66 protein-coding genes and 1 tRNA gene (2 of these 67 only partly in view) are annotated in these 52901 nt (G+C 70.8%); 13 read left to right on the top strand and 54 right to left on the bottom strand.

The features are described from left to right. The 26 genes from ABZ883_RS26410 to ABZ883_RS26285 all read right to left on the bottom strand — a co-directional run. Positions 1–128: the 5' end (the start) of a terminase gene (locus ABZ883_RS26410; protein WP_360910197.1), read on the bottom strand. 1348 nt of this gene lie to the left of the window's left edge; only the first 128 of its 1476 coding nucleotides appear in the window; it begins with the start codon at positions 126–128; its stop codon lies beyond the left edge, outside the window. Next, a complete protein-coding gene (locus tag ABZ883_RS26405; protein ID WP_360910195.1) occupies positions 121–402 on the bottom strand; it encodes a hypothetical protein in 282 nt (93 codons plus the stop codon). The genes ABZ883_RS26410 and ABZ883_RS26405 overlap by 8 nt, the downstream gene beginning before the upstream one ends. A gap of 212 nt (positions 403–614) precedes the next feature. Continuing rightward, positions 615–1052: an AAA family ATPase gene (locus tag ABZ883_RS26400; RefSeq protein ID WP_360910193.1), complete on the bottom strand. Its 438-nt coding sequence runs from the start codon at positions 1050–1052 to the stop codon at positions 615–617. A gap of 7 nt (positions 1053–1059) precedes the next feature. Then, positions 1060–1284, bottom strand: coding sequence for a hypothetical protein (locus ABZ883_RS26395; protein ID WP_360910191.1), 225 nt, complete (start codon positions 1282–1284; stop codon positions 1060–1062). Next, positions 1278–1553 (bottom strand): HNH endonuclease, encoded by a 276-nt coding sequence (locus tag ABZ883_RS26390; RefSeq protein ID WP_360910189.1) that lies wholly within the window; start codon positions 1551–1553, stop codon positions 1278–1280. The genes ABZ883_RS26395 and ABZ883_RS26390 overlap by 7 nt, the downstream gene beginning before the upstream one ends. 17 nt (positions 1554–1570) lie before the next feature. Beyond that, positions 1571–2032, bottom strand: coding sequence for a hypothetical protein (locus tag ABZ883_RS26385; RefSeq protein ID WP_360910187.1), 462 nt, complete (start codon positions 2030–2032; stop codon positions 1571–1573). A 187-nt stretch (positions 2033–2219) separates the two neighbouring features. Beyond that, positions 2220–2396, bottom strand: a complete 177-nt coding sequence (locus tag ABZ883_RS26380; protein WP_360910185.1) for a hypothetical protein — start codon at positions 2394–2396, stop codon at positions 2220–2222. Positions 2397–2548: 152 nt separating this feature from the next. Continuing rightward, positions 2549–4618, bottom strand: a complete 2070-nt coding sequence (locus ABZ883_RS26375; RefSeq protein WP_360910183.1) for an FtsK/SpoIIIE domain-containing protein — start codon at positions 4616–4618, stop codon at positions 2549–2551. A 16-nt stretch (positions 4619–4634) separates the two neighbouring features. Continuing rightward, positions 4635–4949, bottom strand: coding sequence for a DUF6251 family protein (locus ABZ883_RS26370; protein WP_360910371.1), 315 nt, complete (start codon positions 4947–4949; stop codon positions 4635–4637). Between the two features lie 71 nt (positions 4950–5020). Beyond that, complete coding sequence (locus ABZ883_RS26365) at positions 5021–6175, bottom strand: hypothetical protein (protein WP_360910181.1); 1155 nt, start codon at positions 6173–6175, stop codon at positions 5021–5023. Continuing rightward, complete coding sequence (locus ABZ883_RS26360; protein ID WP_360910179.1) at positions 6172–6363, bottom strand: hypothetical protein; 192 nt, start codon at positions 6361–6363, stop codon at positions 6172–6174. The genes ABZ883_RS26365 and ABZ883_RS26360 overlap by 4 nt, the downstream gene beginning before the upstream one ends. Beyond that, the gene (locus ABZ883_RS26355) at positions 6360–6734 is read right to left on the bottom strand and encodes a hypothetical protein (protein WP_360910177.1); all 375 of its coding nucleotides are present in this window, start codon (positions 6732–6734) and stop codon (positions 6360–6362) included. The genes ABZ883_RS26360 and ABZ883_RS26355 overlap by 4 nt, the downstream gene beginning before the upstream one ends. Next, complete coding sequence (locus tag ABZ883_RS26350) at positions 6731–6994, bottom strand: hypothetical protein (protein ID WP_360910175.1); 264 nt, start codon at positions 6992–6994, stop codon at positions 6731–6733. Before ABZ883_RS26350 ends, ABZ883_RS26355 begins: the two co-directional genes overlap by 4 nt. Next, positions 6991–7173 (bottom strand): hypothetical protein, encoded by a 183-nt coding sequence (locus tag ABZ883_RS26345; protein ID WP_360910173.1) that lies wholly within the window; start codon positions 7171–7173, stop codon positions 6991–6993. Before ABZ883_RS26345 ends, ABZ883_RS26350 begins: the two co-directional genes overlap by 4 nt. Continuing rightward, entirely contained in the window at positions 7170–7328 is a 159-nt protein-coding gene (locus ABZ883_RS26340; RefSeq protein ID WP_360910171.1) for a hypothetical protein, read from the bottom strand. The genes ABZ883_RS26345 and ABZ883_RS26340 overlap by 4 nt, the downstream gene beginning before the upstream one ends. Positions 7329–7429: 101 nt before the next feature. Further along, the gene (locus ABZ883_RS26335) at positions 7430–7645 is read right to left on the bottom strand and encodes a winged helix-turn-helix domain-containing protein (protein ID WP_360910168.1); all 216 of its coding nucleotides are present in this window, start codon (positions 7643–7645) and stop codon (positions 7430–7432) included. 95 nt (positions 7646–7740) lie between these two features. Next, on the bottom strand, positions 7741–8388 hold the full coding sequence (locus ABZ883_RS26330) for a hypothetical protein (protein ID WP_360910166.1): 648 nt from the start codon (positions 8386–8388) through the stop codon (positions 7741–7743). Beyond that, on the bottom strand, positions 8385–8561 hold the full coding sequence (locus ABZ883_RS26325; protein ID WP_360910164.1) for a hypothetical protein: 177 nt from the start codon (positions 8559–8561) through the stop codon (positions 8385–8387). The genes ABZ883_RS26330 and ABZ883_RS26325 overlap by 4 nt, the downstream gene beginning before the upstream one ends. A 62-nt stretch (positions 8562–8623) precedes the next feature. Then, the gene (locus ABZ883_RS26320; protein ID WP_360910162.1) at positions 8624–9067 is read right to left on the bottom strand and encodes a hypothetical protein; all 444 of its coding nucleotides are present in this window, start codon (positions 9065–9067) and stop codon (positions 8624–8626) included. A 112-nt stretch (positions 9068–9179) separates the two neighbouring features. Then, positions 9180–11963 carry a helix-turn-helix domain-containing protein gene (locus tag ABZ883_RS26315; RefSeq protein ID WP_360910160.1) on the bottom strand — a complete coding sequence of 928 codons (2784 nt, stop codon included), beginning with the start codon at positions 11961–11963 and terminating at the stop codon, positions 9180–9182. A gap of 84 nt (positions 11964–12047) precedes the next feature. Further along, positions 12048–12473 carry a hypothetical protein gene (locus tag ABZ883_RS26310; RefSeq protein ID WP_360910158.1) on the bottom strand — a complete coding sequence of 142 codons (426 nt, stop codon included), beginning with the start codon at positions 12471–12473 and terminating at the stop codon, positions 12048–12050. Next, positions 12470–12670, bottom strand: coding sequence for a hypothetical protein (locus ABZ883_RS26305; RefSeq protein ID WP_360910156.1), 201 nt, complete (start codon positions 12668–12670; stop codon positions 12470–12472). Before ABZ883_RS26305 ends, ABZ883_RS26310 begins: the two co-directional genes overlap by 4 nt. Further along, a complete protein-coding gene (locus ABZ883_RS26300) occupies positions 12663–13070 on the bottom strand; it encodes a hypothetical protein (protein ID WP_360910154.1) in 408 nt (135 codons plus the stop codon). Before ABZ883_RS26300 ends, ABZ883_RS26305 begins: the two co-directional genes overlap by 8 nt. Continuing rightward, entirely contained in the window at positions 13067–13678 is a 612-nt protein-coding gene (locus ABZ883_RS26295) for a hypothetical protein (protein ID WP_360910152.1), read from the bottom strand. The genes ABZ883_RS26300 and ABZ883_RS26295 overlap by 4 nt, the downstream gene beginning before the upstream one ends. Positions 13679–13690: 12 nt before the next feature. Beyond that, positions 13691–14017 carry a DNA-binding protein gene (locus ABZ883_RS26290; protein WP_360910150.1) on the bottom strand — a complete coding sequence of 109 codons (327 nt, stop codon included), beginning with the start codon at positions 14015–14017 and terminating at the stop codon, positions 13691–13693. Then, positions 14014–14241, bottom strand: a complete 228-nt coding sequence (locus tag ABZ883_RS26285) for a helix-turn-helix domain-containing protein (protein ID WP_360910148.1) — start codon at positions 14239–14241, stop codon at positions 14014–14016. The genes ABZ883_RS26290 and ABZ883_RS26285 overlap by 4 nt, the downstream gene beginning before the upstream one ends. A gap of 151 nt (positions 14242–14392) precedes the next feature. On the opposite strand from ABZ883_RS26285, the gene ABZ883_RS26280 reads away from it, so the two are divergent. Next, a complete protein-coding gene (locus ABZ883_RS26280) occupies positions 14393–15658 on the top strand; it encodes a hypothetical protein (RefSeq protein WP_360910146.1) in 1266 nt (421 codons plus the stop codon). A 33-nt stretch (positions 15659–15691) separates the two neighbouring features. Next, positions 15692–17263 (top strand): tyrosine-type recombinase/integrase, encoded by a 1572-nt coding sequence (locus ABZ883_RS26275; protein ID WP_360910144.1) that lies wholly within the window; start codon positions 15692–15694, stop codon positions 17261–17263. 43 nt (positions 17264–17306) lie between these two features. Here ABZ883_RS26275 and ABZ883_RS26270 read toward each other — a convergent pair. After that, positions 17307–17379: transfer RNA gene (locus ABZ883_RS26270), tRNA-Thr, on the bottom strand. 221 nt (positions 17380–17600) lie between these two features. Between ABZ883_RS26270 and ugpC the strand changes: the two genes are divergently transcribed. The 3 genes from ugpC (at position 17601) to ABZ883_RS26255 (ending at position 20185) form a co-directional block, all read left to right on the top strand. Beyond that, on the top strand, positions 17601–18719 hold the full coding sequence (ugpC, locus tag ABZ883_RS26265; protein WP_360910142.1) for a sn-glycerol-3-phosphate ABC transporter ATP-binding protein UgpC: 1119 nt from the start codon (positions 17601–17603) through the stop codon (positions 18717–18719). 281 nt (positions 18720–19000) lie between these two features. After that, positions 19001–19417 (top strand): hypothetical protein, encoded by a 417-nt coding sequence (locus tag ABZ883_RS26260; protein WP_360910140.1) that lies wholly within the window; start codon positions 19001–19003, stop codon positions 19415–19417. 30 nt (positions 19418–19447) lie between these two features. Then, positions 19448–20185, top strand: a complete 738-nt coding sequence (locus ABZ883_RS26255) for a nucleotidyltransferase family protein (RefSeq protein ID WP_360910138.1) — start codon at positions 19448–19450, stop codon at positions 20183–20185. Positions 20186–20269: 84 nt separating this feature from the next. On the opposite strand, the gene ABZ883_RS26250 is transcribed toward ABZ883_RS26255, so the two are convergent. The 6 genes from ABZ883_RS26250 to ABZ883_RS26225 all read right to left on the bottom strand — a co-directional run bounded on the left by ABZ883_RS26250 (position 20270) and on the right by ABZ883_RS26225 (position 26617). Continuing rightward, positions 20270–21883: a DoxX family protein gene (locus ABZ883_RS26250; RefSeq protein ID WP_360910136.1), complete on the bottom strand. Its 1614-nt coding sequence runs from the start codon at positions 21881–21883 to the stop codon at positions 20270–20272. 166 nt (positions 21884–22049) lie between these two features. Then, positions 22050–23006: a 23S rRNA (guanosine(2251)-2'-O)-methyltransferase RlmB gene (gene rlmB, locus ABZ883_RS26245; RefSeq protein ID WP_360910134.1), complete on the bottom strand. Its 957-nt coding sequence runs from the start codon at positions 23004–23006 to the stop codon at positions 22050–22052. 89 nt (positions 23007–23095) lie between these two features. After that, complete coding sequence (cysS, locus tag ABZ883_RS26240) at positions 23096–24490, bottom strand: cysteine--tRNA ligase (RefSeq protein WP_360910132.1); 1395 nt, start codon at positions 24488–24490, stop codon at positions 23096–23098. Between the two features lie 100 nt (positions 24491–24590). Next, positions 24591–25088 carry a 2-C-methyl-D-erythritol 2,4-cyclodiphosphate synthase gene (ispF, locus tag ABZ883_RS26235; RefSeq protein WP_360910130.1) on the bottom strand — a complete coding sequence of 166 codons (498 nt, stop codon included), beginning with the start codon at positions 25086–25088 and terminating at the stop codon, positions 24591–24593. Beyond that, positions 25078–25809, bottom strand: coding sequence for a 2-C-methyl-D-erythritol 4-phosphate cytidylyltransferase (gene ispD / locus ABZ883_RS26230; protein WP_360910369.1), 732 nt, complete (start codon positions 25807–25809; stop codon positions 25078–25080). Before ispD ends, ispF begins: the two co-directional genes overlap by 11 nt. A gap of 325 nt (positions 25810–26134) precedes the next feature. After that, complete coding sequence (locus ABZ883_RS26225; RefSeq protein ID WP_018559600.1) at positions 26135–26617, bottom strand: CarD family transcriptional regulator; 483 nt, start codon at positions 26615–26617, stop codon at positions 26135–26137. A gap of 590 nt (positions 26618–27207) precedes the next feature. Between ABZ883_RS26225 and ABZ883_RS26220 the strand changes: the two genes are divergently transcribed. Continuing rightward, positions 27208–27822, top strand: a complete 615-nt coding sequence (locus ABZ883_RS26220) for a DUF461 domain-containing protein (RefSeq protein WP_360910128.1) — start codon at positions 27208–27210, stop codon at positions 27820–27822. 95 nt (positions 27823–27917) lie between these two features. Here the strand turns inward: ABZ883_RS26220 and ABZ883_RS26215 are convergent, their stop codons facing one another. Next, entirely contained in the window at positions 27918–28598 is a 681-nt protein-coding gene (locus tag ABZ883_RS26215; RefSeq protein ID WP_319663536.1) for a response regulator transcription factor, read from the bottom strand. Continuing rightward, positions 28595–29866 (bottom strand): ATP-binding protein, encoded by a 1272-nt coding sequence (locus tag ABZ883_RS26210; RefSeq protein ID WP_360910126.1) that lies wholly within the window; start codon positions 29864–29866, stop codon positions 28595–28597. The genes ABZ883_RS26215 and ABZ883_RS26210 overlap by 4 nt, the downstream gene beginning before the upstream one ends. Positions 29867–30064: 198 nt before the next feature. Here ABZ883_RS26210 and phoU point away from each other — a divergent pair, with 198 nt between their 5' ends. Then, positions 30065–30745, top strand: a complete 681-nt coding sequence (gene phoU / locus ABZ883_RS26205) for a phosphate signaling complex protein PhoU (RefSeq protein WP_360910124.1) — start codon at positions 30065–30067, stop codon at positions 30743–30745. Positions 30746–31127: 382 nt separating this feature from the next. Here phoU and ABZ883_RS26200 read toward each other — a convergent pair whose 3' ends face one another. The 7 genes from ABZ883_RS26200 to ABZ883_RS26170 form a co-directional block, all read right to left on the bottom strand. Then, positions 31128–31607 carry a VOC family protein gene (locus tag ABZ883_RS26200; RefSeq protein WP_360910122.1) on the bottom strand — a complete coding sequence of 160 codons (480 nt, stop codon included), beginning with the start codon at positions 31605–31607 and terminating at the stop codon, positions 31128–31130. Between the two features lie 97 nt (positions 31608–31704). Next, on the bottom strand, positions 31705–32145 hold the full coding sequence (locus tag ABZ883_RS26195; RefSeq protein ID WP_360910120.1) for a GNAT family N-acetyltransferase: 441 nt from the start codon (positions 32143–32145) through the stop codon (positions 31705–31707). Between the two features lie 32 nt (positions 32146–32177). Then, positions 32178–32537, bottom strand: coding sequence for a VOC family protein (locus ABZ883_RS26190; protein ID WP_360910118.1), 360 nt, complete (start codon positions 32535–32537; stop codon positions 32178–32180). A gap of 72 nt (positions 32538–32609) precedes the next feature. Continuing rightward, a complete protein-coding gene (locus tag ABZ883_RS26185; protein ID WP_360910116.1) occupies positions 32610–33023 on the bottom strand; it encodes an Imm10 family immunity protein in 414 nt (137 codons plus the stop codon). A 142-nt stretch (positions 33024–33165) separates the two neighbouring features. Then, on the bottom strand, positions 33166–33549 hold the full coding sequence (locus tag ABZ883_RS26180) for a hypothetical protein (RefSeq protein WP_360910114.1): 384 nt from the start codon (positions 33547–33549) through the stop codon (positions 33166–33168). Beyond that, positions 33546–35030: a hypothetical protein gene (locus tag ABZ883_RS26175; RefSeq protein WP_360910112.1), complete on the bottom strand. Its 1485-nt coding sequence runs from the start codon at positions 35028–35030 to the stop codon at positions 33546–33548. The genes ABZ883_RS26180 and ABZ883_RS26175 overlap by 4 nt, the downstream gene beginning before the upstream one ends. A 590-nt stretch (positions 35031–35620) precedes the next feature. Further along, positions 35621–36382: a phosphoglyceromutase gene (locus tag ABZ883_RS26170; RefSeq protein ID WP_360910108.1), complete on the bottom strand. Its 762-nt coding sequence runs from the start codon at positions 36380–36382 to the stop codon at positions 35621–35623. A 104-nt stretch (positions 36383–36486) separates the two neighbouring features. Here ABZ883_RS26170 and ABZ883_RS26165 point away from each other — a divergent pair, with 104 nt between their 5' ends. Further along, positions 36487–37761: an MFS transporter gene (locus ABZ883_RS26165; RefSeq protein WP_360910106.1), complete on the top strand. Its 1275-nt coding sequence runs from the start codon at positions 36487–36489 to the stop codon at positions 37759–37761. A gap of 28 nt (positions 37762–37789) precedes the next feature. Here ABZ883_RS26165 and ABZ883_RS26160 read toward each other — a convergent pair whose 3' ends face one another. From ABZ883_RS26160 to mshA, 3 genes are all read right to left on the bottom strand, one after another. Further along, positions 37790–38452, bottom strand: a complete 663-nt coding sequence (locus ABZ883_RS26160; RefSeq protein ID WP_360910104.1) for a hypothetical protein — start codon at positions 38450–38452, stop codon at positions 37790–37792. Between the two features lie 84 nt (positions 38453–38536). Next, on the bottom strand, positions 38537–39043 hold the full coding sequence (locus ABZ883_RS26155) for a YbjN domain-containing protein (RefSeq protein WP_360910102.1): 507 nt from the start codon (positions 39041–39043) through the stop codon (positions 38537–38539). Continuing rightward, entirely contained in the window at positions 39036–40397 is a 1362-nt protein-coding gene (gene mshA, locus ABZ883_RS26150; RefSeq protein WP_360910100.1) for a D-inositol-3-phosphate glycosyltransferase, read from the bottom strand. Before mshA ends, ABZ883_RS26155 begins: the two co-directional genes overlap by 8 nt. A 247-nt stretch (positions 40398–40644) precedes the next feature. Between mshA and ABZ883_RS26145 the strand changes: the two genes are divergently transcribed. Then, on the top strand, positions 40645–41445 hold the full coding sequence (locus tag ABZ883_RS26145; protein WP_360910098.1) for a class I SAM-dependent methyltransferase: 801 nt from the start codon (positions 40645–40647) through the stop codon (positions 41443–41445). Positions 41446–41743: 298 nt separating this feature from the next. Further along, a complete protein-coding gene (locus ABZ883_RS26140) occupies positions 41744–43000 on the top strand; it encodes a fused response regulator/phosphatase (protein ID WP_360910096.1) in 1257 nt (418 codons plus the stop codon). A gap of 67 nt (positions 43001–43067) precedes the next feature. Here ABZ883_RS26140 and ABZ883_RS26135 read toward each other — a convergent pair whose 3' ends face one another. The 3 genes from ABZ883_RS26135 to ABZ883_RS26125 form a co-directional block, all read right to left on the bottom strand. Further along, entirely contained in the window at positions 43068–43406 is a 339-nt protein-coding gene (locus tag ABZ883_RS26135) for a DUF2516 family protein (RefSeq protein ID WP_360910094.1), read from the bottom strand. A 153-nt stretch (positions 43407–43559) separates the two neighbouring features. Beyond that, a complete protein-coding gene (locus tag ABZ883_RS26130) occupies positions 43560–44198 on the bottom strand; it encodes a hypothetical protein (RefSeq protein WP_360910092.1) in 639 nt (212 codons plus the stop codon). Positions 44199–44263: 65 nt separating this feature from the next. Further along, the gene (locus ABZ883_RS26125; protein ID WP_360910090.1) at positions 44264–44761 is read right to left on the bottom strand and encodes a helix-turn-helix transcriptional regulator; all 498 of its coding nucleotides are present in this window, start codon (positions 44759–44761) and stop codon (positions 44264–44266) included. Between the two features lie 190 nt (positions 44762–44951). Between ABZ883_RS26125 and ABZ883_RS26120 the strand changes: the two genes are divergently transcribed. The 3 genes from ABZ883_RS26120 (at position 44952) to ABZ883_RS26110 (ending at position 46793) form a co-directional block, all read left to right on the top strand. After that, positions 44952–45401, top strand: coding sequence for a nuclear transport factor 2 family protein (locus ABZ883_RS26120; RefSeq protein WP_360910088.1), 450 nt, complete (start codon positions 44952–44954; stop codon positions 45399–45401). Next, entirely contained in the window at positions 45398–46171 is a 774-nt protein-coding gene (locus ABZ883_RS26115; RefSeq protein WP_360910086.1) for a 2-phosphosulfolactate phosphatase, read from the top strand. Before ABZ883_RS26120 ends, ABZ883_RS26115 begins: the two co-directional genes overlap by 4 nt. Positions 46172–46244: 73 nt before the next feature. Next, positions 46245–46793 carry a DinB family protein gene (locus tag ABZ883_RS26110; protein ID WP_360910084.1) on the top strand — a complete coding sequence of 183 codons (549 nt, stop codon included), beginning with the start codon at positions 46245–46247 and terminating at the stop codon, positions 46791–46793. A 12-nt stretch (positions 46794–46805) separates the two neighbouring features. Here ABZ883_RS26110 and ABZ883_RS26105 read toward each other — a convergent pair whose 3' ends face one another. From ABZ883_RS26105 to ABZ883_RS26080, 6 genes are all read right to left on the bottom strand, one after another. Then, on the bottom strand, positions 46806–47633 hold the full coding sequence (locus ABZ883_RS26105) for a MerR family transcriptional regulator (RefSeq protein ID WP_360910081.1): 828 nt from the start codon (positions 47631–47633) through the stop codon (positions 46806–46808). A gap of 112 nt (positions 47634–47745) precedes the next feature. Next, a complete protein-coding gene (locus tag ABZ883_RS26100) occupies positions 47746–48774 on the bottom strand; it encodes an aspartate-semialdehyde dehydrogenase (protein WP_360910079.1) in 1029 nt (342 codons plus the stop codon). Continuing rightward, positions 48771–49643, bottom strand: coding sequence for a dihydrodipicolinate synthase family protein (locus ABZ883_RS26095; RefSeq protein WP_360910077.1), 873 nt, complete (start codon positions 49641–49643; stop codon positions 48771–48773). The genes ABZ883_RS26100 and ABZ883_RS26095 overlap by 4 nt, the downstream gene beginning before the upstream one ends. Before the next feature lie 667 nt (positions 49644–50310). Beyond that, positions 50311–51288 (bottom strand): aminoglycoside phosphotransferase family protein, encoded by a 978-nt coding sequence (locus tag ABZ883_RS26090; protein ID WP_360910075.1) that lies wholly within the window; start codon positions 51286–51288, stop codon positions 50311–50313. A 477-nt stretch (positions 51289–51765) separates the two neighbouring features. Further along, entirely contained in the window at positions 51766–52512 is a 747-nt protein-coding gene (locus tag ABZ883_RS26085; protein ID WP_360910073.1) for an HAD-IA family hydrolase, read from the bottom strand. Between the two features lie 10 nt (positions 52513–52522). Further along, a protein-coding gene (locus ABZ883_RS26080; RefSeq protein ID WP_360910071.1) for a GntR family transcriptional regulator crosses the window boundary here: on the bottom strand, positions 52523–52901 show its final stretch. 434 nt of this gene lie beyond the right edge of the window; the window shows 379 of its 813 coding nt (coding positions 435–813); the start codon falls outside the window, past its right edge; its stop codon occupies positions 52523–52525.

Here is a 52901-nt window from a genome sequence, read left to right as displayed (position 1 = left end):
CAGGGATCCAGGCGCAGCCCGGCCACGGCCGCCAGGTCGATCGCCTCCTGCCCGGCGGTGGACACGGCCGCGGGCACGGTCTCAATCGGCGGCGCCTGCCAGCCGTACACCCGGCCGCCGTCACTCACCGGAGGCCTTGACCGCGCGGAGCTTGGCGCGGCGCTCGGTGCCAGCACTGACGATGCCATCGACTGCATCCCCCTCCGCCTTGACCGGGGCGTGCTTCCGCACGTTCTCCGTCAGGGCACGCAACGCGGTCGCTGCGTTCGCCCCGCCAGTTGGGGCGTCGCTCCTGTCCATCAACTGGGCAAGCTTGATCGCCGCGGCACACAGACCCGGCGCGGTCTCCTCGCCGCCAAGCTGGTCGATCTCGTCCCGGATCCCCTGTTCGACGTCGCCCACGACCCACCCCCGGCTCGCTATTCGAGTAACCGTCGACAGATCAGAATTAGCGGGACCAAGATCGCCAAGCCGTCACGCAGAGTGACACCACTAAAAGTGCATCCGTCGATGGATGGGTCAAGATCGCGACGAAAAATGGCCGCGCAAAAAATCGGGCGAGAAGGGCGTTTGGGTCGCCCGCCCCTCCGTCTAAAGAATGGCCGGGTCCTTGATCACCAGGCGCGCGAGGGCTGGGACACGGCGCCGGCTGAGCGGGCCGGCCGGGACCGGTACCAGCGGGCGGCGACCCTCTGCATCCCCGGGTCGCGCATGGCTTCGATCCGCTGCATGACGATGTCCCGGCCCGGGTCGACGACGACGATGCGGGCGCCGAGCCGCTTGTAGCGGGCCATGGCCTTGGCCTGCGGCATGGTGTGGATCAAGTACACGTCGAGCTGTTCGCGTAGCTCGAACGCCTCGTACATGGCCGCGTACCGGGCCTTATGTGCGACGCGGAGCTGCAGCGGGTTCTGGTTCCAGCCGGGTGCGCCGGGCCCGGAGATCGCGGCGGTGATCCGGTCGAGGTCGATGACCACGTCGGTCGGCTTGGCGTGCGCCTCGATCCACGTGGACTTCCCGCCGGCCGGGGGCCCTGTGATGACGTACAGCACAGTCGGGTCAGCTGCGGAACGGCAGGGTGCGGAGGTCCGGCTCCGTCATGTGCGTGTAGATGTCGTCTCGGATCTCGGCGGGGTCGGTCCAGCCGGACGCGTAGCCGCAGTTGCAGACGAGGATGACCTGTCCCGTCCAGCGCTTGCCGGCGCCGGTGACGAAGCCACCGGCCGGGGTGGACTCGGTCTGTCGCATGAGCTTGGCGTTGTGGTCCAGTGCCATGGTCACCATCTCCGTGAGGCTTGTTGGGGGCGTTGTGGGCTCGTGCGGTTGCCTCGGGCGCTGTTGCAGCGGCGGTGTGCCGGGCGGGCGTTGCTCCGGTCGAGGAGGTCGCCACCGCGGGACAGCGGCACCTCGTGGTCGAGGGTGAAGCTGAGCGGGTGCCGGGCGTCGAGGTCGTAGCCGATGTTGTGGCCGCAGAGCCAGCAGGGCAGGCGTTGGGAGCGGAGCCAGTCGACGAGGCGGCGGTAGGGGCGCCCGTTGCGGGGGTTGCCGGCCACGGGCGCCCTCCTGTCGGTCAGCCCTTGCCCATGAGGTCGTTGGTGACCTGGTCGATGGCCTTGTCCATCTCGTCCGTGGTCAGGTAGCCGCAGGCGTCCTGACCGGCCGTGGCGTCGAGGGTGCTGGAGTTGTCCTGCAGCTCGCTCTCGATCCAGGTGCGGCAGTCGGGGGTGATGTCCAGGGCGTCGGCGGGCGCGCTCGGGAACGCGCTGTTGAACTTGTCCTCGACTGCCTTGGAGGCTTCGGGGCTCTTGACCCAGATCTCCATGGCCTCGCCTGCGAGGCGTTCGAGGGTCTTGCCGTCGACGCCGGCGCACGCAGCCGGGCGGCCGCCTGCCGGTTGGGCGCCGGCGGCGTCCTTGAGTTGCTGGACCATGGCGGTCTTGCAGGCGGCCACGTCGGGCTCGGAGCTGCTGCAGGCCGCGGTGAGCGGTGCGAGCAGCAGGGTGGCCGCGGCGGTGGCGGTACGGATGCGCATGGGGTCCCCCGGGTGTGTGGCTGAGGGGGCATCATGTGCGGTCGCTACGGGCCGTGTCTGCCGTGTCGCTGAGCTGTGACATGCCGAGGGCCCCGGCTCGGGTGAGTCGGGGCCCTGTAAGCGGCCTGATCACCTGCTTTTGGGCATGGTGATCTCCCGCGAGTGTTACACCCGTGAAGGATGGGCGTCAAGCGCTCCTGAGCTGCTGGAGTTCGTCGAGGTCGATGAGGTCGCGGCCGGCGTGGTCTTGGCCGTGTTTCTGGAGCTTGCCGCGGTGGATCCAGACGCGGATGGTGCCGGGCTTGACGTCGGCGGCGAGGGCTGCGGCTTGGGTGTCGGCGAGGCGGCGGCGCGGGGTGCTCATGCCTCCCATAGTGCCGCCTGGGGCCGGTTTCCGGGGCGTTGCGGCAGGGACCGAAACCCGAAACTGTGCAGGTGGGGCCCGACATCGGGGGCGAAACCGGTTTCGGGCCGGGGTGAAACCACGGGCCCTTCCCGAAACCGGCTCGCGGGGTCCTACTCGCCGTCCTCGGCAGCCGGGAGATCCGCGTACCGCAGGCCCTTCGCGCCGCCGCAGCACTCCCGGATCGTGAGCTGCCGGGTGGAGACCTTGAAGGGCTTCAGCGCGACGCTGAGCGCGGTCGAGGCCTCGCCGACGGGCAGCTCGGTCCACGGGCGGTACAGGTCGGCCCGGTACGCGGCCAGGGCTTCCACCAGGCGGTGGGAGTGCACCGCCTCGATGCCGTCGGGCCAGACCGCGCGGACGTGGTCGACGACGGTCTCGACGTCCTGCTCCTCGACCTGGGCACCGACGGACTGCCCGGACAGGGTGCCGGCCGCCGTGCGCAGCGCCAGGGCGCGCTTGGCGATGTCCTCGGCCTCGGTCTGCTTGATGAACGCGGCCCGCACGGTGATGCCGTCGCGGCCGCGGGCGAGGATGCCGGTGCCCTGCTCGTCGATGCTGATGTCGGTGGCGCGGAGGCCGCGCTCGTAGGCGCTGGTGCCGAGCACGTTGTTGTTGGCGCGCCAGTCCATGACGGCGAGGCACAGGCGGGTGCCGACGCTGCTGGACACGGAGGTCGGCAGTGACGGGGCGTCGGGGTTCTGGGTGAGCAGGATGAGGATGATGCCGTAGGCGCGGCCCTTCTTGATCAGGCGGGTGGCCAGGGCCGCGGCCTCGTCCTTGTACTCGGGGTGGGTGAACAGCTCCTGGACCTCGTCGATGACGATGACGCGCGGGCCGAGGTGCTGGTCGGGGTAGCGCTCCTGCAGCTGGCGGGTGACGCGGCGCCCGTCGGGGACCTCGGCCGCGGGCAGGGCCTTGATGAACTTCGCCCGGCGCTGGTACTCGGCGATGCCGGAGCGCATGCCGGCGAGCGCGGCCTCCAGGTCCTCGTCGTCGTCGCCGGAGACGTAGCGGTGGCAGATGGGCTTGACCGCGTCGAGGTCGCCGGAGCCCTTGAGTTCGTAGATCCACAGTTCGGCCGTCGGGTCGAGGGCGACGCCGAGCACGATCGCGAGGGCGCACGAGGTCTTCCCGGAGCCGGGAATGCCTCCGACCAGCAGGTTGGAGTACATGAGGGTGATGTCGATCAGGTTGCCGCGGGGGTCGAAGCCGTAGGGCAGGGGCTGGTAGACGTCGGCCTGGCCGTCCTTCATTAGCGGCCACAGCTTGCGGCCGGCCTTGGCGGGGTCCTGTTGGGCGACCCACAGGACGAGGCGGCCGGGGTGGGCGCTGCGGTCGCCTTCGGGCCACACGGTGGAGATGGGGCGGCGCATCGCGGCCGCGAGAGCAGCGCGCTTCTCGAGCACGGCTGTGGCCTCGACGCCTGCGGGCAGGTCGACTTCGGCGCGCCAGCCCGGGCCGTCGCGCATGACCTCGGCGGCGAACTCGACGCCGCGGCGGCCCTTCTTGCCCTCGATGCCGATCGCGGCCAGGGCCTCGAACACCTCGGTGGAGTCCAGCGGGCGCATGTGGCGGACGGACACGTACCGGGTGATCAGGGGCCTGTCGGTGCTGCGCCCGGCGAGGCCGAGGGCGGCCAGGGCGGTGACGCCGGCCATGGCGGTGTAGCCGGGCACGATGAACGCCGAGACGGTGGTGGCGATGGTGGTCGCGCTGGCGATGCAGAGGGACAGGATGCGGCGCGGCCGGATGCGCCGGGACCGCTCCTTGGACAGGGCGAGCCAGGCCTCGATGTCGGCGGTGGTGGCGGCCTTGGCCTCGACGGGGCGGGCTTCGGCGTCGACGACCCACCGGAACCAGCGCACCGCGAGGCGCCAGGCGCCGACCGGGGACCGGCCGATGAGGCGCACGAGGTACACGGGTACGCGGACGGTGTGGAAGGCGGATACGTGGGCGACGTACCCGGCGGTGTACTTGGTGGCGGTGACGAACTCGGTGGGGACGCGGAGCCAGGACGGGAGTACGGGCGGGGCGTCCTTCAGGTACGCGCGGCGCTCGGCGATCCACGAGCCCGGCTCGGCGGCGGTCTCGGGCAGGTCGACGGGGCGGGGCACTTCGACGGCCTCGGCGTACTCGGGTACGTCGCCGTCCTTGACGAGCTTGAGCATGGTCTCGGTCATGGGGTGTGGCTCCCGATCAGGTACGGCGGCGGAGGAGGCCGCGGCGGCGGGCGGCGCGGGCGGTGCGGTTGCTGCCGACGGCGCCCACGACGCTGACGATGGCCCAGGCGCAGACGGCGACCATCACGGCGAGGACGGCGAGGCTGGCCGCGATAGACGCCATGGCGGCGACCAGCAGCGGACCGAAGTAGACCGCCGCGGCGACGGCACCCGCGCCCATGCCGGCCCCAAGGGCGACACGCTGCAGCGTCCTGTCCGGCGGCGCCTCGTGGATGTGAACCACCTGCGGAACCGTTGCCGTCTGAGCAACGGTTGCCTGCTGCTCGGGCAGCGGCGTCGGCTGGTAGACGGGCGCGGGCGCGGTGGGCGCGTGGTTGGAGAACTGGTAGCGGCGGGGCGTGGTCACGGCTGACCACCTCCGCCGACGATCTCGGTGCGCAGCGCAGCCGCGTCGCGGCGGGACAGGCCGAGTTCCGTCTGCAGAGTCTGGATGGTGACGCGGCGCCGGGTCGACCTGACCGCCTCACGGTCGAGCTTGCGGGCCTCGCGCCGCAGGTCGGCGGGGGTGAGGGTGATGGTCTCGGTGACCACCTGGCGGGGGGTCTCGGCGGGCAGGGCGGTGGTCACCTTGACGTCAACCAGTCGGCCAAGCACCTCGTCCCACTCGTACAGCGACGGGGGCAGTTCGGTGACCGGCGGGATGACCACCGGTGGCGGAGCGGCCGGGGGAAGCTCGGGGAGCGGCTCGGGCCGGGCGACGATCGGCAGCGGGCGGGCTCCGGCCGGGACGACCGGCGGCGGTGGCGGCACGGGCGTGGCCCGCTCGATGGTCACCTCGGCGACGACGCCGGCGGCGTCGGCGAAGTGCTCGGCCAGCGTGGTCACCTCGGGCTCCGGCTCGGCGGCCGGGAGCTCCGGGAGCGTGCCGCCGTACATGCCGGCCAGCGCTGCGTCCGCTCCATCGCGGAGCCGGTCACGCTGCACCTCGACCAGGCGCGCGCCCAACTCGGTGTCGCCTACGCCAACCCGCTTGGCCAAGCGCCAGGCCGCGCGCTCCGACAGCTTCCGCGCCCACTCGCTGGGGTGGTTCGCGGCGCGGGCCTGGTGGTAGGCGAGGCGCTGCACCGTGGCGGCGTTCCGGCGTTGCGCCTCCGCGTCGACCCCCGTGCGGTGCACGACGATCCGCCGGGCCAGGAAGCTGATGCCCTCGGCGGCCGCGGTCATCGCCAGCGGCGTCATGCCGTAGACGACGGCCTCGCGCACGGTCGGTGCGATCGTGATGCCCATGACCGCGGCCGCGGACGGCAGCAGCCACAGGGCGGCGCGGACGACGGTGGGCGAGGCCTGGCCGAGCATGGTCACGCCGATCATCACGAGCGCGGCCACGAGGGTGGCGCCCTCGCCGGCCGCGACGACGCCGAGCGCGGTCTGCGAACGGTGCAGCACCGAGGTCGCGTTGGCGTAGGTGCCGATCGCGCCGGCCACGCCTACGCCGATCATCGGCAGAGCGGCGAGGACGAGGACGGCGATCTGCCCCTTGGTCAGGGTCCGGGTCATCGGGTCCACCTCCGGGTGGCGCGTGCGAGGCGGGGGTACGCGGCGAGGCCGGCGAGGAACGCCCAGACCGCGGGCTGTGCGGCGGCCGCGACGAGGACCGCGGCGACCAGGCCGAGGGCGGCGGCGAGCACTCCGGGGGCGAGCAGCCAGAGCAGGCCGAGCAGGGCGCCGAGCAGGATGGGCTTCATCGCTGGTCCTCCCCGAGCTGGATGGCCAGGCGGCCGGCCATGTACCGGACCCGGCTCGCGTGGAGCATCAGCGTCTCGGCGAGGCGGTGCAGGTCCGCGACGGTGTGCGGGTAGAAGTCGTCGCTGATGCCGACGTTGACGAACACGCTGGTGCCCGGGGGCAGCTCGGTGAAGGGGCGCGACTCCAGCGCGAGGGACAGCAGCCGGGGGCGGCCGCGGGAGGTGAGGACGTCGAGGACCATCTCGGGGCCGCGGTGGGTGATGTCGACGCGGTAGCCGCCGGCGGGGTGGTCGCCGGCGCACCACATCGGCTCGTCGATGGTGACGTCGCCGTGGTCGCAGGTCGGGATGGTGACCGTGATGGGCTTCATGCCGTCGCCCCGTCCTGCCGCGGCGTGTAGGTGACGGGGTTCTGGGTGGTCCACTCGCGGAGGCGTTCGGCGCGCTCGGTGAGGGTGAACAGGTCCGGGGCCCTCAGCAGGCTGGAGAGCTGGATCCGTACGTCGGACGCGCGGCTCCGGACGAGGTCGGCGAACGTGTCGAGGTCTTCTGTCTCGGCCGGCCTGGGGACGGTGAGGGCTTCGACGGTGGCCTCGATGAGGGCGCGGACGTCGGGGGCGAGGTCGCTCATGACGCCACCGCCTTCGTACCTTGCGCGACCTCGTCGGCCAGGCGCTCCAGCTCTTGGGCCTGCTGCTCGCAGCCTGCGGCGCGGTACTCGCGCACCTTCTGCTCGATCCACGCGGCGACGTCGGCGCGGATCTCGGCCTCGCGCTCCGGCGACAGGGGCTCGGGGGCGGTCTCGCTCATCGCTGCACCGCCGGGGTGATGCGGCCGGTGATGCCGGCGGGGGTGGCGGTGATCGTGGTGGTGCGGCCGTCGCGACGGCGGATAATCCCGGCCGCGACGAGGCGGCGGGGCGGGCGCTCGCAATCTTCTACTGCGGCCGCAATAGACTTCAGCACAGCTGAGTCCCTCCTGGTCAGATCAGGAAGTGGATGAGGTCAGGCCCTGGGCTCGGTGTTGGTAGCACCGGCCTGGGGCCGTTCAGTTGTGAGGTGCAGCCCTATGGCTGCGGCTGGTTCTTCTCCAGCGCCTTGATGACGCGGTTCACGGTGGCCCGGCTGACGCCGAGCTCGCGCGCTACGGCCGCCTGGCTACCGAGGACTTCAGCGCCGTCGAGGAGGGCGTGGGCCCGGTCGGCGGTCGCTTCGAGGTATGCCTGCCAGGCTGCGGCCTGCTGTCGGACGGCTTCGTCATGGCGCTCTTTCCACGTGGTCACGTCCCTCCCTCTACCGGAAGCGGTGACTGCCCCACAAATGTAACGGGGGGACGTGACGTCCGTCAAGGGGGGTAGTGACGCACGTGTTGCGGCGATCATGAAGCCCCCTCGAACTGCCCCTGGGCCGCCTTCAGTTCCAGCCACCGCTCCGGCCGCCAGTCCGTCCCGCACCACGAGCACCGAGCCACGGTCTCCTTCGGCATCAGCCGGACCACGGCCCCGCAGGCACCCTCGTCCACCGCCGCCAGGCAGAAGCCCAACCGGCGCGGACGCTCCGCCGGATCCAATGGGGACACCACCGACAGCGCCGCGCCCCGCAGCACCCGCACATCCTCGGCGAGGCCGTCGATGTCCGGGTACTTCTCGCACGCCCACCACAGGTGACTGCCCAAGAACTCCACCGTGGCGGTCAGCGCCTGCTCCGCCGTGCCGCGGAACCGGGCCATGGCCCCGAGGCCCAGAACGCGCCGCCACTCCTCCTCACGGGCCTCCAGGGCCGTCACCATGCCGCCCCAGGCACGGAGGGACAGCGCGTCCTCGTTCACGGGCAGGTGCCGATCCCGGCTGCCCGACACGAACTCGCCAGCCGGCGCGGTCCCGGGGACCATGGCGGCGCCGAGCTGGCGGTAGAGGTCGGGCAGCTCGCGCAGGTGCGCAGAGAGCCGGGCCTGGCAGTCGCGGCACGCGAAGCGCGCCGTCTCGTCCGGGCCCAGCTCCTCGCAGCACAGGCCGCAGCTGATCACGAGTCCGCCTCGGCGTCCTTGGCGAGCAGCTGCCGCGCGCGCTCGATGGCCTTGCGGTCACGCCGGTTATCCACAGCCCGGTGCACAAGCACGGCGGCCATGTGGATAAGCAGCATGTATGCAACGCCGGCGCCGAAGCCCCAGAGCAGGATGCTGATCTCGTGCTCGGACATGTGGTCCTCCTTGTGGTGTCCTGGGTGGGAGGCCGGGCCTGATACGGACAGGCCCGGCCGGTTCACGCGGTGGCGGGCGCCGCGGCGCCGTCGCTGCCATGACGCTCTTCGGCCGGCAGGAACACGCGGACGAAGTTCGCGCCGTCGCACGGGTCGCAGGCGTAGCCAGTGGCGTCAACGGTGAGCGGCACGCAGTCGCCGTCCGCGCGGATCTGCCAGGCCAGCACGGGCTCAGAGAACGTCCGGCCCTCGTCCTCGTCGTCGCGGTACTCGACGCGCCACCCGCCTCCGGGGATGGCGGCGACCACAGGCGCGAGCGCGACCGGGACGAGGTCGGCGAAGTTGGTGTAGCTGTTGGCGTCGCGCAGGTGACCGGTCTTCTCGTCGACGACCTGGGCGGTGCCGTTGTCGTCCCAGGCGACGACGGGCTTGGTGGTGAAGTGCTTGCGTCCGTTGTTCTCCTGGCTGTAGCGGGCTTCGTAGGGGACGTGCTGTGCGGGGATCATCTGTGCTCCTTCAGGTGGATGCTGACGAGGTAGTTATGGGTACGGGAGGCCCGGATGTTTCACCGCGGCCTCGAAGTCCTCGAGCGTGTCGAAGGCCTGGCAGACCCGAACCTCATCCGGCCTCGGCGTAGTAGTCGTCGGGCTCGTCGAGTGGTGCACCCCAGAGGTCGTCGTCGGGTGCGGCACGCGGCCGCGGCGGCTCAGGCGGAGGCGCAGGGGATGCGGCAGGCTCTCCTTGGCACGAAGTGTGTGCGGCACCCCTGTGGTGGGCCTCTGACGTGCCCTTCTCTTGATCCAAGTCCTCTCTTTTTTGGGGGGTTGGGGTTTCAGAACCAACATTTCGTGCCAAGGGCGGCTCATCGCCTTCGCTCGCACGTTCGGATGTGCGCTGCGCGCGCAGGACGCTCACCACGAGCTCGGCCTCCTCGCCCAGCGCCCAGGGGTTCGACGCGGGGAAGCCGGTGTCCTCGGACTCCTCCTCCTTCTCGTCGCGCTGGCACCTGGTGAGCTCGACGACCTCCATGTCCTCCAGCGCCCGGCGCGCCACGTGGCGGTGCAGGCCAGTGAGCCGGCGGATCTCGGAGACGGTCAGTGCCTCGCCGTTCGCGAGCTGCTGGAGGCAGGCCAGGCGCGCCTGCGGCACCGTGTCCAGCGCGCACTGCCCGGCGATGGCGAGTACCTCGTCCCTGGGAACGCCGAGGGCGAGCAGGGACTTGGCCAGGGCGACAATCTGCCCGGTGACGCGTGCGGGCTCCTCGATGACGGGGATGCCGTCGATCTCGCGCCGGCCGTAGGCGTGCCTGGGCACGGCGGCCCGGCCGAGGCAGGTGAGCATGGCCGCATCTTCGAGCTGGTCGTACATGTCGTCGTCAAGCTCGATGTCCCGGACGCGGTCCCGCGCGGCGCGAACGAGCAAGGCGGCCCGGCGCCGGGCTTCGGCCTGCAGCTGCTCGATGCCGTTGACGGTGCGGCGCTTCCTGACGGTGGCCTTCTTGTGTCGGTTGTCGGTGTCGGGGAGGCGGCAGTACAGCCAGCGGGGCCCGAGGGCGTCGGTGTGGGACGAGAAGTTGTCGATGGCCGGGGTGACCGCGGCGAGCAGGGTGAGGCGGCCGGTCCAGGTAAGCGGCTGGGGAGAGTTGCCGACCTCGCGCACGACGTGCCCGTCGTAGGCGCGCCGCAGGAGGGCGAAGAGAGTGTCGCGGCCGCCGCGGTCGGAGGTGGCGAGGACGGTGGAGAAGTCGCTGATGGAGACGAACGCGCGGGATGGGATGCGGGTGAGGATGCCGGTGGGCCGCGGGTTCTTGCCGGGCATCCAGGAGAGCAGGGCGGGGCCGGTGATGTCGTCGACGTACTCGTCGGCGATGCCGTCGAGGCACTTGATCGCCTCGGTCTTCCCGCCGGACGGCGGGCCGACAAGCATCCCCCACAGCGGGTCGCCGTCGAGCTCGGAGGATACGGAGACGGCGAGGGAGAACTTGATGTGCCGGTCGCTGGTGAGGTGGACGTAGGTCTTGAGCTGGTCGAGGAAGTCCTCGCGGAGCTGGTCGATGTGGCTGTCCGAGGTGGCGGCCGGCTCCTCGGGCGTCGGCTCCCGATCCTTGTCCCCGGTCTGCTCCTCGGTCTCCTCCTCGACGGGCTCCTCGTCCGGGTGCTGGCGCGGCGCATCGGTGCGGTCCTGGCGCGGGACGCCGAACTGATAGCGGGCCTCCCCCGCCTGGCGGATCTCCGCGAGGACCGGAGCCGGGAGCGCGTTGGCCGCGGGGCTCGCCTCTGGGTTGCCGTGGGCAGCGCGCAGGATGTCCTTCGCGGCCGCGGACTCGTCACCGCGGTGGTGCAGCGCGGCGAAGAGCTGGCCTGATGAAAGGACCCGTCCGACGAACTCGTCTGGGAATCCCGGGAAGTTGTCGGTGCGGATGGTGACGGCGGCGCCGCCTTTGTGGACGGCGATGCCGTCGATGGAGTTGCCGGTGCCCCATCCTGGGCGAAGCCAGCGCTGGCAGTCGGGACCGCAGTAGCTGCAGGTGCCTGGGTACTGCTCGTGGTACGTGGCGCCCGCGAAGGTCAGGATGTCGCCGGCGCACGCGTGGTCGCCGAGGATCTGCAGCGGGCCGGGCCCGGCGTACAGCGGGGTCTCGCCGGAGGACCTGCTGCTGCCCGCCTTCGGCGCGGGCTTGGGCGGCGGGGTGCGCTTCTTCGGCTTGGGCTTGAGCTGGGTGGCGAGCTGCAGCATGTCGTCGAGGGCGTACCGGGGGCCGTCCTGTTCGACGATGCGGCACATGGCCGGGGTCCGGCCGGGCTTGCGGTTGACGGAGCCGGGCAGTCGGAGCACGCGCGCCAGGTCCTTCACGCCCGTGCCGTACTCCAGGCCCATCTGTGTGGCGCCCAGCTTGAGGATGTTCTGCCAGTCCGCGGCCAGCTGCACGGCGGTGTCGAACTCGATGTCCTCGCCGACGACGAGCGGCCGGTTGAACTTCCACCAGGCGTACAGGCCACCGCCGGAGTTGTGGACCTCGGTCGGCTCGGGCAGCTTGGCGAAGCGCGGGATGTCGCGGGCCTCGTCCGCGGTCTCGGGGAGCCCGGTGGTCTTGTGGCCGGCGTTGCCGTAGTCGATGTCGGACCACATGCCGATGAGGGCGCGGGAGTCGCGCGCGGTCCCTCGGCTGCCCGGGGGCAGGCGGCTGCCGATGGTGGTGACGCGGGCGTAGATGCCCTCGGCCCCCGCCCGGTCCTCGGCCAGGGCCCACTGTGCGGCCCGGTCGAGGTCAGCGGTCTGGATGCCGGTCCAGTCACGCGTGGAGGACACGGCGACGAGGCCGGCGTCCCCGGCAAAGTGCGTGGCGAGAAAGCCCCGGACGATCTCGGGGTCTGCTGCCAGCGGCTCAGAGGTGGTGTTCACGAACGCTGCTCTCGATTCCCGTGGTGCCGGTGGTGTTCGTGAGTGCGGGGCACGCCGCCTTCCCGACGGCGTGCCCCGCATCGGCTACCCGGTGGGCCGCAGTCGCCGGAACTGGTCGCGGGCGGCATTGAGCTGCTGCATGGCGACGGTGTCGCCGCCCCCGTCGGGATGGAGGACGGGAACGAGCGCCTTGTACGCCTTGGCCGCGAGGTCCTGACCGAGGGCCGTGTACATGGCGTCGGCCCAGGTGCTGGCGGTCCGTGAAGTACGGGGTGGCGGTGTCTGCTTCTCCTGCCGGGCGCCCGCGCCGTGGGTGGTGCGCACGGTGAAGCCTTCGGCTTGGAGCTGCTGTCGCAGCGTGTCGACCGCGTGGAGCTGGACGATCCAGCACTTGGCGTCGCTGTCCCAACGCCGCCATGTGCGGGGCAGGTCCTTGATGACGTCCTTCGCCTCGAAGGGGCTGTGCACCTTGGCGTCGAAGGGGCCGACTTCGATGTGCACGCTGCTCATCGGGCGCCTCCCGTGGCTGCGGCCGCCGCGGCGCAGCGGGCCCGGTGGTCGGTACGGACGCCCGCGGTGAAGGCGGCGACGTCTGCGGCTCCGAAGACGGGGCCTTCCTTGGCGCGGCAGAGCAGGCATTCGTAGCGGGCGCGGACGCCGTCGAGGTCGACGAAGAGGGCGCCGGTCACGGAGCGCCAGTCAACCATCGCTGCCCTCCTTCGTGGCCATAGCCAGGCGGTGCCGGAGCAGGTCGAGTTCGTCGAGGACGTTGGCGAGCGCGGACGCGCACACCCCGTCGACGGTGGTGTCCTCGCCGATCGGCCGGACTCCGTTGAGCGCGTCCTGCAGGATGTGCTCGTCGTCGCCTTCGAGGTACGTCTTCACCTCGGCCGCGGCCTGGTCCAGCCGCGCGGCCCGCTCCTCGTCGTGGAGGCGGACGGCGTACGCGGTGAACAGGGCGTCGAGGGCTTTCGCCTGCTCGATGGGGTGGAGGGCGCGCCAGGCGCGGTGTCCGATCTCGACGACGTCGACGCCGCCGGGCTGTTCGCGGTGCATCGCGGCTTGGGCCTCGCGGAACGCGGCGAGAAGGAGTGCGTTGTCGTTCACGGCCGGGCTCCGGCGGTGCCTGCGAGGACGGCGAGGACCTGCTCAAGAACGACGTCCGGGTCGTTGCTCGCGATCACGAGGTCGATCCACTGGTCGACGAACGCGACCGGCGCCGGCCGGTCGGCGTACTCGTTCCGCAGGTCGAGCAGCAGGGCGACCTGCTCGCGGGACCGGGCGTTCAGCTTGAGCGCGGCGCGGATCTTCTTCGCCTGCTCGGGCATGCCCTGGGCGTCGGCGCCGATGGCGACCACGCGTGCGGCGTCGGTCAGGATCGCGTCGTTTTTCTGGCCGGCGAGCCTGCGGGCGAAGATGTCGAGCGCCTCGGTCTTCGAGATTCCGCCCTCGGGGCGGGCCTTGGGGGTGACGATCTCGACGTCGTTGATGTCGCGGGCGGCGAGTTCCTGGCGCAGCATCTGGTGGGCCAGGAACTCGGTGACCTGGGCCGGGTCGAATGCGGCGCGGGTGCGGCCCTTGAAGATGCGGAAGACGACCTTGCGGCCCGGGTCGAGCGGGGCCTGCTCCAGTTCGACGCGGTGCGGGGTGGTGCTGCTCTGGTCCTGCGTGGGCTGCGTCCCGGCAGCCTGGGGGCTTACGATGCTGTTGCGCACGTTCTCGGTCCCTTACTTAGCGGTCTGGGTGTGGATGTGCTCGACAGGAGGCGCCGGCTCGTACCCGGCGCCTTCGTCGTTTCCGGCGCGCGATCCCGCCTCGTACGCGGGACCGGCGCCGGCCTCCTTGGGCTCAAGGCCCAAGAGCTTCCAGATCTCGACGGTGCGGAAGTAGCGCTTACGCCCGAGCTTGATCAGCTCCAGAGGAAGGCGGCCTTCTGCGGCGAGCTGGTAGATCGTGGATTCGGCCTGCCCGGTCATGCGGGCGAAGGTCGGGATGTCGGTGAGGGCTGACTGGTGGGCGAGGATCTCGCCGATCGGCATCGCCGGGGCGCTCATGCCGACGCCTCGACCAGGCTGTCCAGCCACTCGTCAACGGCGCTGCGCCGGGCACGAAGGTGCTTCCCCACGCGAACCCACGCCGGCCCGAGGCCTCGCGACTTCCACCCGTAGATCGTGGACTTGGGGATCTGAAGCTCATCGGCGAGATCGTCGACGGACACCCAGCTGTGAGTGCAGGACCCCGTACGCACCGCGCCGCGGACCTGCTCTTTCGTTGGCATCGTTTGCCGTCCTCAAGAGTTTGGTTCCTGTCGCTGCACAGCTCAGCACGGACGTCCCATCAGTGTCAAGCGTTTCATCCTGGACGCTGCATCTCGGACGATCTGGCTGCCGCGTCTGGCGTTGAACGCTGCACACCCCTACCGTGTGTGCATGGGCAACAACGGCAAGCCAAGGCCACTAGTGGCAATCATCGGGGAACGCATGAAGCAATTCCGCGAAGATCGAGGACTACGGCAATCGGACATTGCCGCAGCTGCTGCAGAGTGCGGCCTCTCTTGGGGGAGGTCGAGCGTTGCCGCGTTGGAGGCCGGGACCAGGAACCTCAGTATCGGCGAGCTGTTCATGCTCCCCTGGGTGGTCTTCACTGCCGGCGGCTGGGATAAGCCCATCCTGCCTCCCGAAGAGCACGTCACCCTCTCAGGCTCAATCACCTCGACCCCAAGCGGTATGGCTACATCGCTGGCGATGCTATTGGAGCCGATCGGGGGCAAGGGTTCTACTGCACCACTTCGCGTACAGAGAATGCTAGGCGAGCAATATTCTCATGCCGAAAGCGCACCCATCCAACCACCAGCCGTCGACGATGGACTTTCTTCCGCTCGGCTTGCCGCCGAAGATGCGGCCTGGAGGCACATCTGCGCGCTGACATACCCGTTCATCGACTACGACGAGGCAGGCCGACAAACGGCAGTCGAGATGGAATTGACCACGAAAATTGCCGCCAGGCTGGAACTGCCGGACGGGCAGGTAGCTACATGGCACCACGTAATGGTCTTCTCGTGGGGACTTTGGGGGCGCTCAGCTGGGGCGGAACGGGACGCGAGGGCTGAGCTTGGGAAGCATTCAACCGCGAGGTCCCTCCAGAGCGCGCGGGGTCACGTCACGCGCGACTTGATCGCCGAACTGGCGGCCGAGGCTGCCGCCAAGTGGCCCGTCGTCCAATCGGTGCTCGATCAGATGGCACCCTACTGGGGCGATGTTGAGGAGTTGTACAACTGGTACCAACGCCAGTATCGAATCGCCCGAGACACCCAGGCGGCGGCTCGAAACCTCGCAGCAGGGTCGGAGTTCCAAAAGGATCTGCGAGCCGTATCCCTTCTTCGACAGATCGGCGTCGAACTTAAAGACGCCCGATTGGGCAACAGTCTCTCTATTCAGGATGTCGTGGAAATCTCCGGACTCAAGGAATGGCAAATCGTCAGCCTCGAAGAGTCCGAGTATGTTGCCACGGCAAACTTCGCAAATACGCGCAGGCCCTTGAGGGTCTATTCGCTCTCTGTTGGACTCGATCCGCGGGATATTCTGAAACGATATGATGCGGCAACGAGTGATTTTCTGGCTAAATCAAGGGGAATCGAAGCTTCTTCGGGTCAGGGCCTGTCTGCAGGAACTGCCTCAGGTGGCGACGAAGTATAAAGGTGCGATATCTCACCGAAGGAGGCATGGACCGTGAAGGGTTCGACGTACCGCCGGTGCTACTGCCGCGACGAGGACGGCAAGCCGTTCGGCAAGGGCTGCCCGAAGCTGACCAGCAAGAGGCACGGCACTTGGGCGGTACGCCAGGAGCTGCCCCCGCGCGAGGACGGCACTCGCCGCTCCTTCTCCCGCGCCGGCTACACCGCGGCGAAGGACGCGCAGGACGTCCTCGACAAGGTCCGTGCCCTCCTCGACATCCCGGACAGCGACGACGCCGAGACCCAGGTCCGCATCGGCGACCTGCTCGAGACGGTCTCGAAGGACAAGAACGCGCCCCTGCCCGACCTCGCCGAGACCCGGCGCCGCCTGGTCCACGGGCAGAAGCTGACGTCGACCATGACGGTCGGCGACCTGCTCGACGAGTGGCTGGAGGCCAAGCGGAAGTCCCGCGCGGTGACCACCGTCAACAACTACGCCTCGCGGGTGGAGTACCACCTGCGCCCCGCGCTCGGGCACCACCGCCTGGACCGCCTGAACGTCGGCCACTGCCAGACCTACTTCGACGGCATCGACGACGCCAACGAGGTCATCGCCGCGGAGAACACCGCCCGCCGCGAGCAGGAGGCCCGGGCCACGTGGGGCAAGCGCTCCCGCCCGCCGGCCGCCGAGCGCGAGCGCCTGGCCGCAGAGCGGGCCAAGCTCGACGCGATGCCCCCGCATCGGAAGCTCACCGGCCCGGCAACGAAGCTGGAGATCCGCAACACGCTGCGCTCCGCCCTGAACTTCGCGATCCGCCGGCAGTACATCACCTTCAACCCGGCCGCGTTCGTCGAGGTTGGCACCGTGCGCCGCGCGAAGGGCGTGCTGTGGACCGAGGAGCGGGTGGCCCATTGGATGGAGACGGGCGAGAAGCCGAGCCCGGTCATGGTCTGGTCGCCCGTCCTGCTCGGCCAGTTCCTCGACGCGGCCGAGTCGCACCGCTTGTACTGCCTGTTCCACGTCATCGCTCACCACGGCCTGCGCCGCGGCGAGGCGGTCGGCCTGGACTGGGTGAACATCAACTTCAAGGCGCGGACGATCGGCGTGGCGCGGGAGATCGTCGTCGACGGCTGGAAGCCCGTGGAGACGGCCCCGAAGACCGAGGGCTCAGCGGCGGACGTGAAGGTCGACCGTGCCACCGTGGAGGCGCTGCGGGCGCACCAGGAGCGGCAGGCCGCGGAGCGTGCCGGGCGGCTTGCGGACGGGCTGCCGTGGACGGACACGGGCAAGGTCTTCGTCCAGGAGGACGGCACCTGGCTGCACCCGGACTCGGTATCGGACGCGTTCCGGGAGATCGTCGAGGAGGCCGACCTGCCGCCCATCAACCTGCGTGACCTTCGTCACGGGGCGGCCGCTCTGGTGAAGGCCGGCGGCGGCGATCTGCACGACGCGAAGAAGAAGCTCCGGCACTCCACGATCGTGCTCACGTCCAACACGTACATGGAGCTTTTCGAGGAGTACGAGGACGAGTTGACGGAGAAGGCGGCCGCGGCCGTACCGAGGGCCCGGAAGCCCGCCGTTGACACCGGCGCTCACGCATCGCTCACGCAGAAGCCCGGCGAGTAGATCACTCACCGGGCTTCATAGACCCTGAGCTGGGCCTTAGTTGAGCCGCCTGTCGGGTTCGAACCGACGACCTTCGCTTTACAAGAGCGGTGCTCTACCAGCTGAGCTAAGGCGGCACGGCGCCCCCGCGCCCGCCGTGGTGACCGGTGGGTGGGGTCAGGGAGAAGTGTACCCAGGCGGCGAGGGGGGAGGGTCGGGGAATTGGGAGGCGGGAGGGTGCTGACAAAGCCGGGCGCGGGGGGTAGCGTCACGGAAAGTCCACAGTACGTGGACTAGACCTCATCTCCTTTACTCGGATCGTCCGGCACGTTCCTGCCGGTGAAGGGACCAGTGCACCATGGCCACTGTCACTTTTGACAAGGCGACCCGGATCTACCCCGGGTCCGAGCGCCCCGCTGTCGACGCGCTGCAGATCGACATCGCAGACGGCGAATTCCTCGTCCTCGTCGGCCCCTCGGGCTGCGGCAAGTCGACCTCGCTGCGCATGCTGGCCGGCCTGGAGGACGTCAACGACGGCGCCATCCGGATCGGCGACCGGGACGTCACCCACCTGCCGCCCAAGGACCGGGACATCGCCATGGTGTTCCAGAACTACGCGCTGTACCCGCACATGACCGTCGCGGACAACATGGGCTTCGCCCTGAAGATCGCCGGCGTCAACAAGGCGGACATCCGCAAGCGGGTCGAAGAGGCCGCCAAGATCCTGGACCTCACCGAGTACCTGGGCCGCAAGCCCAAGGCGCTCTCGGGCGGTCAGCGCCAGCGTGTGGCGATGGGCCGCGCGATCGTGCGTGAGCCGCAGGTCTTCCTCATGGACGAGCCGCTGTCCAACCTGGACGCCAAGCTGCGTGTCCAGACCCGTACGCAGATCGCCTCGCTGCAGCGCCGCCTGGGCACCACCACGGTCTACGTCACCCACGACCAGACCGAGGCCATGACCATGGGCGACCGCGTCGCGGTCCTCAAGGACGGTCTGCTCCAGCAGGTCGACACCCCGCGTCACATGTACGACCGGCCGGCCAACCTCTTCGTCGCGGGCTTCATCGGCTCCCCGGCGATGAACCTGGTCGAGGTGCCGATCCACGACGGCGGCGTGAAGTTCGGCAACTCCGTGGTGCCGGTCGAGCGCGACGCGCTGCAGGCCGCCGCCGACAAGGGCGACCGCACGGTCACCGTCGGCGTCCGCCCGGAGCACTTCGACATCGTCGACGGCGACAGCTCGGCACTCTCGAAGGACGAGCCGGCCGGTCTGGCCGTCACGGTGAACGTCGTCGAGGAGCTGGGCGCGGACGGTTTCGTCTACGGCTCGGCCCAGGTCGGCGACGAGCACAAGGACGTGGTCATCCGCGTCGGCGGTCGCAGCGTGCCCGAGAAGGGCTCCGTTCTCCGCGTCGTGCCGCGCGCCGGCGAGACGCACGTCTTCTCCACCTCCACCGGTGAGCGCCTCAGCGACTGAGGCGACGCGCACGTCCGGCGCACCTGACGCGCCTGACGCGCGAGCGGTACGCACCGTGGCCCGGCCCCCGCGCAAGGGGGGCCGGGCCACGGCCGTTTCCCGCTCGCTCCGGCCCCCGTTCCCACCCGTCGCAGGTGCCCCGGAAGAGCACACCATTTGCGGGCACACACCCGCGTTTCGAGCATGTTCGTCAATGCCTCCGTAGTCGATCAAGAGGCATTCATCACTCGTCAGAGTGGCTAAATGTCGCCAAATCATTACTCCTCGCTACCATCACTGCCGTGAACCAGGTAGCCCGCCGTATCGGCAAGTCACTCGCCCTCGTCCTCCCGGTCGTCCTCGTACTGTCCGGCACCCTCGCGGTCACCCGTGTCCCGTGGGCCACTTCGGCCTCCGAGGCGCAGATCCTCACCGCCTCGCACGACAAGGAGGCCGTCTCGGCCGGCCGGTCGGCCCCGCAGGAGGTGCTGCGCCGCAAGCTCCTGTCGGAGCTCCAGGCGAAGAACCCGGGTGTCGCCCTCACCTCGCTGCAGCGCGAGATGGCGGCCCGCCCGTCGCTGGCCCAGTACTGCGGCTCGCTCGCCAAGTCGCTGGGACGTGCCGCGGTGGCCAAGTACGGCTCCGTGCAGCGCGCGCAGTCCTGGTCGCGGCCGGTCTGCGACACCGCCTTCGCCACGGGCGTCGCCTCCGTCGGATGACCCGACGCCCCGGTCCCGTAGGGTGCGTGCATGACCGGCGCGCCCACGACCTCCCAGGTGGTGACCCAGGCCGTCCTCCTCGCCGGAGGACAGGGCTCCCGCCTGCGCCCGTACACCGACACCCGTCCGAAGCCGATGATCGAGATCCCGGGGACCGGGACACCGATCATCGGCCATCAACTCGCCTGGCTGGCCGCCGAGGGCGTCACCGACGCCGTGATCTCGTGCGGCCACCTCGCTGAGGTCCTCCAGGACTGGCTCGCCGGCGCGGCGGCCGATCTGCCGCTGCGCATCACGACCGTGGTCGAGCGCGAGCCCCTCGGGCGCGGTGGCGCCCTGAAGTTCGCCGCCGCCTCCCTCCCGCGCCCCGACGAGGCCTGGTACGCCACGAACGGCGACATCTGGACCCGGTTCTCGCTGCGCGAGATGGCCGACTTCCACGTCGAGCGCGCCGCGGCCGCCACCCTCGCCCTCGCCCGCCCCCGCATTCCGTGGGGCGCCGTGGAGACCGACGAGTTCGGCCACGTCCTGGACTTCGTCGAGTCGCCGCCCTCGCCCTTCCTCATCAACGCGGGCGTGTACGTCTTCTCCCCCGGCTTCACGGCGCTGCTGCCGGACCGCGGGGACCACGAGCGCACGACCTTCCCCCAACTCGCCCGGGAACGGCGGCTGGCGGGCTTCTCGCTGCCCCAGGGCGCCTACTGGCGGGCCATCGACACCGAGAAGGACCTCACCGAGGCCGCCAAGGAGCTCGCCTCCCGGCCCTGAGAGCGCCCCGCACAACGACGAGGCGGCCGGAGGAGCAGCGTTGCTCCTGCGGCCGCCTCGTGGGCGTTCAGGCCGTTGTGCGGCCTATGCCACCTTTCCTGCCCCCGCGGGGTGCGCCGGGGCGCCGAGCAGCCAGCCGGAGGTCTCCCCGCTGCCGAGCAGGCCGCCCAGGGCGCCGCCGCTGTCGGAGGAACCGCCGCCGCTGCCACCGCCGCTGCTCGAACCTCCGCCGGTGGAGGTCGGCGGGTTGCTGGGCTGGGTCGGCCGCGGCTGGGTCGACGGGGTGGAGTGCGTCGGGCTGCTGCCGCTGCCGCCGCCCGCCGAGCCCGTGCCGGTCGACCCGGAGGTGGTGCGGCTGACTGTCGGCGCCGACGAAGGAGCGCTCGGCGTGGAGGGCGAACTCGACGGCGAGGGCGAGGCCTTGCCGGGCCGCGAGGCCGAGGGGGCCGCGGACGGCTTGGCCGAGCCCTCACCGGGCACCTCGGGCAGCGGGGAGCCGTTGAGGTTGTTGGTCGGCACGTCGGTCGGGCCGGGCAGCCGGGACTGCGGCGACGCCGACCGTACGGCGGTGCCCAGCGTGGCACCGACCACCAGCGCGACGCCGACCAGCACCGTGGCGAGCATCGCGCCGCGCCGCAGCACGCGGCGCCGCAGCTCCCACAGCGGGGCCCGCGGGCCGAGCCGGCGCCAGGCCTCGGAGGCCAGCCGCCCGTCGGCCGAGTAGACCGGCGCGCCCGCGATGACCAGCGGGCTCCAGGCGGCGAGGTAGACGATGTCGGGCGCGTCGTACGCCGGGACGGTCCGCCAGCTCACCGTGACCAGCAGCGCGGCCGACAGCAGGGCGCCGATCGACGCCGCGAACCGCTGCCAGAGCCCGAAGACCGTCAGCACACCCGCGATGACCTGGAGGAAGGCCACCGTCAGCCCGGCCCCGATGGGGTGTGCGAGCGCGAGGTCGCGCAGCGGTTCCGCGGCCGCCCACGGGTGCAGCGAGTCGAGCCAGGTGACCATCGAGCCGCGCTTGCCGCCGTCGAAGTAGACGGGGTCGCAGAGCTTGCCCATGCCGGCGTAGATGGAGATGAAGCCCAGGAAGATCCGGAGCGGCAGCAGCACGATGCCGAGGTTCATCCGGCGGCCGGGGTAGTAGGCGTGCCGGATCGGCTCGCCCCGGTCGGCGCGGTGCGTGCGGCCGGGGCCCTGGTCGTAGCCCTCGTCGTAGCCCTGGTCGTCGTCCGGGCCGAACTCCGCGTCGTCGTCGAGGTCGTAGTGCCCCGGGTACGCGAACTCGCCGGAGTCCTCGGAGTCGTCGCGGTCGTCGAAGGCGCCGCGCGCGGGGCGCAGGCCGCCGAGCATCTCGTCGGGCGCCTGGGGGCGGCGGGGCGCGCCGACGAGGGGCTGCGGGTGCTCCTCGATCCGCGGCAGCACCTGGGTCGTGGCGCCGGCGTCGAGGCTGTCGGAGTTGCTCTGCCTCACGGCGGAGAGCAGTTGCGTGGCGGCCGCGTCGCCGGGACGGCTGCGCCCGGACCACACCAGCGGCGCGCCGCGGCGCTGCGCGGCGGCGGAGGGACGTACGGACGTGGGAATGACCGGGACGCGCGCGGTCCTCGCCATCGCACGCGCGGACGACGCGCCGAGCTGCACGCGGAAGCTCGCGTGATTGACGATGACCTGGGCCGGGTCGGACGCGATCCTGTGCATGGTGAGCACGGGCTCGTCGGGTGCCGCGGCCCGTCCCCCCGGAGGAGTGCGGGGTGTTCTGGTGTCCACACTCATCTAACCGAGTGACACCCGATAAGGACACTGTGTGACGGGCCTCTTCTGTCCGAGGCCCGTCAACCAGCGGTTTTGTCCCGCATCGGAACGGTCAGGCCCTGCGGCGCGCCGCCTCGTAGAGCACGATGCCCGCCGCGACACCCGCGTTCAGCGACTCCGCGCCACCGGGCATCGGGATGCGCACCCGCACGTCGCAGGTCTCGCCCACCAGCCGCGACAGCCCCTTGCCCTCGGACCCGGCGACGATGACGACCGGGCCGGAGAGCAGCTCCAGTTCGTGCAGCTCGACCTCCCCGTCGGCGGCCAGGCCCACGACCGTCAGCCCGGCCTTCTGGTACGCCTCCAGGGTGCGGGTCAGATTGGTCGCGCGGGCGACCGAGACCCGGGCGGCGGTGCCGGCCGAGGTCTTCCAGGCGCCGGCGGTCATACCGGCGGCGCGGCGCTCGGGGACGACGACACCGTGCCCGCCGAAGGCGGCCACGGAACGCACGACCGCACCGAGGTTGCGCGGGTCGGTGACCCCGTCCAGCGCCACGATCAGCGGGTCCTCGCCCGCGTCGAAGGCCTCGGCCGCCAGGTCCTCGGGGTGCGCGTACTCGTACGGCGGGATCTGCAGCACCAGGCCCTGGTGGTTCAGGCCGTTGGTGATGCGGTCCAGCTCCGGGCGGGGCGCCTCCATCAGCGGGACGCCGCGCTCGGTGGCGAGCTTGACGGCCTCACGCACCCGCTCGTCGTTGTCGATGAACTGCTGGACGTAGACCGCCGTGGCCGGGATGTCGGCGCGCAGCGCCTCGACCACCGGGTTGCGCCCCGCGACCAGTTCGGAGGTGGACTTCGCGCCGCGCCCCGAGGGACGGCGCGACTGCGCGGAGGCGGCGCGCTTCACCTTCGCGTTGGCGGCACGCTGTTTGGCGTGCCCCTTGCGCGCCTCGGCGGGCGGCGTGGGGCCCTTGCCCTCCAGGCCCCTGCGCCGCTGCCCGCCGCTGCCGACCGTCGCGCCCTTCTTGTTGGCGGTACGGCGGTTCCTGCGCTGGCTGTTGCCGGCCATGGGTCACCTGTTTCCTGCTCCACAGCCGCGTACGGCTGCTCCTGCGTGAACGTACGTATCAATGATGGCCCGGGGACCGGGCACGGCGCCTACCGCGAGCCGAGCGACCAGCGCGGGCCGGAGGGCGTGTCCTCGATCTCCAGACCGGACTGCTGGAGCTGGTCGCGGATGGCGTCGGCGGTCGCGTAGTCCTTGCGGTCCCGCGCTCCCTGCCGCTGCTCCAGCACCAGGCGGACCAGGGAGTCCACGACCCCGTGCAGGTCCTCGCTGCGCTCGCCGCCGGACCAGTGCTCGTCGAGCGGGTCCAGACCGAGAACGCCCAGCATCGCACGGACCTCGGCGAGGCGGGCGACCGCGGTCTCCTTGTCGTCCGCGGTCAGTGCCGAGTTGCCCTGGCGGACGGTGGTGTGGACGATCGCCAGCGCCTGGGGCACGCCCAGGTCGTCGTCCATCGCCTCGGCGAACGCCGGGGGCACCTCGGCGGCCGGCTCCACGGGGCCCGCCATCTCCACCACGCGCTGCACGAAGCCCTCGATCCGCGCGAACGCCGACTCGGCCTCGCGCAGCGACTCCTCGCTGTACTCGATCATCGAGCGGTAGTGCGGGGTGCCGAGGTAGTAGCGCAGCACGATGGGCCGCCAGCGCTTGGTCATCTCGCTCACGAGCACCGAGTTGCCGAGCGACTTGCTCATCTTCTCGCCGCTCATGGTGACCCAGGCGTTGTGCACCCAGTAGGCCGCGAAGTCGTCGCCGTACGCCTGGGACTGGGCGATCTCGTTCTCGTGGTGCGGGAAGATCAGGTCGATGCCGCCGCCGTGGATGTCGAAGGCGCGCCCGAGGTACTTGTGGGCCATCGCGGAGCACTCCAGGTGCCAGCCGGGACGGCCGCGGCCCCACGGCGTCTCCCAGGACGGCTCGCCGGGCTTGACGGCCTTCCACATCGCGAAGTCGCGCGGGTCCCGCTTGCCGGTCTCGCCCTCGCCCTCGGGCTGGCGCAGGTTGTCCAGTTCCTGGTTGGACAGCCCGAGGTAGCCGGGGAAGGAGCGCACGTCGAAGTAGACGTTGCCCTCGGCGGCGTAGGCGTGGCCGCGCTCGATGAGGCCGCGCATCATCTCGATCATCTCGGGGATGTGCCCGGTGGCGCGCGGCTCGTACGTGGGCGGCAGGCAGCCGAGCGCGTCGTAACCGGCGTTGAACGCCCGCTCGTTGTCGTAACCGATCGCCCACCAGGGGCGGTTCTCCACGGCCGACTTGGTGATGATCTTGTCGTCGATGTCCGTGACGTTCCGGACGAACGTCACGTCGTAGCCGCGGTGCGCGAACCACCGCCGCATGATGTCGAAGTTGAGCCCCGACCGGATGTGGCCGATGTGCGGGGCGGCCTGCACGGTCGCGCCGCACAGGTAGATCGAGACGCAGCCCGGCGTGAGCGGGGTGAAGTCACGGACCTGGCGCGCGTTGGTGTCGTACAGGCGAATAGTCACGCATCAAGGGTAGTGGCCCGGGGCCCCTCGGGTGGACGGCCCGGCACCGGCTTCACGGGGTTGTGACACCGGGCGTCACCCGTACGTGTGCCGCGCCGTGCTACACGCGGTAGACCAGCGCGGTGGCGACCGCGGCCAGTCCCTCGCCGCGGCCGGTGAAGCCGAGGCCGTCGGTGGTGGCCCCCGACACCGACACCGGCGCGCCCGCCGCGCGGGACAGGATCGCCTCGGCCTCGGCGCGGCGCTTGCCGACCTTGGGCCGCGGGCCGATCACCTGGACGGCGACATTGCCGATGCCGAAGCCGGCCTCGCGGACGATCCGGGCCGCCTCCGTGAGCAAGGTCACACCCGAGGCTCCCGACCACTGCGGGCGCCCGGTGCCGAAGTGCGCACCGAGGTCGCCGAGGCCCGCGGCGGAGAAGAGCGCGTTGCACGCGGCGTGGGCGACGACGTCGGCGTCGGAGTGGCCCGCCAGCCCGTCGCCCTCGCCCTCCCACAGCAGTCCGGCGACCCACAGTTCGCGGCCCGCCTCGAAGGCGTGGATATCGGTGCCGATGCCGACCTGGGGGATCAGCCCGGGAACCCGGTCAGTACTCATCGGACGCCCTCCGCCGTGCCAGAACCGCCTCGGCGAGCACCAGGTCCAGCGGGCGCGTGACCTTGAACGCCTCTTCGTGCCCGGGGACGACCTGCACCGGGACGCCGAGGCGCTCGACCATGGAGGCGTCGTCCGTGACCTCGCCGGTGACCGTGGCGTGCGCCTTGGCCAGCGTGAGGCGGTCGAAGCCCTGCGGGGTCTGCACGGCACGCAGCAGCGCGCGCTCGGGGGTGCCGACGACGACACCGGTGGCGGGATCGATCTGCTTGACCGTGTCGGCGAGCGGCAGCCCCGGCACCACGGCCGCGGCACCCTCGCGGACGGCGGCGGCCACGGCCTCGACCATGTCGACCGGCACCAGCGGACGGGCCGCGTCGTGCACCAGCACGACCTCGACCTCGTCCGGGAGGGCGGCCAGCCCCAGCCGTACGGATTCCTGCCGGGTGTCGCCGCCGGCGACGATCCTTATGTCCGTGGCCTCGGGCAGCCCGTGGCTGTCCAGCAGCGCCCTGACCTCGGCGACGCCGTCCGGGGGCGCCACGACGACGACCAGCGACACCGCGCGGGCCCGGGTCATGGCACGCACGGCGTGCACGAGGATCGGGACGCCGCCCAGGGTGCGCAATGCCTTGGGTGCACCGGGGCCGAGCCGGACTCCGCGTCCGGCGGCGGGAATGACTGCGGCGGTAGTCAGGTTTGTGTCCTTGGCCGAAATGGGTATCGCCTCAACGTGCCGGGCACGAAGCCCCTGTCGGACCCTTCCGTGACACCGACAGGGCCAACTGCCCGGGCCCGGCACTCAGTATGCAGGGGGAGTCGACGCACGAGCGAACGCTGAGGAACGCAGGACGCGCCGCGCGGTGTCCGTACCGGGCCCGCGCGCGGCACGGGGGAACCATCCCGCACCCCGTTTCACGGGTCACCCGGCCCTGCAGGCGTGCCGTCCCACCGGACGGCCGGCCCTCAGGCGACGGGACCTCGAAGGGCCTTCGGGTACGCCACAGCGCCCGGCGTACGGGACGCGCCGGGCACCGCAGTCGTCCGCGTCAGGACGCGAGAACCTCGTCGAGCAGGGTCTCGGCCTTGTCCTCGTTGGTGTTCTCCGCGAGCGCGAGCTCACTCACCAGGATCTGACGGGCCTTGGCGAGCATGCGCTTCTCACCGGCCGACAGTCCCCGCTCCCGCTCGCGCCGCCACAGGTCGCGCACGACTTCCGCGACCTTGATGACGTCGCCGGAGGCGAGCTTCTCCAGATTTGCCTTGTAGCGGCGGGACCAGTTGGTCGGCTCCTCGGTGTACGGTGCCCGGAGCACCTCGAAGACCCGGTCCAGCCCTTCCTGACCGACCACGTCGCGCACGCCGACGAACTCCGCATTGTCCGCGGGCACGCGTACCGTCAAGTCGCCCTGGGCGACCTTGAGCACCAAGTAGGTCTTGTCCACGCCTTTGATCTGGCGAGTTTCGATGGCCTCGATCAGCGCGGCCCCGTGATGGGGATAGACCACGGTGTCGCCAACCTTGAACGTCATGTGACAGGTACCCCTTCCGTGGCTATCCAGGGTAACACGGAAACGGCCGGTTCTGAATGGCGTTTTCGCAGGTCAGGGCATATCTCGGGGCTTGACAAGGGCGCCCGGGACGTGCTGCGGAAGGCGGGCGGAGGGCGGTATTCGCAGGTCGGAGCGGGTATCAGGGGAGGCCGAAACACGCCTGTCACACCACACACAGACCCCGATCATGGGACGTAACATCCTGGTTTGTCCCTCCCTTGCGGGGGGTCCGGCGCTACTCCGTTCGGCCGCCACGGAGTGCGGTGATCCATTTTTGCGCCCCGCCGGATTTCGGTCCGGGGGATCAACGGTAAATCGATCATGCCGGGACGGCGGGAATCGTTCGGCGTAATGCCGGAATGGATTCCGCGGGAGTACGGCCGGTCGGGCCGGCGGGGCACTCACGGGCCCGCGGGGGCACCCGGGAGGGTGAGGCGGCCCCGCGGAAGGGTGGCCGGGTGCAGGCCTGGGAGGCGGGCTCGGTAACCTGAGCGCGCACTTGGTAAGTCGTCAGTCCCGTACGTCCGTACACCTGTACTCCGTACCCTGCCCTAGGAGATGCCGCCGCCGTGAGCCTCCCCCAACCTCCGGCCGGGGGCGCCCCCTGGCTTCGACGTGGCGCCCTCGCCGGCGTCCTCGCGCTGTCGCTGGTCCCGCTCACCGCCTGCGCCGCCGGCAACCACGCCGACACGCTGCAGATCCGGCCCGACCACGCGGCCACCAGCGTGGGCGAGATCAAGATCCAGAACGCCGTCGTGCTGACCCAGGCCACCGGGTCGACCGGCTCGTCCGCGATCTCCGCCAAGGTGTTCAACACCGGGAAGGACGAGCAGACCCTCGAGTCCGTGACCGTCGGCGACCAGCAGGCACAACTGTCCGGCCCGATCACGGTCCCCGGCCACGGCTCCGTCCTGATCGGCGGCGACGGCAACCCGTCCGCCACCATCGCGGGCGGCACGGAGAGCAAGAACAACGGCGACTTCCAGAAGGTCGTCTTCGACTTCAGCAAGACCGGCGAGGTCAGCCTGCAGACCCTCGCGCTGCCGGCGACGGGCTACTACGCCTCGTTCGGACCCTCCGAGGCCGCCGCGAGCCCCACCGGGACCGCCGGCGCCACCGGGAAGCCCTCCGGCAGCCCGTCCTCCGGCGTCAGCGAGTCCCCCACGGGGACCTCGACGCCGTGACCCCCTGACAGCGCGAAGGGGCCCCGGGAGCATGTGCTCCCGGGGCCCCTTCCGCATGCGGTGCGGACGTCCGCGCGGTACGGCGTCCCCGCGGTTTACGGCTCGAACTTGTAGCCGAGGCCGCGCACCGTCACCAGGTAGCGCGGCGCGCCCGGGTCCGGCTCGATCTTCGCGCGCAGGCGCTTGACGTGGACGTCGAGGGTCTTGGTGTCACCGACGTAGTCGGCGCCCCAGACCCGGTCGATCAGCTGCATGCGCGTCAGCACGCGGCCCGCGTTGCGCAGCAGCATCTCCAGGAGGTCGAACTCCTTGAGCGGCAGGTCGACCTTGCCGCCGCCGACGGTGACGACATGGCGGTCGACGTCCATGCGGACCGGGCCGGCCTCCAGCGCGGAGGGGGAGATCTCCTCCGGCTCGCCGCGGCGGCGCAGGACGGCGCGGATCCGCGCCACCAGCTCGCGGGACGAGAAGGGCTTGGTGACGTAGTCGTCGGCTCCTATCTCGAGGCCGACAACCTTGTCGATCTCACTGTCCTTGGCGGTCACCATGATCACCGGGACATTGGACTTCAGCCGCAGCTGGCGGCAGACCTCGGTGCCGGGCAGACCCGGCAGCATCAGGTCGAGCAGGACCAGGTCGGCGCCGTTGCGCTCGAACTCGTCCAGCGCGTCGGGGCCGGTCGCCGAGATGGCGACCTCGAAGCCCTCCTTGCGGAGCATGTACGACAGGGCATCACTGAAGGACTCTTCGTCCTCGACGACGAGTACTCGGGTCACGGGAGGACCTCCGGAGCGGGGATGTGATCAGGGAACGTCTCGTAGAGAGCGGAGGAGGTTGCGGAGTCCTCCGACGGCACGGCGGCGGCGGAGCGGTCCCGGGACTCCCGGGATGTCGCGGCCTCCGGCAGCCGTAGGGTGAAGGTGGAGCCCTGGCCTTCAGCGCTCCACACCGTGACCTCCCCGCCGTGCGAGGCGGCCACGTGCTTGACAATGGACAGACCGAGCCCGGTGCCGCCGGTCGCGCGCGAACGCGCCGGGTCCACCCGGTAGAACCGCTCGAAGACGCGGTCCCGGTCCTTTTCTGAGAGGCCGATTCCCTGGTCGGTCACGGAGATCTCGATCAGGTCCCCGCCGGAGGCGGGGATCCGGCGGCCCGCGATGCCCACGCGGGTGCGGGCCGGGCTGTAGTTGACCGCGTTCTCGACAAGGTTGCCGAGCGCGGCCGCCAGCTGGCTGCGGTTGCCCCAGATGAACAGGTCGGGGGCGCCACCGGTGGCCATGGTGATCTGCTTGGCGTTGGCGGGGTGCCGGCAGCGGTCCACCGCCTCGGCCACGAGGTCGTCGACGGCCACGGACTCCGCGTCGTCGAGGGGGTTGTCGTCCTGCACCCGGGAGAGGTCGATGATCTCCTGGACCAGGCTGGTCAGCCGGGCGGCCTCGATCTGCATCCGGCCCGCGAAGCGCTGCACCGCCTCCGGCTCGTCGCTGGCGTCCATCACCGCTTCGGAGAGCAGCGACAGCGCGCCGACCGGCGTCTTCAGCTCATGGCTGACGTTCGCGACGAAGTCGCGGCGCACCGCCTCGATCCGCCGGGCCTCGGTGAGGTCCTCGACGAGCAGCAGCACCAGGCGCGAGCCCAGCGGTGCCACCCGCGCGGACACCGCGAGGCCTTCCCCCCGTCCGGCACCGCGGCGTGGCAGGTCCAGTTCCACCTGCCGTATTTCGCCGTCCCGCCGGGTCTCACGGGCCATCTGCAGCATCTGGTCGACGGCGAGCCTGCCGCCCCGGACCAGCCCCAGCGCGTAAGCCGCCGAGCTGGCCTTGACCACCGTGTCGCCCTCGTCGAGGACGACGGCCGACGAGCGCAGCACGGACAGCACCGTGTCCACGCCCGGCGGAAGTACGGCTGCGGCGTCCTGCCGCAGGGATGTGCGCGTGGGGCGGGCCTGTTCCCGCTCGCTCCAGCGGAACGCGAGCACAGCGATCACACCGGTGCAAAGACCGGCGATCGCACTGGCTGCGGCAACTGCCGCGTTCACGTCCATACACCCAGGTTAGGCGGACGGAATGAGTGACCTACAGCGGTCGGAGCTTCTTCTCGAACGTGCGTTGCCAAGAGTTCACCGTGGTGTCAGGGTCGATTCATTCCCGGGGCTCGAGCGATACGCGTGCGGGGGCGAGCGTGGCGGCGTGCCGGCGTGGAGGACAATCCTCTGTGTTTGATCGGGAACGGAAGGAACGCGATGCGCGACGCATACCACGAGGAACTCGACTCGATCGGTGACGGCCTGGTCGAGATGGCACGGCTGGCCGGCTCGGCGATCGGCCGGGCGACCACGGCGTTGCTCGACGCCGACCTCAAGCTGGCGGAGAGCGTGATCGCCGCCGACGAGAAGATAGACGACCTGCAGCGCGAGCTGGAGAACCGCGCGATCACGCTGCTCGCCCGCCAGCAGCCGGTCGCCACCGACCTGCGGATCGTCGTCACGTCGCTGCGCATGAGCGCCGACCTGGAGCGCTCCGGCGACCTGGCGCGGCATGTGGCGAAGCTCGCACGCCTGCGCTTCCCGGAGAGCGCGGTCCCCAGCGACCTGCACAGCACCATCCTGGAGATGGGCCAGCTGGCACAGCGCCTGATGGCCAAGGCCGCCGAGGTCATCGTCACCAAGGACGTCGACGAGGCGCTCCAGCTGGAGCAGGACGACGACCGCATGGACGAGCTGCACCGCACCCTCTTCCAGCACCTGCTGGACGACCGCTGGTCGCACGGCATAGAGACCGCGGTCGACGTGACCCTGGTCGGCCGCTACTACGAGCGCTTCGCGGACCACGCGGTCTCGGTGGCCAAGCGCGTGGTCTACCTCGTCACGGGCGAGCACCCCGACGAGCTCACCCCGCCGCCCATCCCGATGCCGGCGGACTAGCTGGGCCCGCAGCGCGGTCGGGGCATGTGCCGGAAGCGCCGAAACGCTTCCGCGCGCCGTTGATGCGCCTGTGGGAGACGCCCTTCACTGGTGGGAGGCATGCACGTCGCCGTTCACCGGACCAGGAGGGTACCGATGCCCGAATCCCCCACAACGTCCACCGCCCGCGACCAGTCGTCCGCGGAGGGAACCCCGCACTCCCCCGGTGTCCGCGAGCTGCCGCTTCTCGGAGCGTGCGGCTGCGGCGCGGGCTGCGGGTGCGGCTGCCAGTCCGGAGCGCCCTGCCGCTGCGGCGGGTGCAGCTGCTGACCCCACCCGTGGGTACTCCCCGTGGCCGAGGGCCCGTCCGGTCGTCCCGGACGGGCCCTCGGCGTATCCGCGCTCACTCCCCGGCGTACGCCCGCCGCAGCGCCGCGAGGTCCATCTTCTTCATGGACAGCATCGCCTCGGTCGCCCTGCGGGCCTTCTCCGGGTCCGGGTCGGCGATCATGCCCAGCAGCTCCTGAGGGAAGACCTGCCAGGAGACCCCGAACCGGTCCTTCAGCCACCCGCAGGGGCCCTCCTCGCCGCCCTCGGTGAGCGTGTCCCAGTAGTGGTCCACCTCCGCCTGGTCGGCGCAGCGGATCTGGAACGAGATCGCCTCGTCGAAGGTGAACTGCGGCCCGCCGTTGAGCGCGACGAACTTCTGGCCGTTGGCCGTGAACTCCACCGCCAGCACCGAGCCCGCGGGGCCGGGCCCCGCCTCGTTGTAGCGGCCGATCGTGCCGATCGCGGAATTCCTGAAGACCGAGACGTAGTAGTTCGCCGCCTCCTCGGCCTGCCCGTCGAACCACAGGCACGTGGTGAAACCCTCGGTGGTCATCGGTACCTCCCTGGCGCGGAGCGCGCGTGAGCACTGTCACACCTACCGACCGCCCGTACCGCGCGAACTCATCGGTCGCGTGCCCGCCGCGTGCGGGTCAGGGCAGCCGCAGCGTCACGAACGGAATCGTGTCCCCCGGCAGCACGTACCGCTCGACCTCCACGAAACCGTGCCGCTCGGCGAAGCGCAGCCCGGCCTCGTTCGAGGCCAGCACCACCGTCTCGACCACCCCGGCACCCATCCCCCGCGCCGCGCCCAGGCCCCGTTCGTACAGCTGCGCCCCGAAGCCGCGCCCGCGGTGCGCGGGCAGCACCCGCGCGATCACCGTGGCCGTGGCCTCGTCCCCCTCCGGGGGCCGCACCGTCGTGCACCCCACGGCGTCGTCCCCGAGGTATGCCACCTCCAGGTGGTTGCGGCCGGCCCGCTCCCGCACGTCGTCCAGGGACAGCACGGCGGTCGGGATGATCTCGTTGTGCACGCGCTGCCAGTCCCTGAGCGCGTCGTCGCCGTGCGGCTGCTCGATCCGAAGCTGAGGCATCCCGGCAGCAAACCGGCGCCCCGCCCCGGGCGTCAACCGCTTTGCGGCCGGCTGCCGAGGATGCAGAACTCGTTGCCCTCGGGGTCCGCCATGACCACCCACGACTGGTCGCCCTGGCCGATGTCGACCCGCTTCGCGCCGTGCGCCTCCAGCCGCGCCACCTCGGCGGCCTGGTCGTCCGGCCGGAAGTCGAGGTGCAGCCGGCTCTTGGCCTGCTTGGCCTCCGCGAGCCGGACGAAGTCCAGCCCCGGCGTGCGGTCCGCCGTCGGGCGGATCTCGAACTCGTCGTCGGAGGAGTGCACCACGACCCACCCGAGGGCCTCGGCCCACCACTGCCCGAGCGCCACGGGGTCCACGGAGTGGACGATTACCTGTTCCCATTCCAAGGTCATTTGCCGAGTCTAGGCAGTCACGGCGCCGAGGCGGGCCCAAATGCGCGTGCCGCGGCGCTTGTTGGCCGCCTCCTAAAGGGAGACCACCGGCGGACGGGCATCGGGCCGCCCGTAGGCCAGGACGCGCGCGAGGACGCCGAGCATGCGGGCCACGTCCGCGGCCGGCGCACGCAGGACGGCTTCGACGATCGGGCCGTCCAGTGCGAGCGCGTCCACGGACTCGGGGTCCAGCGTGATCCGCAGGACGTCCCCGTCCAGTTCGGCCCGGCGTACACACCCGTACGCGGTGTTCTGGTCGGGCGTGACGACGCAGTGCGAGTCGAAGCCGAGCCGCACGTCCTGTTCGTCGGGCTCGTCGAAGCGGCACATGAACGTGAGCGAGAAGTCCTCCTCCTCGTCGGACTCGGCCAACCCTGCGATCAAGGTGCCGTCCTGCTCGGGATCGTCGAGCCCGCAGACGATGCGTGCTTCGAATCTGAACGTCATACGCGCGTTCTACCAGCACCCGCCGACACCGGCCGTGGCTCCGGCGGTCTCGTGCCGGCCCAGCGCCAAGCCCCCTCCCCGCGAAGGATCCGCAGGCAGGGGGCTTGACCGGTCGGGGTTTCTTCTTCTCGCGCCCCGGATGTCAGGCGAAGGTGGCTATCAGGGAGAGCGCTGAGGTCAAGAGAGATACGAGTCCGGGTACACCATCGCATTTGGTGAGGATCTGTCCCAGCATTTCGCTGGCCAGGGAGCGGCCGCCCGAATCGTCGAGGCGTTGCTGCGCGGTGATGTCTAGGAGGACAACACACTGCTGGTAGTCGTTGACTCGGCCTTGCTCGACAGCCAGTTGCTGTCGAATGCGGTCCAGCAGGGTGGTGAATTCCTTCAGCTGATCCGGTCCTGGTTGGGTGTTGGTCTGGCCCTGGCGGGAGTTGGTGGCACCAGGCTGGTTTTGGACATTTCCCATGGCCCCATAGTTCACGACGCCGGAGTTGTCGCCCGAGGGTTGATTGTTCCTGCGGATCACGCTATTCCTCCTACCGTTGGGGGCCGTGCGTTCATCTGGGAGCCGACGGCTCCGGGTTGGTTCTGCACCGATCCCATTTCGCCGTAGTTGATCACGCCGGAGTTCTGGAGAATGACCGTGGTCTGCTCTCGATAGGTGCCGATGTCGACGTTGTGATCGACGAGAAATTGATCGACCGAATCGAAGATGCGTCGTTGCATCATTTCGATGTAGCGGCGAGCGTCGTCGTACTGGAGCATGTCGTCCATGTACCGCGTGGAGTATGCCTCGCGCAGGCTCACAGGCCCCTTCCGCTTGTCGAGTTCGGGGTGCCGGCGCTCCTTACCAGGATTGAACAGCCGCGCGAGCAGCAGCACCACGTCTACTGCCGAGGCGAACCAGGCGCGGCGATGCCAGGACCAGCCGGACCTAGCAGCCTCGCCGTCGGCGGCACGCAGCGTGGGGTGGAGAGGGTTGATCACGTGGGGCCGGATCGTGACCCGCAGGTAGTTGTTCTCATAAGCGAAGCCAACGAAGACCGAAGCCACCAGTTCACCATCCCAGGAAATGACCCGGGCGCACAGGAACCGGCGGGCCACCTTAGGAGTACGTCCCGCACCGACAGCCACGGGCCCGTGTTCGGCCAGGACGTGCAGTGACGTCCATTGTTCCGAATTGATGTCTTTCCAACGCTCTGCTGAGATCGCGGCGACGCCGTACGCTTCAAGCCGGTTGTCCGGGTGGAAGTTTGGATCGGGCGCGTTACCGCGCTTGAGCCAACGTATGACATGGGTGAGCAGGTCGTCCGGCGTGAAGTGCTTGACACGGACCGACTCTGGCTCAGTCGGGGTGAAGAGGTCTTCTAATCGGGGACTCAGGATGGCGGAGCCAGATGTACCGTCTCTCTTGGGCCTTGGCTGAGCAGGCAGGACATCGATGCCGATCTGGGCCTCGTACCAGACCTTTCCCGCTCCGACAAAATGGTATCTGGGGCCGCCTGTACGGATTTCGGTGACATACGGAACGACCGTACCGAATTTCAGCTTTCGGACTGCTTCCAGAGCGCGACGGCTCTTCCGGGTGAGGCCGCGCGCCTGGACGCCCCTTGCAATAGGGTCTCCGCCCATCCCCACCAGGCGGCGATGGGCGAGGAGCCGATCGAGGTAGAAGGCAGCCCAATAGCCTGCAATCGCCACGGCTGGCGCCATCTCGGGACCTGCGGTGAACAGGCAGGCGAAGCCCGCCAGCAGGGCAATGGCCATGACGGCCCGCCGCAGATACAGCAGATGCTCGGCGGCGGCGCAGCGCTCAATGACCGGAGTGAGTTCGAATCCGAAGGACGGAACAGGGTGACCGGTAGCGACGCGGTCACGCACCCAGCGAACAAAGTCGGGTCCGATGAGTACCTTCGGCTGCGGTTTCTCGGGTATCTCATCCGCGCCAGCGTCCTTGTCCGCCTCCCGCTTCTTGTCCAGCCGCTCCTTGACGAAGACGGGCGTCACACTCCTTTTGAACCTGGTCCACTCCTTCTTTCGCCATGTACGGAACTCCGCAGGCGAGTCAGGCCGCAAGTACGCCGCCGCACCCAGTAGCCGTGTCGTTTCCGTCTGCTGCGACGCCTGGGCGTATGTGCTGTCGACGCCACCCAGCGGTATTGCGGGCGCGTTGATCAACGGAGTACCGATGACTGATGAGCTGTCCGCGTCTTTGCCGAGCTCCCTGCCTAACCCCATGCCTTGTGCTCCCCCCGGTTTCCGCGCCCCCCTCGGCCGCTGGGTGGCCCATGCTCCCGCGCGGGCCAGGTTCTGACTACACCACCAACCACAACAAAACCGGCAAGATCGGAAGGATTATTGGCGCCAGTACCACGCTCCAGGGGGCGAAGGTCGACGGCGGCACTGCTGCGCACTCTCAGCTCGGCAACGCGCGATCCCCGCCCTACGCAATCCGGGAGGTCAACCATTGAGGCGGCAGCCGGAACCCCCTCTCCGGACGGCCCGGCCAGACGACTCCGGCCCACGGACGGCCCCGGGGCAGCAACAAGCCCCCTCCCCGCGGAGGATCCGCAGGTAGGGGGCTTGACCGGTCGGGGTTACTTCTTCTTGCCCTGGTTCTTCACGGCCTCGATCGCCGCCGCGGCCGCCTCGGGGTCGAGGTAGCGGCCGCCCGGGGTGACGGGGCGGAAGTCGGCGTCGAGCTCGTAGGCGAGCGGGATGCCGGTGGGGATGTTCAGGCCCGCGATGTCGGCGTCGGAGATGCCGTCGAGGTGCTTCACGAGGGCGCGCAGGCTGTTGCCGTGGGCGGCGACGAGCACGGTGCGGCCGGCGAGGAGGTCCGGGACGATGCCGTCGTACCAGTACGGCAGCATGCGCTGGACGACGTCCTTGAGGCACTCCGTGCGCGGGCGCAGCTCCGGGGGGATGGAGGCGTAGCGCGCGTCGTCGGCCTGCGAGAACTCGCTGTCATCGGCGATCGGCGGCGGCGGGGTGTCGTAGGAGCGGCGCCAGAGCATGAACTGCTCCTCGCCGAACTCGGCGAGGGTCTGCGCCTTGTCCTTGCCCTGGAGGGCGCCGTAGTGGCGCTCGTTGAGGCGCCAGCTGCGGTGGACGGGGATCCAGTGCCGGTCGGCGGCCTCGAGGGCCAGCTGCGCGGTGCGGATCGCGCGCTTCTGGAGGGAGGTGTGGACGACGTCGGGGAGCAGACCGGCGTCCTGCAGCAGCTCGCCGCCCCGGACCGCCTCCTTCTCGCCCTTCTCGTTGAGGTTGACGTCAACCCATCCGGTGAAGAGGTTCTTCGCGTTCCATTCGCTCTCGCCGTGGCGGAGGAGGATCAGCTTGTACGGAGCATCAGCCATGCCTGGAGTCTAGGAGAAAACCCCTTGGCCCCCCGCGGAGGGCACCGGTAAGCTGCGCAAGCCACCTTGGCCTATTACGCCCACCACCGCGAGGAGTCGCCGCCGTGCCCGCTGTCGTACGAGCCGTACGGGAGACCGTGTCGGGGCTTCCCCGGGCCTTCTGGTGGCTGTGGACCAGCACGCTGATCAACCGGCTCGGCGCCTTCGTGGTGACCTTCCTGGCGCTCTACCTGACCTTGGACCGCGGCTACTCCGCGACCTACGCGGGCCTGGTGGCCTCGCTGTACGGCCTGGGCGGCGCCGTCGGCGCGGTCGTCGGCGGCGTGCTGACCGACCGGGTCGGGCGGCGGTCGACGATGCTGCTGGCGCAGCTCGGCGCCGCGGCGGGCACAGCAGCGCTGGCGTACGTCAACGGGCAGGTGGCGATCGCGGCCGTGGCGACCGTGCTCGGCGTGGCGAGCAGCGCCTCGCGGCCCGCGGTGCAGGCGATGATGGCCGACATGGTGCCCGCGAAGGACCGCGTGCGGGCCTTCTCCCTCAACTACTGGGCGATCAACATCGGCTTCGGCGTGTCCTCCGCGGCGGCCGGGCTCATCGCGTCGCAGGGCTACTTCTGGCTGTTCCTCGGCGGCGCCGTGATGACACTGCTGTGCGCCCTGGTGATCTGGGCGAAGGTCCCGGAGACCATGCCCGCCAGCGGTGACGACACCGCCTCGGTCGCCGCCGCCGGGACGTCGCGCGTCGGCCTCGGCATCGTGCTGCGCGACCGGCGCTTCATGGCGTTCGTCGCGCTGACGTTCCTGCTCGGCACGGTCACCCAGCAGGGCTCGACCACGCTGTCGGTCGACATGGGCCGCCAGGGCTTCAGCGCGGGCCAGTACGGCCTGGTGATCGGCCTCAACGGGCTGCTGATCGTGCTGCTGCAGATCCCGCTGACCCGCATGGTCGAGGGCCGCAGCCGGGCGGCGCTGCTCACCGCGGGCACCGTGCTGATGGGCTGGGGCTTCGGGCTCACCGCCTTCGCCGGGTCGGTGGCCTTCTACGCCTTCACCGTGGCGGTGTGGACGATCGGCGAGATCCTGCACGCGCCCGCCTCGATGTCGCTGGTCGCCGACCTCTCCCCGACGCACGCCCGCGGCCGCTACCAGGGCATGTACTCCATCGCCTGGCCGGCCGCGGCCTTCGCCGGACCGCTGCTGGGCGGCGTGGCGCTGGACCGCTGGGGCGGCGGCGTGGCATGGGGGGCGTGCGCGGTGGTCGGCACGGTGGCGGGCGCCGGGTACTGGCTGCTGCTGCGGGAGCGCACGCAGCAGCCCGAGCCCGTCGGCGCGGTGGCGCCGGCCCTGGACCGCGTGCCGGGACCGACGGCCGACCACTAGCCCGGGCCGGCCAGGTGCCTGCGCGGCTCTACCGTTCGGCGGCGCCGCCCTCACCGTCGACCTCGTGGATCCGCTCCTGAAGCCGTTCGCCGGCCCAGTCCAGCCCGACGCCCAGGTCGAACCAGTGCCGGTCCTTGCGTGCTTCGGGCTGTGCGAGGTTCACCGCCGCCCAGGAGAACACTCCCAGGAGGACGGAGCGCCCGTGCTGCGTCGCGCGCACGGACAGCGCGAAGGGCACGGCGAGTGCCGCGCGGGTGACCAGGATGCGGCCTTCGTCCTCGGGATGCCGACGTCCGGCCGTGAGGAACCGGGGCTTCTCCAGGATCTTGACCCACTCGACCACCGCGTCCGCCGCCTGGGAACGCAGCGACTCCTCGATGCCCTTCCGGACGACCGCCGCGGGATCGTCGCCGAGCCAGCCGATCCAGTGATCAGGGTCGGTGAGTTCGCCGAAGTCGTCCTGCGGCATGCCGTGACGGGGATTCTTCCGGTACTCACCCGTCAGTTTCCCGTTGCCGTCCACCAGCCACGCGCCGCGGATCGCTTCGGGAGGGACGTAGCCGTCAGGGTCGTCGATGTACGTCGTGTCGATCTCGGAGACGCTGCCACCGGGATTCTCGGCAGCCGCGGCCAGGAGCGCCGGCTCGTCCGGTATGCCCTCGCGCCGGCCTCGCAAGCCGAAACGCCCCACGTTCCCACCCCCGCCGTTGCCCGCTCCGTCGACCGTGATTGTGCCGCACCGCTCAGGACCGCGTGAAAGGGGTGTGTCACACCCTCAGGAGTCGGCCTTGCCGGTGAGGTGGGCGAAGGCCTCCAGGTTGCGCGTCGACTCCCCGCGTGCGGTCCGCCACGCGTACTCCTTGCGGATCGCCGTCGCGAAGCCCAGCTCCAGAAGGGTGTTGAAGCTGCCGTCCGCGTGCTCCACGACCGCGCCGAGCAGCCGGTCGATCTCCTCGGGGACGGCCGCGACGAGCGGCAGCCGGCCCGCGAGATAGACGTCGCCGAGCCCGTCGATGGCGTAACTCACCCCGTACATGCGGGCGTTGCGCTCCAGCAGCCAGCGGTAGAACGCCTCGTGGTTCTCGTCGGGGCGGCGCACGACGAAGGCGTTGACGGAGAGGGTGTGCCGGCCGACGGCCAGGGCGACGGTGGTGGACAGCTTGCGCGTGCCGGGCAGTTTGACGACGTACTCACCGGACGCGCCGGTCTCCCAGTCGAGTTCGGCCTCCCTCAGTGCCTGCTCGACCGCCGACCGTGCCGCCGCCTGCTCCCGCTCACCCATGCGGCGATCGTAGGCGACGCCGCCGTTCGGCCATCGCACCCGCGTAGACCTCGGCGGTCCTCCCGGCCGCCGCGCCCCAGCCGAAGCACTCGGCGTGGCGCGCCGCGGCCTCGCCCATCGAGTCGACGAGGTGCGGGTGGTCGACGAAGCGGCGCAGCGCGCGGGCGTAGTCGCCCGGTTCGTGGCCGGGCACGAGGAAGCCGGTCTCCTCGTCCTTCACGGCGACCGGCAGGCCGCCGACCCGCGCCGCCACCACCGGCGTGCCGCAGGCCTGCGCCTCGATGGCGACCAGTCCGAACGATTCGCTGTACGAGGGCATGACCAGCACCGACGCGGCCCGGTACCAGTCGGCGAGCCGGTCCTGGCCGACCGGCGGCTGGAACCGTACGAGGTCGGAGATGCCGAGCCGGGCCGCCAGCTTGTGCAGCCGCTCCGGCTTCGCCAGACCGCTGCCGCTCGGGCCGCCGACGACCGGGACCACCAGCCGCTCGCGCAGCGACGGGTCCTCGCCGAGCAGGATCGCCACCGCCCGCAGCAGGACGTCCGGCGCCTTGAGCGGCTGTATCCGCCCGGCGAACAGCGGGATCAGCGCGTCCTGCGGCAGTCCCAGCCGGGCCCGCGCGGCGGCCCGCCCGCCGGAGCCGCCGAGCGGGTCGGGGCGGAAGCGGTCCAGGTTGACGCCGGGGTGGACGACGGCGACCTTGCCGGGATCGGCGTCGTAGTGCCGGACGAGTTCGCGGGACTCCTCGGCGGTGTTGGCGATGAGCCGGTCGGCCGCGGTGACGATCTGCGTCTCGCCGATGACCCGGGCCGCGGGCTCGGGCGTGTCGCCCTCGGCCAGGCAGGCGTTCTTGACCTTCGCCATCGTGTGCATCGCGTGCACCAGGGGCACGCCCCAGCGCTCGGCGGCGAGCCAGCCGACGTGCCCGGACAGCCAGTAGTGGGAGTGCACGAGGTCGTAGTGGCCCTGGCGGTGGCTGGCCTCGGCCTGCATCACGCCGTGCGTGAAGGCGCACAGCTGGGCCGGCAGGTCCTCCTTGGCCAGGCCCTCGTAGGGACCGGCGTCGACATGCCGGACCAGGACGCCCGGGGCGAGCTCCACGCAGGGCGGCAGCGCGGCCGTGGTGGCCCGGGTGAAGATCTCCACCTCGATGCCGGAGCCCTCGGCGAGCCGCTTGGCCAGCTCCACGATGTAGACGTTCATCCCGCCCGCGTCGCCGGTGCCCGGCTGGTGGAGCGGAGACGTGTGCACGCTGAGCATCGCCACGCGCCGCGGACGGCGCCCGCCGACGCCGTGCCTGCGCAGCCGGCGGGTCGCACCACCGCCCAGGACCCTCGCCACGTACTGGCTCACGTCGCCGTGCCTCCTTGTTGTCCACAGGGCGGGCCGCCGCTCGCGCGCGGTCCGGCCCCGAACCTGTACAACCGGTCAGTAGCCGAGATCCATTTCCGCTTTGCCAAAGCGTGACACTGGCGGCCGGCCCGGCACGGCACGAGCGCACCGCCCGCCCCGGGAACCCCTCCAGAGCCGCTGCCCGGCCTGAGCCGTCGCACGCGTCCGCGCCGTCGGGGGCTCACCGGGGCTCGCATAGGCTCGGCGTATGCGAGCGAGGCGGCCGGTCGGGGAAGTGACGCGGGGGACGACCAATCCGAACCGCCTGCGCCGCATGGACCGGTGGATCGTGGCGGCGCACGGGGCCGCGCTGCGGCGTGCGGAGGACCCGCTCGCCGTGGACCTGGGCTACGGCGCGGCGCCGTGGACGGCGCTGGAGCTGATGCGGCGGTTGCGCGCGGTCCGCGGGGACGCGGAGGTCGTCGGCATCGAGATCGACCCCGCGCGCGTCGAGGCCGCGGCCCGCTATACCCGCGAGGGGCTCTCCTTCGCGCACGGCGGCTTCGAGGTGCCGCTGCCCGGTGACCGCAGGCCCGCGCTGATCAGGGCGGCGAACGTGCTGCGGCAGTACGACGAGACGCGGGTCGCGGAGGTGTGGGACCGGCTGCGTTCCCGGCTCGCCCCGGACGGGCTGCTGGTGGAGGGCACCTGCGACGAGATCGGCCGCCGCCACGTGTGGGTGGCGATCGGCCCGGAGGGCCCGCGCACGGTGACGTTCGCGACCCGCCTGGGTTCCCTGGAACGCCCCTCCGACCTGGCCGAACGCCTCCCGAAGGTGCTGATCCACCGCAATGTGCCGGGCGAGCCGGTGCACGCCTTCCTCACGGATTTCGACCGGGCCTGGGCGGCGGCCGCGCCCTTCGCGTCACTGGGCGCGCGGCAGCGCTGGATCCGTACGGTCGGGAGCCTGGCCGGCCCGGGCGGCTGGCCGGTGACGGACACGGCGGCGCGCTGGCGGCAGGGCGAGGTGACCGTGCGCTGGGAGGCGCTGGCCCCCGGGTCCGGCTGATCGCGGGGCCCCAGGTCGGAGGCGGACTGCCGAACGGCGGGTGACCTGCGGCGCACGGCCCCGCCGACGTGACGGGGACCACTCGGCGCCCGCCGGGACGTGACGTTGCTCATGTCCGTTTCGCCCTCCGAACGCCGAAATCCCCAGCTCGCAGGCGCATATGACACGGGCGGTTTACCGGCAGGCCCTCCCCCGCGGACATGCGGTACCGCTATGGTCGCCCTTCAGTGAGCCCGGAACAGGCGGTGGCACCGCCGTTCCGGGACGTTGCCCTCGGGGGGAGGGAAGGAATTGCCCGATGTCGGAGATGCCCGCGACCGAACGGCGGGCCGACCGGTTCGTCACCGTGCCGGGGCCGCGCCAGGAAGTGCTGCCCGCCGAGGGCCGGACCTCCCCTGCCCTGACGCTGCTCGTCATCGGTGAGGACCCCTCCGGCACCTTCACCGTCCCCGACCTGCTGGACGTCTCGGGAACCCGCGTCCGCATCCGCCGCGCCCGCAACCTGACCGAGGCCGAGCGGCTGCTCCGCGACGACGTCAACTGCATCCTGCTGGACCTCGGCCCCCACGCCACCGCCGGTCTCGACGGGCTGCGACAGCTGCTGCGGCTGGCCCCGCACACCGCCGTGCTCGTCCTCACCACGGGCACCGACACCGACGCCGAGCGCGCCGCCGAGGCGGTCCGCGTCGGCGCCCAGGACCAGCTCACCCCCGCCGACCTGGAGCCCTCCCACCTGACCCGGGCCATCCGCTACGCGGTGGAACGCAAGCGTGCCGACGTCGCGCAGCGCCAGCTCACCGAGACCCGGCTGCTCGCGCAGGAGAACTCCCGCCTGGAGCGCGGCCTGCTGCCGACCCCGCTGCTGCACGGCGCCGACCTGCGCTTCGCGGCCCACTACCGGCCCGGCCGCAGCCGTGCCCTGCTCGGCGGCGACTTCTACGACACCGTGCGCACCCCCGACGGCACCGTGCACGCCATGATCGGCGACGTCTGCGGCCACGGCCCCGACGAGGCCGCCCTCGGCGTGGAACTGCGGATCGCGTGGCGCGCGCTGACCTTCGCCGGGCTCTGCGGCGACGCGCTGCTCCGCACGCTCCAGCAGGTGCTGGAGCACGAGCGGCCCGACGAGGAGATCTTCGCGACCCTCTGCCAGGTCGACATCGCCGCGGACGGCCGCTCCGCCGACCTCTATCTGGCCGGCCACCCCGCCCCGCTGGTGTCGCTGTCCGGGATGGCCCCGCAACTGCTGCCGTACGAGCACGGCGGCCCGGCGCTCGGCCTGCTGCCCGGCGCGTCGGGCTGGGAGCGCGCGCGGATCGAGCTCGGCGAGGCGTGGAGCCTGATGCTCTACACGGACGGGCTCATCGAGGGCCGCGTCGGCCGGGGCCCGCAGCGCCTCGGCCAGGAGGGCATGGTCGAACTCATCGGGCGGCAGCTGGCCGCCGGGCTCACCGGCGAGGAACTGCTGGACGCCGCAGTCACCGAGGTGCGGGAGCTCAACGGCGAGGAGCTGACGGACGACGTGGCGCTGCTGCTGCTGGAGTCCGGCGCCTGATCCAGCACCGGACTCAGCGGGTCGGCCTGGCTCGGTGGGCTCAGTGGGCTCAGTGGGCTCAGTGGGCTCAGCGGTTGAAGGGCCCGTACGGACCGTCGCTGCTGCTGCCGCCACGGCGCCGGGGGCCGCCCTTGCCCGCGACTTCGCGGAGCTTCGGCCGCACGTCCACCATGTAGACGATCACCGCGATCAGACCGAAGACCGGCAGGAACGACAGGATCGAGAAGATCTTCATCACCACCGCGGCGAGCCCGAGGACGATCAGCCAGAACGCCTTCGTCTTCTTGTCGGCGGCGCGGTAGGCGTCCTGGCGATGAATCGCGGCGTCGACCAGCGCGAAGAGCGCGAGCAGGAAGAGCGCCCAGGACAGTAGTCCCAGCACGCCCAGAAAACCTGTAACCAGCATCGCCGTCCACCTCCGTCGTCGGCTCCCACCGTACCCGGCCGGGCAGGGCGGGGGCGCCCCCCTGTGCGAAGCGCCACGGGGTCATGAAGAGGGCCGGGCACGCGATGCGTGCCCGGCCCTCCGGATGCGCGGGTCCGCGCGGGTGTGCGGGCCTCAGGAGGCCGGCTTGCCCGGGGCGCTCTTGCGGGCGGCCGGGGCCGGCTTCTTGGCGGTCGGGGCCTTCTTCGCGGAGGCGGACCGGTCGTCGGCCGGGGCCGGCGCAGGCGCGGGCACGGAGTTGTTCTGCACGGGGGCCGGCGCCGGCGCGGGGGCGGGCTGCGCGGCCGGACGCGGCTGCGGCTCGCCCTCGATCGCGACCGCGATGTCCTCGACCTGGTCGGCGGCGTCGCCGCGCCAGGTCGCGACCGCGTCCTTGCCGCGCTCGGCCAGGCCGTCGTAGGTCTCCTTGGCGCGGACCGCGTACTCGGCGGCGCGGCCCACCTGCTGGAGCGCGAAGTCCTGGGCGGAGTCGCGCAGCTTGCGCAGGTCGGTGTCAATGCTGCCGAAGAGCTCGTTGACCTTGGCCTGCGCCCGGTTCTGCGCGCCCTTGGCCTGCGCCGTCACCTTCTCCTGCACGGCCTTGGCGTCGGTGCCGCGGATCTTCTCGATCCGGTCGGGGGCCTCGCTGCGGATCCTCTCGATCAGCGGCGGGACCTCCTTCAGCTTCTCGGCGGCGAGGTCGGCGGTGCCGGCCAGCGCGTACAGCGGGGTCGGGTCCTTGAGGGTCTTGACGAGGTCGTCGGTGATCGCCATGAGGGTTTCTCCCGTATGAGGTGGTGGCGTGTACGTCTGGCGTGTACGTCTGTTGAGTCCGCCGGTCACTCGGCGGCCGCGGCGTCGTCGCCGCCGCCCCCGTCGTCCGGTCCGGCGGTCGCCTTCGGCTTCAGTACGGCGGCAGCCTTGTGCGCCGCCTCCTTCGCCGCGCGCTCGTGCGGCGCGGCGGACTGCTCGTCCTGAGCTTCCTCCACCACGGCGCTCTCCCTGCGGAACGACTCGTAGATCTGCAGCAGGACCTGCTTCTGCTTCTCGTTGATCGCCGTGTCGGCCAGGATGGCGGTACGGACCTCCCGGCCGTCGCCCTGGTCCCGCTCGTCGAGGATCCCCGCCTGCACGTACAGGGTCTCGGCGGAGATGCGCAGCGCCTTCGCCAGTTGCTGCAGGATGTCGGCACTGGGCTTGCGCAGCCCGCGCTCGATCTGGCTGAGGTACGGGTTGGACACCCCCGCGGCGTCGGCGAGCTGGCGCAGCGAGAGCTTCGCGTTGCGGCGCTGCTCCCGCAGATACTCACCGAGGTTGCCGACGTTCAGTGAAGCCATGTCTTCGAGCATGCCCCGCGGTGCTAACTTTTGCAAGCAGAGTGCTTGCAAAAGTCTCGTTAAGGGGATGTGACGGCCGTCGCAGGCCGGGCCGCACGGGATCTGTCCGGCGGCGCCGCAGGCGTGATAGTCATGGAATTGACTGATCAACCTCATGACTGGGGCCCGGGCCCCGGAAGGCGGCAGGCCCATGACGACCACCACCACGGACCGCTTCCGCACCGCCGTGGAGACCGGTGACCTGGCCGTCCTCGACGACCTCTTCACCGACGACATCCGGTTCTACAGCCCGGTGACCTTCACCCCCTTCGAGGGCAAGGCGATGGTGCTCGGCCTCTTCGGCGTCCTGCTGCGCACGTTCGAGGGCTTCCACTACATCGGCCGCTTCGACGGCACCTCGGCCACCAGCGGCGACGGCGACGAGGCGCCCTCGGAGATCCTGCTCTTCCGCGCCGGCGTCGACGGCAAGGACATCCACGGCATCGACCTCCTCCACTTCGACGACACCGGCCGCATCAAGGAGTTCACCGTCATGGTCCGCCCCCAGTCCGCCGTGCAGACCCTCGGCAAGGCCGTCTTCGCCGGCCTCGTCGCCGCAGGCCTCGCCCCCGCCCCGGCGGACCGCCCGACCGCGCCGTGACCGCCGCTTCCTGGCGGCTCCAGTCCGGGCACGGGGTCCGGCTGGAGTGGGGGCCCGAGGGCGCGCGGCGGCTGGGACCCGAGGTCGCGGGCCTGGTCGTGGTGGACGTGCTGTCGTTCACGACCGCGGTGTCGGTGGCCGTGGAGGGCGGGACCCGGGTGCATCCGTACGCCTGGCGGGACGCGTCGGCGCGGGAGTACGCGGACCGCTTGGGCGCCCGCCTGGCGGTCGGGCGGCGGGAGGTGACCGCGGAACAGCCGTGGTCGCTCTCCCCGGCCGCGCTGCGGAGGGCGCCGCACACGGGACAGCTGGTGCTGCCGTCGCCGAACGGTTCGGCCATCGCCGCGGCGGCCGGTGAGGGCTCGACGTTGATCGCGGGCTGCCTGCGCAACGCCGCGGCGGTCGGCACCTGGCTCGCACGGCAGGGATACGGGACCCCCGAACGGCCGGTCGCGGTGGTCCCCGCCGGTGAGCGGTGGCCGGACGGAAGCCTGCGCCCGGCGCTGGAGGACCTGCTCGGGGCCGGGGCGGTCGCCGCCGCGCTGTGCGCCCGGGCACCGTGGGCCACACCGTCCCCGGAAGCGGGCGCGGCCGCGGCGCTGTGGACCGCCACCCCCGACCCGGCCGCGGCGGTCGCCGCGTGCGCCTCGGGCCGGGAACTGGCCGAGGGCGGCTTCCCGGAGGACGTCGCCGTCGCCACCGAGATCGACGCCTCCGACGCCGTTCCCCTGCTGTCCGGCGGCGCCTTCGGCATTGCGGACCGGAACTGACCGCAATGCTCCGTACCGTCGAAGACGTAAGGGATGCCGGGAACACCGGCGAACGACGGACAAGGGGTGCACGATGCCGACGGTGGTTCGCAACGAGACGGACGAGCGGGACGCGCTGCTGGCCTACCTGGAGTCGCAGCGCGCCGGTGTGCGCCGGGCGGTGCTGGGTCTGGACGACGCGCAGGCCACGTCCCGGCCGAGCGCGAGCGAGCTGAACCTCGCCGGGCTGGTCAAGCACGTCGCCCGCACCGAGGAGACCTGGGTGCAGGGCCTGCTGCTCGGCCGCGCGGAGAAGGCGGGCAACCGCGAGGACTACGTCAACGGCTTCCGCCTGCTGGAGGGCGAGACCCTCGCCGGCTGGCTCGACGCCTGGACGGCGATCGCCCGCGAGACCGAGGCCGCCGTCCTGGCCCTCCCCGACCTCGAGGGAACGGTCGCCCTGCCGGACGCGCCGTGGAACCCCCCGGGCATGAAGGTCAGCGCCCGCTGGATCCTGCTCCACCTCATCGAGGAGACCGCCCGGCACGCCGGGCACGCGGACATCGTCCGCGAGTCCCTGGACGGCCGGACGGCCTTCGAACTGGTCGACCTCGCGGCCCGCGAGGGCCGCCCGATGGGCTGACCGGCCGGCGGATCAGTCCCCGGGGGCCAGCGGCTGCTGCAGTTCCGTCACCCAGGTGTCGGGGTGGCCGCCGGCCTCCAGGTACAGCTCGCGCGGGTAGCCGGTGGAGCGGTGGCCGTGGGCGTCGATCCAGCGGGCGAGCGTCTGCTCGGTGCGCAGCACGTCGTCCATGGACCCGCGGTGCACGATCGTCGCGGCGCTCCCGATCGCCGGCAGGTCCACGACCGCGAAGTCGTACCCGGCGTCCGGCTCCACGTCCACCTGGAGCCCCGCGTGCACCACGACCGCGCCCTCGCCGCCGGGCGCCTCCTCGTAATGGGCGACACTCGGCCCCACCGGCCGCACCCCCGCCGCCTCCAGCCGGCGGCACAGCTCGCCGTACAGCGGCTGGATCACCGGGCCGATCTGCGCCGGCTCGAACCCGGCTGCCGTGGCGGTGAGTTCGGCCAGCCGCACGGCAGGCACCCGCTTGACGACCACGTCGTCGGAATCCATCCGTCCCTCGCTCTCGATGGTGCGCAGCCTCGCCTCGACCCCGGCCAGCCGTGCCGCGTCCGCGGCCATGCCCGCCGCGAGCTCGGCGCGGCGCAGCCGCAGCATGCCGCGCAGCTCGTCGGCGCCGACCTCCTCGTCGAGGATCGACCGCACCTGTTCCAGGGTGAAGCCGAGATCCTTGAGCGCGATGATCCGGTTGAGCCGGGCGAGCTGCCCGGCGGCGTACGAGCGGTAGCCGCTGGCGGGGTCGACACGGTCCGGGCGCAGCAGTCCGACCGCGTCGTAGTGACGCAGCATGCGGACCGACACGCGGCCGTGCCTGGCGAAGTCTCCGATGCCGAACATGACGTCTCCCAGTGCAGGGCCTCACACGGTGTGAGGGTCAAGCGGGGCCGGGACGAACGCCGATGCCCCGGCCGAACGGCCGGGGCATCGGGCACCGAGGGGAGCGGGTACGTCAGCCCCGCAGCTCCGCCGCGACCAGCTCGGCGAGCTGCACGGCGTTGAGCGCCGCGCCCTTGCGGAGGTTGTCGTTGGACAGGAAGAGGGCGAGGCCGTGCTCGACGGTCTCGTCGGCACGGATCCGGCCCACGTAGGAAGGGTCGCTGCCCGCGGCCTGCTGCGGGGTGGGGATCTCCGACAGCTCCACGCCGGGGGCCGCGGCCAGCAGCTCGTAGGCGCGCTCAACGCTGATCGGGCGCGCGAAGCGGGCGTTGAGCTGCAGCGAGTGCCCGGAGAAGACCGGCACGCGCACACAGGTGCCGGACACCTTCAGCTCCGGGATCTCCAGGATCTTGCGGGACTCGTTGCGGAGCTTCTGCTCCTCGTCGGTCTCGAAGCGGCCGTCGTCGACGATCTTCCCGGCCAGCGGGACGACGTTGAAGGCGATCGGCCGCCGGTAGACCGCGGGCTCGGGGAACTCCACGGCCGCGCCGTCGAAGGTCAGCCCGGTCGCGTCGTCGGCGACCTTGCGGATCTGCCCGTCGAGCTCCGCGACACCGGCCAGGCCAGAACCGGAGACCGCCTGGTAGGTGGTGGCGACCAGCGCGGTCAGCCCCGCCTCCTCGTGCAGCGGGCGCAGCACCGGCATCGCGGCCATCGTGGTGCAGTTCGGGTTGGCGATGATGCCCTTGGGGCGGTCGGCGATCGCGTGCGGATTGACCTCGGACACCACGAGCGGGACCTCGGGGTCCATGCGCCAGGCCGAGGAGTTGTCGATCACGACCGCGCCCGCGGCGGCCACCTTGGGGGCGAGCGCCTTGGAGGTGGCGCCGCCCGCGGAGAACAGGACGATGTCGAGACCCGCGTAGTCGGCGGTCGCCGCGTCCTCGATGGTGATCTCGCCGTCCTTCCACGGCAGCGTCCGCCCCGCGGAACGGGCCGACGCGAACAGCCGCAGCCGCTCCACCGGGAAGTCACGCTCGGCCAATACCTTGAGCATGACGCCGCCGACCTGGCCGGTGGCTCCGACGATTCCGATCCTCATCCGGTCTCTCCGATCAGTGCGTACGTACGGTCCCGAGTATCCCCCGCCTCGGCGAGTGCCCGGAGGGCCGTCTCGACTGCCGGCCGCCCGGCGGGCAGCAGGGGCAGCCGGACCGCGGGGGTGGGAATGCGGCCCTGGACGTGCAGGACCGCCTTGGTCACCGTGGGGTTCGGCTCGGTGAAGCAGGCGGCGGCGAGCCGCGCGAGCGCGTGCCCGCGCTCGGCGTCGTGGGAACGGGCCAGCTCCACCCACTGCGCGGTGGCCAGGTGCGCGGAGGCCAGGACGGCGCCGGCCGCGCCCAGGGCCAGCAGGGCGGGGGCGAAGACGTCGTCCCCGGCGTAGAGCGGCACCTCCCGCACCAGGAGGACGGTGTCCTGGTCGATGCCGCCGACGGCGTGCTTGAAACCGTGGACCCCGTCGATGGCGGCGATCCGGCGCACGGTGTCGGCGCTCAGGGTGCGTCCGGTGCGGTACGGGATGTTGTAGACGAGCAAGGGCACGGCGGAGGCCCGCGCCAGCGCCTCGAAGTGCGCGACCACGCCGTCCTCGGAGGGCCGCACGAACGCCGGCACGGTCACGAGGGCGGCATCCGCCGCCAGCCCGCGCAGTTCCTCCGCGGCCCGCCGCGTGTCGGCCCCACCGGCCCCGACCGTGAACCGCGCCCCCCGCCCGCGGCAGACCCGCCCGACGACCTCGCGGACGAGCGCCTTCTCCCCCTCGTCGAGCGCGGCCGGCTCCCCGGTCGTCCCCAGCGCGACCAGCCCTTCGGCCCCACCGTCGAGCACGTCGTGCGCCAGCCGCTCCAGGGCACCGGCGTCCACACTGCCGTCGACGGCGAAGGGCGTGATCAGCGGTACGTGAATCCCCATGGAACGAGCGTGGACCGATCGACCGTCAAGGTCCAGTTAAATGTCCTTCACCCCACGAGTTAGCAGCGCTGCACGATGGCGCTGCACGCGCCCCTACCCGGGCAGGACACCCACCGCGTCACCGCTGGCGCACAGGACATACTCCGAATTTCGAGTCCAGACCAGCTCCACCAGGACCTGCAGGGACTCCACTACATGGACCGCACCCGCATCACGCAGCGCCGCTTCCTTGTGCGGCGCCCGCGCGTAGCAGGGCCTGCCCGTTTCAGGAAGGCAGTTGCCGCCCGTGCCGAATTGTTCGTGGTGATCGCCACCTGCCGCCCACTGGCGACCAGAAGTACCACCAAGCTGTCCGCGTGCGGAGTCGGGTACGCCGACCCTGCCGCCTTCGTTTCCTCGTCGACCAGGAGTTCCTGCAGTTCGCGCAGGACGTCGGCACTGCCGTCCTATGCTGCCCTCCGCAGCACCAGCAAAGGGTCACGCACATCCTGGAGCGCCTCGACGGGCACCCCCCAACGTCTGCGCCCTGTGCCCGAGTGTCTCCGCCACCCGGAACGCCGGACGGTGGGCGAACAGGTCCGCGAGCGGGCCGTCGAAGTCGAACAGAACGCAGGCCGCCTGGCTGAACGCCGCCCGCAGGCTTTCGTCCGAATCCCGGCCCGTCGTGTCAGCCGGCACGGACTGAGCTGCGTGCGGCCCGCCCCGTGATTACCGACCGCCGGCGGCGAGGCTCTGGAGGGAGCTTGGCGTGCCACTCAGCCAGTGCGGCCTTGATCTCCTGCTCTGTGGGCAGCCCGTCCATCCCGATCGCGTCCTTCGCCAGGCCCAGCGCACGGCTGACCATCGCGACGGACCGCCCGAAGTCCGGTTCGACAGAGCCTTTCCCGAGACGGACCGCGGCCCGGACGACATCGGCGAACACCGACTGCGCGTACTCGAAATCCAAGTAGGCCTGCAGATCGGTCCACATCCCCGCGGTCATCGCCGAGCAGCCGCGTCGGATGAGCGTCTCCTCCCAGATGTCCTGCATGGCATTGCGCTCGTCGCTGGTGTACTGCATCCGCACCAGGTGTGTGGCCAGGTCGTGCAGGGGATCACCGTACGTAGCGAGCTCCCAGTCCAGGATGAACAGGCCTCCGTCGTCGAGCAGCACGACGTTGTCCCGATGGAGATCGGTGTGCAGCAGCGCGTACGGCCGACGTTGCATCTCCGGTGTACGACGGCGCACCCTCAGGCGAAAGCGGTCCAGGGCGTCGACGGGAACACCGAGCGCGTCGAACAGTTGCCCGAAGTCGGGACGGTGACGCTGGTGCACCTCGTTCTCGGCGTAGCGGACGACATGATCGAGGAAGGCGTCGCTGTTCTTGTGGTCGGTCGGCCAGTCGTGAGGCAGGGGCGGCAGTTGATCCGGTCCGACGACGGCTGTGCGTGCGAAGACCTCCGCCAACTTCCGGAGCATGTCCTCACCCAGCGCCTCGCCGGGCTCCGAGACCTGCGACAGTGCGCTGCCCGGCTCGAATTTGTGCAGAGACGCGCCTTCGAAGGTGACCAGGCAGCGGGGAGTAACAAATACGGGTTCGGGAGTCAGCTGCTCAAGCGCGGCCAGCACCGATGCTTCGTCCAGCCACGTACGCATCACGACCATGGGGGTATCGAGGGGGACCCTCAGCTTGACCTGCGCCGTCCCCTCCGACGGGGTGGGCATCAACCACGCGAGCCCCCGGCCCATCGGCACCACATGGTTGGAGTTGTGATGTCCTGACAGGACGAGCGAGTCCGGGTGGTACTTCCGCCATGCGCAGTGCCACCTGACGAAGGACTCGTGCAGCCGTCCATACATGGGTGCGCGTGCCAGACTTGGCCTCTCGCTCCTCCCCTCGCATCGACCATATGGCTCCGAGGGATCGTCGTCACGCGTGTCGGCGGAATCAGGCCGCGTAGGCGTGGCAGCGCCACCCGGGGCAGCCGTGGCCACAACCGTATCCGTCACGTTGCACCGACCGATGAGCGCTCGCCAATATGGCATCACCATCTGATGACGCGTGATGTGCCCGCGAGCCTACGCGCTTTTCCCCAAAGACGCACATCGAAACCCTAAGTGCGGCTATCGAATTTCGTACGGCTACTCGACGGGAGCACGTCTGCGGCTGAGACCCACGGTGGAGAAAGCTTCCACCAACTCCACCATGTTCCTGACGAGCAAATCCGCTCTCGCCTCCAGAAGAGCGTCCACCCGCTGCTGGTAACGGTCACCGAGACCGGCATATGCCAGAAATTTCACATGGGCCGCACGTGCGGCCCGGAGGTCCCGCACCGAATCGCCGATCATGAGGCAATTGCCCGGGGTAGATTCCCGCCCCAGCTCCCTCATTGCCGCGCGTAGACACGCCGGATCGGGCTTCATTTTCTCTGGCACATCACCGCGACCAAAGATTCTTCCGCTGAACTCCCGCTCCAGTCCGTGTTCCTTCAAGTAAACCTGGACCGAGGCCGGAGAATTGTTGGTCGTGATCGCCATTGGCCGATCCATCACAGCCAACCCCCGTATGAGATCGGCCGCCCCCTCGACCGGATGCGCCACCATTGCCGCCTTACGTTCCGCATCGACCAGAACGTCATCGAGACCTCTGACTATCCCCTCCGGGACACCGGCAGCCGAGACATCGTGAAGCAGTTGATGCGTGTCCGTGTACGGCTCGAATTTCGGCAGCAACCAGCCCCTGTCCGCCAGGAAGCCCTTCATGTGTTCGGCCACCGTCTCGGCACTGCGGCCGACGAACAAGTCGCAAAGCGGACCATCAAAGTCGAACAGGACGACCTTGACGCCTCGCAGTCGGTTCAGGAGCCGCTCAGGATCTGTCGAAGCCATTCAGTGAGTGTCACATCGATTCGGCGATTGTGGTCCACAGCGAGTCGAACCACTGCTGACACTCCTCAAGCTGGAGAAGCCCTTGCGGGTACAGCTTCGCTCCGACTCCCAGGACGTCGAAGATGCCAACAACTGAGCCATCCTCCAGGAGGACGTTGTTGGGCACGACCGAGTAGTAGCCCGTCAGAGCTTGCTCGCCGTTCAGCAGGTAGATCTTGGTCATGGGTGTGATCGGAACCGTCCTGGTCTCGATCACCACCGAGCCGGTCAACCCGCGCGTGTGCAGGTCCCCCAGCAGGTTGCGCAGAACGCGAGTCTGGAGATCTATCAAACCTGCCAGACGGTGCCGTGGGCGAGCATCCTTCGGATCCGAGACGTTGCGCGGGATG

Origin of the sequence: Streptomyces sp. NPDC046977 (assembly GCF_040644455.1) — a bacterium.
Taxonomy (GTDB): domain Bacteria; phylum Actinomycetota; class Actinomycetes; order Streptomycetales; family Streptomycetaceae; genus Actinacidiphila.
This window is presented reverse-complemented; position numbering and strand designations above follow the sequence as displayed.

What these genes read in the sequence shown, in the direction of transcription:
- ABZ883_RS26395 (WP_360910191.1), bottom strand. Translation starts at nt 1,284, where the DNA reads ATGGTGACCATGGCACTGGACCACAACGCCAAGCTCATGCGACAGACC.
- ABZ883_RS26385 (WP_360910187.1), bottom strand. Translation starts at nt 2,032, where the DNA reads ATGCGCATCCGTACCGCCACCGCCGCGGCCACCCTGCTGCTCGCACCG.
- ABZ883_RS26380 (WP_360910185.1), bottom strand. Translation starts at nt 2,396, where the DNA reads ATGAGCACCCCGCGCCGCCGCCTCGCCGACACCCAAGCCGCAGCCCTC.
- ABZ883_RS26375 (WP_360910183.1), bottom strand. Translation starts at nt 4,618, where the DNA reads ATGACCGAGACCATGCTCAAGCTCGTCAAGGACGGCGACGTACCCGAG.
- ABZ883_RS26365 (WP_360910181.1), bottom strand. Translation starts at nt 6,175, where the DNA reads ATGACCCGGACCCTGACCAAGGGGCAGATCGCCGTCCTCGTCCTCGCC.
- ABZ883_RS26360 (WP_360910179.1), bottom strand. Translation starts at nt 6,363, where the DNA reads ATGAAGCCCATCCTGCTCGGCGCCCTGCTCGGCCTGCTCTGGCTGCTC.
- ABZ883_RS26355 (WP_360910177.1), bottom strand. Translation starts at nt 6,734, where the DNA reads ATGAAGCCCATCACGGTCACCATCCCGACCTGCGACCACGGCGACGTC.
- ABZ883_RS26350 (WP_360910175.1), bottom strand. Translation starts at nt 6,994, where the DNA reads ATGAGCGACCTCGCCCCCGACGTCCGCGCCCTCATCGAGGCCACCGTC.
- ABZ883_RS26345 (WP_360910173.1), bottom strand. Translation starts at nt 7,173, where the DNA reads ATGAGCGAGACCGCCCCCGAGCCCCTGTCGCCGGAGCGCGAGGCCGAG.
- ABZ883_RS26325 (WP_360910164.1), bottom strand. Translation starts at nt 8,561, where the DNA reads ATGTCCGAGCACGAGATCAGCATCCTGCTCTGGGGCTTCGGCGCCGGC.
- ABZ883_RS26320 (WP_360910162.1), bottom strand. Translation starts at nt 9,067, where the DNA reads ATGATCCCCGCACAGCACGTCCCCTACGAAGCCCGCTACAGCCAGGAG.
- ABZ883_RS26310 (WP_360910158.1), bottom strand. Translation starts at nt 12,473, where the DNA reads ATGAGCAGCGTGCACATCGAAGTCGGCCCCTTCGACGCCAAGGTGCAC.
- ABZ883_RS26305 (WP_360910156.1), bottom strand. Translation starts at nt 12,670, where the DNA reads ATGGTTGACTGGCGCTCCGTGACCGGCGCCCTCTTCGTCGACCTCGAC.
- ABZ883_RS26290 (WP_360910150.1), bottom strand. Translation starts at nt 14,017, where the DNA reads ATGAGCGCCCCGGCGATGCCGATCGGCGAGATCCTCGCCCACCAGTCA.
- ABZ883_RS26285 (WP_360910148.1), bottom strand. Translation starts at nt 14,241, where the DNA reads ATGCCAACGAAAGAGCAGGTCCGCGGCGCGGTGCGTACGGGGTCCTGC.
- ABZ883_RS26280 (WP_360910146.1), top strand. Translation starts at nt 14,393, where the DNA reads ATGGGCAACAACGGCAAGCCAAGGCCACTAGTGGCAATCATCGGGGAA.
- ugpC (WP_360910142.1), top strand. Translation starts at nt 17,601, where the DNA reads ATGGCCACTGTCACTTTTGACAAGGCGACCCGGATCTACCCCGGGTCC.
- ABZ883_RS26255 (WP_360910138.1), top strand. Translation starts at nt 19,448, where the DNA reads ATGACCGGCGCGCCCACGACCTCCCAGGTGGTGACCCAGGCCGTCCTC.
- ABZ883_RS26250 (WP_360910136.1), bottom strand. Translation starts at nt 21,883, where the DNA reads ATGCACAGGATCGCGTCCGACCCGGCCCAGGTCATCGTCAATCACGCG.
- rlmB (WP_360910134.1), bottom strand. Translation starts at nt 23,006, where the DNA reads ATGGCCGGCAACAGCCAGCGCAGGAACCGCCGTACCGCCAACAAGAAG.
- ispF (WP_360910130.1), bottom strand. Translation starts at nt 25,088, where the DNA reads ATGAGTACTGACCGGGTTCCCGGGCTGATCCCCCAGGTCGGCATCGGC.
- ABZ883_RS26225 (WP_018559600.1), bottom strand. Translation starts at nt 26,617, where the DNA reads ATGACGTTCAAGGTTGGCGACACCGTGGTCTATCCCCATCACGGGGCC.
- ABZ883_RS26210 (WP_360910126.1), bottom strand. Translation starts at nt 29,866, where the DNA reads ATGGACGTGAACGCGGCAGTTGCCGCAGCCAGTGCGATCGCCGGTCTT.
- phoU (WP_360910124.1), top strand. Translation starts at nt 30,065, where the DNA reads ATGCGCGACGCATACCACGAGGAACTCGACTCGATCGGTGACGGCCTG.
- ABZ883_RS26200 (WP_360910122.1), bottom strand. Translation starts at nt 31,607, where the DNA reads ATGACCACCGAGGGTTTCACCACGTGCCTGTGGTTCGACGGGCAGGCC.
- ABZ883_RS26195 (WP_360910120.1), bottom strand. Translation starts at nt 32,145, where the DNA reads ATGCCTCAGCTTCGGATCGAGCAGCCGCACGGCGACGACGCGCTCAGG.
- ABZ883_RS26190 (WP_360910118.1), bottom strand. Translation starts at nt 32,537, where the DNA reads ATGACCTTGGAATGGGAACAGGTAATCGTCCACTCCGTGGACCCCGTG.
- ABZ883_RS26185 (WP_360910116.1), bottom strand. Translation starts at nt 33,023, where the DNA reads ATGACGTTCAGATTCGAAGCACGCATCGTCTGCGGGCTCGACGATCCC.
- ABZ883_RS26170 (WP_360910108.1), bottom strand. Translation starts at nt 36,382, where the DNA reads ATGGCTGATGCTCCGTACAAGCTGATCCTCCTCCGCCACGGCGAGAGC.
- ABZ883_RS26155 (WP_360910102.1), bottom strand. Translation starts at nt 39,043, where the DNA reads ATGGGTGAGCGGGAGCAGGCGGCGGCACGGTCGGCGGTCGAGCAGGCA.
- ABZ883_RS26145 (WP_360910098.1), top strand. Translation starts at nt 40,645, where the DNA reads ATGCGAGCGAGGCGGCCGGTCGGGGAAGTGACGCGGGGGACGACCAAT.
- ABZ883_RS26140 (WP_360910096.1), top strand. Translation starts at nt 41,744, where the DNA reads ATGTCGGAGATGCCCGCGACCGAACGGCGGGCCGACCGGTTCGTCACC.
- ABZ883_RS26135 (WP_360910094.1), bottom strand. Translation starts at nt 43,406, where the DNA reads ATGCTGGTTACAGGTTTTCTGGGCGTGCTGGGACTACTGTCCTGGGCG.
- ABZ883_RS26130 (WP_360910092.1), bottom strand. Translation starts at nt 44,198, where the DNA reads ATGGCGATCACCGACGACCTCGTCAAGACCCTCAAGGACCCGACCCCG.
- ABZ883_RS26125 (WP_360910090.1), bottom strand. Translation starts at nt 44,761, where the DNA reads ATGGCTTCACTGAACGTCGGCAACCTCGGTGAGTATCTGCGGGAGCAG.
- ABZ883_RS26120 (WP_360910088.1), top strand. Translation starts at nt 44,952, where the DNA reads ATGACGACCACCACCACGGACCGCTTCCGCACCGCCGTGGAGACCGGT.
- ABZ883_RS26110 (WP_360910084.1), top strand. Translation starts at nt 46,245, where the DNA reads ATGCCGACGGTGGTTCGCAACGAGACGGACGAGCGGGACGCGCTGCTG.
- ABZ883_RS26105 (WP_360910081.1), bottom strand. Translation starts at nt 47,633, where the DNA reads ATGTTCGGCATCGGAGACTTCGCCAGGCACGGCCGCGTGTCGGTCCGC.
- ABZ883_RS26100 (WP_360910079.1), bottom strand. Translation starts at nt 48,774, where the DNA reads ATGAGGATCGGAATCGTCGGAGCCACCGGCCAGGTCGGCGGCGTCATG.
- ABZ883_RS26095 (WP_360910077.1), bottom strand. Translation starts at nt 49,643, where the DNA reads ATGGGGATTCACGTACCGCTGATCACGCCCTTCGCCGTCGACGGCAGT.
- ABZ883_RS26090 (WP_360910075.1), bottom strand. Translation starts at nt 51,288, where the DNA reads ATGGTCGTGATGCGTACGTGGCTGGACGAAGCATCGGTGCTGGCCGCG.
- ABZ883_RS26085 (WP_360910073.1), bottom strand. Translation starts at nt 52,512, where the DNA reads ATGGCTTCGACAGATCCTGAGCGGCTCCTGAACCGACTGCGAGGCGTC.